The 46,039-nt window shown below is 69.5% G+C and carries 36 protein-coding genes and 1 pseudogene; 12 read left to right on the top strand and 25 right to left on the bottom strand.

The window, feature by feature from the left end:
- Positions 1-5: 5 nt before the first annotated feature.
- Genes IIE03_RS23005 through IIE03_RS22980 form a run of 6 tightly spaced genes read right to left on the bottom strand, consistent with a single transcriptional unit; the run spans position 6 to position 8,668 of the window.
- Positions 6-626: an AbgT family transporter gene (locus IIE03_RS23005; RefSeq protein WP_225998232.1), complete on the bottom strand. Its 621-nt coding sequence runs from the start codon at positions 624-626 to the stop codon at positions 6-8.
- Between the two features lie 42 nt (positions 627-668).
- Positions 669-1,565, bottom strand: coding sequence for a carbohydrate ABC transporter permease (locus IIE03_RS23000; protein WP_192865116.1), 897 nt, complete (start codon positions 1,563-1,565; stop codon positions 669-671).
- A gap of 1 nt (position 1,566) precedes the next feature.
- The gene (locus IIE03_RS22995; RefSeq protein WP_318843139.1) at positions 1,567-2,508 is read right to left on the bottom strand and encodes a carbohydrate ABC transporter permease; all 942 of its coding nucleotides are present in this window, start codon (positions 2,506-2,508) and stop codon (positions 1,567-1,569) included.
- Entirely contained in the window at positions 2,505-3,794 is a 1,290-nt protein-coding gene (locus IIE03_RS22990) for an ABC transporter substrate-binding protein (protein ID WP_225998226.1), read from the bottom strand. The genes IIE03_RS22995 and IIE03_RS22990 overlap by 4 nt, the downstream gene beginning before the upstream one ends.
- Before the next feature lie 45 nt (positions 3,795-3,839).
- A complete protein-coding gene (locus IIE03_RS22985) occupies positions 3,840-5,129 on the bottom strand; it encodes a cellulase-like family protein (RefSeq protein WP_192865115.1) in 1,290 nt (429 codons plus the stop codon).
- The gene (locus IIE03_RS22980; RefSeq protein WP_225998225.1) at positions 5,126-8,668 is read right to left on the bottom strand and encodes a DUF5107 domain-containing protein; all 3,543 of its coding nucleotides are present in this window, start codon (positions 8,666-8,668) and stop codon (positions 5,126-5,128) included. The genes IIE03_RS22985 and IIE03_RS22980 overlap by 4 nt, the downstream gene beginning before the upstream one ends.
- 99 nt (positions 8,669-8,767) lie before the next feature.
- Here IIE03_RS22980 and IIE03_RS22975 point away from each other — a divergent pair, with 99 nt between their 5' ends.
- Both IIE03_RS22975 and IIE03_RS22970 read left to right on the top strand, forming a co-directional pair.
- Positions 8,768-9,655 carry an AraC family transcriptional regulator gene (locus IIE03_RS22975; protein WP_192865114.1) on the top strand — a complete coding sequence of 296 codons (888 nt, stop codon included), beginning with the start codon at positions 8,768-8,770 and terminating at the stop codon, positions 9,653-9,655.
- Between the two features lie 128 nt (positions 9,656-9,783).
- On the top strand, positions 9,784-11,934 hold the full coding sequence (locus tag IIE03_RS22970; protein ID WP_225998224.1) for an NPCBM/NEW2 domain-containing protein: 2,151 nt from the start codon (positions 9,784-9,786) through the stop codon (positions 11,932-11,934).
- Positions 11,935-11,990: 56 nt separating this feature from the next.
- Here IIE03_RS22970 and IIE03_RS22965 read toward each other — a convergent pair whose 3' ends face one another.
- Complete coding sequence (locus IIE03_RS22965; RefSeq protein WP_192865113.1) at positions 11,991-14,174, bottom strand: RICIN domain-containing protein; 2,184 nt, start codon at positions 14,172-14,174, stop codon at positions 11,991-11,993.
- A 209-nt stretch (positions 14,175-14,383) separates the two neighbouring features.
- Between IIE03_RS22965 and IIE03_RS22960 the strand changes: the two genes are divergently transcribed.
- A complete protein-coding gene (locus IIE03_RS22960; protein ID WP_192865112.1) occupies positions 14,384-16,057 on the top strand; it encodes a ricin-type beta-trefoil lectin domain protein in 1,674 nt (557 codons plus the stop codon).
- Between the two features lie 140 nt (positions 16,058-16,197).
- Here the strand turns inward: IIE03_RS22960 and IIE03_RS22955 are convergent, their stop codons facing one another.
- From IIE03_RS22955 to IIE03_RS22915, 9 genes are all read right to left on the bottom strand, one after another.
- Positions 16,198-17,292 carry a pentapeptide repeat-containing protein gene (locus IIE03_RS22955; protein WP_192865111.1) on the bottom strand — a complete coding sequence of 365 codons (1,095 nt, stop codon included), beginning with the start codon at positions 17,290-17,292 and terminating at the stop codon, positions 16,198-16,200.
- 96 nt (positions 17,293-17,388) lie between these two features.
- On the bottom strand, positions 17,389-18,429 hold the full coding sequence (locus tag IIE03_RS22950) for an ornithine cyclodeaminase (RefSeq protein WP_192865110.1): 1,041 nt from the start codon (positions 18,427-18,429) through the stop codon (positions 17,389-17,391).
- The gene (locus IIE03_RS22945) at positions 18,426-19,304 is read right to left on the bottom strand and encodes an alpha/beta hydrolase family protein (RefSeq protein WP_192865109.1); all 879 of its coding nucleotides are present in this window, start codon (positions 19,302-19,304) and stop codon (positions 18,426-18,428) included. Before IIE03_RS22945 ends, IIE03_RS22950 begins: the two co-directional genes overlap by 4 nt.
- Positions 19,305-19,336: 32 nt before the next feature.
- The gene (locus IIE03_RS22940) at positions 19,337-20,164 is read right to left on the bottom strand and encodes an ABC transporter ATP-binding protein (RefSeq protein ID WP_192865108.1); all 828 of its coding nucleotides are present in this window, start codon (positions 20,162-20,164) and stop codon (positions 19,337-19,339) included.
- Positions 20,161-21,027 (bottom strand): ABC transporter ATP-binding protein, encoded by an 867-nt coding sequence (locus tag IIE03_RS22935; protein ID WP_192865107.1) that lies wholly within the window; start codon positions 21,025-21,027, stop codon positions 20,161-20,163. Before IIE03_RS22935 ends, IIE03_RS22940 begins: the two co-directional genes overlap by 4 nt.
- A gap of 4 nt (positions 21,028-21,031) precedes the next feature.
- Entirely contained in the window at positions 21,032-21,901 is an 870-nt protein-coding gene (locus IIE03_RS22930) for an ABC transporter permease (protein WP_192865106.1), read from the bottom strand.
- Positions 21,898-22,839, bottom strand: a complete 942-nt coding sequence (locus IIE03_RS22925; RefSeq protein WP_225998230.1) for an ABC transporter permease — start codon at positions 22,837-22,839, stop codon at positions 21,898-21,900. Before IIE03_RS22925 ends, IIE03_RS22930 begins: the two co-directional genes overlap by 4 nt.
- A gap of 12 nt (positions 22,840-22,851) precedes the next feature.
- Positions 22,852-24,510: an ABC transporter substrate-binding protein gene (locus tag IIE03_RS22920; RefSeq protein WP_192865104.1), complete on the bottom strand. Its 1,659-nt coding sequence runs from the start codon at positions 24,508-24,510 to the stop codon at positions 22,852-22,854.
- Between the two features lie 61 nt (positions 24,511-24,571).
- A complete protein-coding gene (locus IIE03_RS22915; protein ID WP_225998223.1) occupies positions 24,572-25,702 on the bottom strand; it encodes a C45 family autoproteolytic acyltransferase/hydolase in 1,131 nt (376 codons plus the stop codon).
- A 132-nt stretch (positions 25,703-25,834) separates the two neighbouring features.
- On the opposite strand from IIE03_RS22915, the gene IIE03_RS22910 reads away from it, so the two are divergent.
- The 3 genes from IIE03_RS22910 to acnA all read left to right on the top strand — a co-directional run bounded on the left by IIE03_RS22910 (position 25,835) and on the right by acnA (position 30,140).
- Positions 25,835-26,680, top strand: coding sequence for a MurR/RpiR family transcriptional regulator (locus tag IIE03_RS22910; protein ID WP_225998222.1), 846 nt, complete (start codon positions 25,835-25,837; stop codon positions 26,678-26,680).
- Between the two features lie 143 nt (positions 26,681-26,823).
- Positions 26,824-27,462, top strand: coding sequence for an SGNH/GDSL hydrolase family protein (locus tag IIE03_RS22905; RefSeq protein WP_225998229.1), 639 nt, complete (start codon positions 26,824-26,826; stop codon positions 27,460-27,462).
- Positions 27,459-30,140 (top strand): aconitate hydratase AcnA, encoded by a 2,682-nt coding sequence (gene acnA, locus IIE03_RS22900; RefSeq protein ID WP_192865100.1) that lies wholly within the window; start codon positions 27,459-27,461, stop codon positions 30,138-30,140. The genes IIE03_RS22905 and acnA overlap by 4 nt, the downstream gene beginning before the upstream one ends.
- A gap of 59 nt (positions 30,141-30,199) precedes the next feature.
- Here acnA and IIE03_RS26220 read toward each other — a convergent pair whose 3' ends face one another.
- The 3 genes from IIE03_RS26220 to IIE03_RS22885 are packed head-to-tail and all read right to left on the bottom strand — an operon-like array spanning position 30,200 to position 33,470.
- Positions 30,200-30,982 (bottom strand): cupin domain-containing protein, encoded by a 783-nt coding sequence (locus tag IIE03_RS26220; protein ID WP_225998221.1) that lies wholly within the window; start codon positions 30,980-30,982, stop codon positions 30,200-30,202.
- Entirely contained in the window at positions 30,979-32,349 is a 1,371-nt protein-coding gene (locus IIE03_RS22890; RefSeq protein WP_192865099.1) for an NAD-dependent succinate-semialdehyde dehydrogenase, read from the bottom strand. Before IIE03_RS22890 ends, IIE03_RS26220 begins: the two co-directional genes overlap by 4 nt.
- A gap of 38 nt (positions 32,350-32,387) precedes the next feature.
- Positions 32,388-33,470, bottom strand: a complete 1,083-nt coding sequence (locus IIE03_RS22885; protein WP_192865098.1) for an isocitrate/isopropylmalate dehydrogenase family protein — start codon at positions 33,468-33,470, stop codon at positions 32,388-32,390.
- A gap of 162 nt (positions 33,471-33,632) precedes the next feature.
- On the opposite strand from IIE03_RS22885, the gene IIE03_RS22880 reads away from it, so the two are divergent.
- On the top strand, positions 33,633-34,415 hold the full coding sequence (locus IIE03_RS22880) for a FadR/GntR family transcriptional regulator (protein ID WP_318843138.1): 783 nt from the start codon (positions 33,633-33,635) through the stop codon (positions 34,413-34,415).
- Positions 34,416-34,417: 2 nt separating this feature from the next.
- Here IIE03_RS22880 and IIE03_RS22875 read toward each other — a convergent pair whose 3' ends face one another.
- Together IIE03_RS22875 and IIE03_RS22870 are read right to left on the bottom strand one after the other, a co-directional pair.
- Positions 34,418-35,614, bottom strand: coding sequence for a sensor histidine kinase (locus IIE03_RS22875; protein ID WP_318843137.1), 1,197 nt, complete (start codon positions 35,612-35,614; stop codon positions 34,418-34,420).
- Entirely contained in the window at positions 35,611-36,291 is a 681-nt protein-coding gene (locus IIE03_RS22870; protein WP_192865096.1) for a response regulator transcription factor, read from the bottom strand. Before IIE03_RS22870 ends, IIE03_RS22875 begins: the two co-directional genes overlap by 4 nt.
- 187 nt (positions 36,292-36,478) lie before the next feature.
- Between IIE03_RS22870 and IIE03_RS22865 the strand changes: the two genes are divergently transcribed.
- The 4 genes from IIE03_RS22865 to IIE03_RS22850 all read left to right on the top strand — a co-directional run bounded on the left by IIE03_RS22865 (position 36,479) and on the right by IIE03_RS22850 (position 39,976).
- Positions 36,479-37,048 (top strand): M15 family metallopeptidase, encoded by a 570-nt coding sequence (locus IIE03_RS22865; protein ID WP_318843136.1) that lies wholly within the window; start codon positions 36,479-36,481, stop codon positions 37,046-37,048.
- 319 nt (positions 37,049-37,367) lie between these two features.
- The gene (locus IIE03_RS22860) at positions 37,368-38,243 is read left to right on the top strand and encodes an AraC family transcriptional regulator (RefSeq protein ID WP_192865095.1); all 876 of its coding nucleotides are present in this window, start codon (positions 37,368-37,370) and stop codon (positions 38,241-38,243) included.
- A 196-nt stretch (positions 38,244-38,439) separates the two neighbouring features.
- Positions 38,440-39,468 carry an aldo/keto reductase gene (locus IIE03_RS22855; RefSeq protein ID WP_192865094.1) on the top strand — a complete coding sequence of 343 codons (1,029 nt, stop codon included), beginning with the start codon at positions 38,440-38,442 and terminating at the stop codon, positions 39,466-39,468.
- Positions 39,469-39,523: 55 nt separating this feature from the next.
- On the top strand, positions 39,524-39,976 hold the full coding sequence (locus tag IIE03_RS22850) for a nitroreductase/quinone reductase family protein (protein ID WP_225998220.1): 453 nt from the start codon (positions 39,524-39,526) through the stop codon (positions 39,974-39,976).
- 253 nt (positions 39,977-40,229) lie between these two features.
- On the opposite strand, the gene IIE03_RS22845 is transcribed toward IIE03_RS22850, so the two are convergent.
- From IIE03_RS22845 to IIE03_RS27090, 3 genes and pseudogenes are all read right to left on the bottom strand, one after another.
- Positions 40,230-43,529 (bottom strand): rhamnogalacturonan lyase family protein, encoded by a 3,300-nt coding sequence (locus IIE03_RS22845; RefSeq protein ID WP_318843135.1) that lies wholly within the window; start codon positions 43,527-43,529, stop codon positions 40,230-40,232.
- 50 nt (positions 43,530-43,579) lie between these two features.
- Positions 43,580-43,774, bottom strand: a complete 195-nt coding sequence (locus tag IIE03_RS27095; RefSeq protein WP_408632864.1) for an FIMAH domain-containing protein — start codon at positions 43,772-43,774, stop codon at positions 43,580-43,582.
- Positions 43,775-43,884: 110 nt separating this feature from the next.
- A pseudogene (locus IIE03_RS27090) lies at positions 43,885-44,019 on the bottom strand (rhamnogalacturonan lyase family protein); the annotation flags it as partial.
- Positions 44,020-44,651: 632 nt separating this feature from the next.
- On the opposite strand from IIE03_RS27090, the gene IIE03_RS22835 reads away from it, so the two are divergent.
- On the top strand, positions 44,652-45,116 hold the full coding sequence (locus IIE03_RS22835; RefSeq protein ID WP_192865092.1) for a hypothetical protein: 465 nt from the start codon (positions 44,652-44,654) through the stop codon (positions 45,114-45,116).
- Between the two features lie 242 nt (positions 45,117-45,358).
- On the opposite strand, the gene IIE03_RS22830 is transcribed toward IIE03_RS22835, so the two are convergent.
- Positions 45,359-46,039 (bottom strand): cytochrome c oxidase subunit I (locus tag IIE03_RS22830; protein ID WP_192865091.1); only part of this gene is annotated, 681 nt, incomplete at its 5' end.

Raw genomic sequence — 46,039 nt, 5'->3', positions numbered from 1 at the left:
GTCGGTTACCGCACGGGTGCTCCGGGGCCGAGCGGGATGCCGAGTGTCCACCACGCGAAGAACAGCAGTGTCCAGGCGAGTGTCATGCATACGGCCAGCGGGAGGGTGTACGAGGCGAGGGTGCCGATCCCGGCGTCCTTGCGGTACCGCTGGAGGAAGCCGAGAGCCATGATGAAGTACGGGCTCATCGGCGTGATCGATGTGGACCCGGAGTCGGCGATGCGGAACAGTGCCTGCGTGGTCTCCGCGGGCACCTCGAGCAGCATCAGCATCGGCACGACGACGGGGGCGGCGATCGCCCACATCGCGGAACCGCTGGTGACCAGGATGTTGACCACGGACAGCAGGGCGAGGACGGCCAGGAAGACCACCCAGATCGGTACGCCGCTGGTGCGCAGCGCCTCGGCCGAGTTCACGGCGACGACGTCGCCGATGTGGGTCCAGTCGAAGTACTGCAGGAACTGGGCGATCGCGAAGAAGAGGACCAGCACGGGTGCCATCTGGCGCACGCCCTCGGCCATGAGCTTGGGAACGTCGGAGGCCTTCGAGATCGCTCCGGACCGCCACCCGTAGACGACACCCACGACCGCGAACAGGACGGCGACCACGGCCGCGATCCCGTCCAGGAAGACCGCAACCCTCCTGACGGCAGACGGAGGCCGCTTACCTCACTTGCTCGCTCCGACGAGTAGTCCGGACACGAACTGCTTCTGGAACATGAAGAACACGACCGCGGTCGGAATAGCGGCGACCAGGGACCCCGCCGCGACCACGTTCCAGGCGCTGGCGTAGCCGCCCTGCAAGTTGAGCAGGGCGGCGGTGACCGGGAACTTGGCCTCGGTGCGCAGGACCGTCATCGCCCAGATCAGGTCGTTGAAGATCCACGTCGTGGCCAGCGCCGCGAGCGCCGCGAGCGGTGGTCGTGACAGGGGCAGCACGATGCGCCAGAAGATGCCGCCGGGTCCGGCACCGTCGAGGCGAGCGGCCTCGAAGACCTCGGCGGGGAGGGCGCGCATGAAGCCGTGGAGCACGAAGGTGTAGAAGCCGATGCCGAAGCCGACCTGGACGATGACGAGGGCGGTCAGGGTGTCGGCGATGCCGAGGGCTTCGGTGATGGAGGCCACGGGGACCAGGAGGATTTGCGGGGGTAGGAGGTTGCCGGCGAGCATGGTGAGCAGGATGGTGCGGCGTCCGGGGATGGCGAACCGGCTGAGCGCGTAGGCGGCGATCGCGGACAGTGCCAGGGAGAGCAGGACGGCCCAGGCGGTGACGACGAGGCTGTTGCCGAGGGAGCGGAGCACGCCGCCGTCGGTGAGTGCGGTGGTGAAGCCGTCGAGGCTGAAGGAGGCCGGGAGGGCGCCGAGGCCGCGGCCGGCGATGTCGTCGTAGGAGCGGACGGCGACGAACGCCACGAAGAGGATGGGGCTGAGCCACAGGAGCGTGACCGGGATCATCGCGACGTGGAGCCACGGGGAGCGTGCGGTGCGGGGCCGGCGACGGCGGCGGGGCCGCACGGCCGGTGTGCCGGGTGCGGTGCCGGCGGCGGGGGGAGCGATCGCTGCCATGTCAGTCCTCCGTCCGCGCCTGGCGGGCAAGGTAGGTGATGATGAAGCCGATGGCCAGGGCGAAGATCACGACGGCGATCGCGGAGGCATAGCCGAGGTTCCCCGTGGTGAATGCCTGCTGGAACATGTAGGTGCTCAGGAGCTGGGTCTCGTTGTAGGGGCCGCCGCGGGTCATCGCCCAGACGATGTCGAAGGTGCGCAGCGAGTCGATGACGGTGACGGCGAAGACGACGGTGTTCACACCGCGCAGCTGTGGCATGACGATGCGCCAGAACCGCTGCCAGGCGCTGGCGCCGTCGACGGCGGCGGCCTCCTCGAGGGTGGGGTCGGTGCCCTTGAGGCCGGCCAGGTAGAGCACCATGATGTAGCCGACCTGGCGCCAGACGGCGGCGATCAGCACCGCCCAGAGGGCGACGGCGGGGTCGGCGAGCCACTGGCGTTGCAGGGATTCGAGGCCGAGCAGGCCGAGGGTGGCGTTGACCGGTCCGTCGGGCGCGTACATCACTCGCCAGAACAGGCCGCTGACGGCGAGCGAGACGACCATGGGCAGGTAGATGGCGCTGCGGTAGAGGCCGACGAGGGGGCCGGGTTTGTTCAGGGTGACGGCGAGGACGAGCCCGCCGACGACGGACAGGCCGCCGAACCCGATCATCCAGACGACGTTGTTCCACAGTGCGGTGCGGAAGATCGGGTCAGTGGCGAGGTCGCGGAAGTTCTGCGCGCCCACCGGCTCGGCCAGGCCGATCCCGTCCCATCGGGTGAGGGACAACGAGAACGAGTTCGCGGCGGGCCAGAACACCCAGAACAGCTCGACCAGGAGCGGGAGCAGCAGGAACGCCCATACGAGCAGGGGGATGCGCAGGAGCCCGGAGCGGCGGCGGGTCTCGCCGCGCCGGGCTCCATGACGTCGCTCCGCGACGGCCATGGGGGTCTGCGCGCTCACGACGCGAAGACCCCTTCGGCCGCGGTCTGCCACTCGTCGAGGATGCTCCTCATCGAGTCGGGCTGGGCGAGGAACTTCGTCAGGGCGGTGTCGGCGGTGGCCTGGAGGGCGTCGGAGGAGTCTCGGTTGAAGAACTGCGTGATCTCCTCGGTGGTGTTCAGCAGCTCGATGCCCTTCTGGACCATCGGGCTGAAGGAGGAGGTGTCGACGTCGGGCGACGTGGGCAGGTTCGCGGACCTGGACCGCTCGATGAACTGCTGCTGCGACTCCGGGGAGGCGAGGTAGCTCAGCAGGTCGAGCGCACCTTGGTGATTGTCGCTGTTGGCCGCGGCGAAGTACCCGTCGGTGGGTGCCTCCTCGGCGGTGGGCACGGCGTCGTTGATCACGGGCACGGAGAAGAAGTCGAGGTCGTCGCGCTGATCCTCGGGAAAGTAGGTGGTGACGAACGTTCCGATGAGGTACATCGCCGACTCGTCCTGGGCCATGGGTGTCGCCGCGTCCTGGGCCGTGTAGGAGGCCATGTTCGTGTCGAAGTACGGGATGAGCCGCTTGTACTCCTCCATGACGTCCACGACCTCGGGGTCGTTGAACGCGTGTTCCCCGGCGAGCAGTTCCCGGTGGTACTGCGCCCCGTTGACCCGCAGGTTCAGGTAGTCGAACCAACCTGAGGCCATCCACGGCGTGGACGACAGGCCGTTCGTCAGCGGGGCGATGCCCTGGCCACTGAGGTTCTCGCACAGGGCGTGGAAGTCGTCCCACGACGACGGCGGCTCGACGCCCCACCTCTCGAACGAGGACCTCTTATAGAACACGCCCCACCAGTAGTAGTTGGTCGGCACGAAGATCTGCCGTCCCTCCGCGTCGGTCGACAAGGCGCGCAGCGCGTCGGAGTAGCCGGCGCATGCGCCGTCGCCCTCCCACAGGGACGACACGTCCAGCAACAGCCCTTCCTCGGCGTAGGACCGGGCCACGGACCCGGCGTACCAGCTCAGCACCTCGGGCGCGTCGCCGGACCGCAGGTAGTTGGTGAGCTGCGCCCGAAACTGCTCGGTCGCCACGGAGTTCAGGGTGACGTCAGCGCCCTGGTAGGCCTCCACCAGCGCCTCCAGCGCGGCCTTGGGGTCCGCATCCTGGATCGAGTTCTGCAGGGTGACGGTGCCGGCGCTCGCACCGCCGCCTCCCCCGCCACCCGACGTCGTCCCCACGCATGCGGCCAGCAGGCTCGCCGCACCCACCGTCATGCCGCCTGCGAGCAGCTCGCGGCGGGTGATCGTTCGCTTGGACATCGTTGTTCCTCCTCCGTGCGCCGTCGTTGGCGCATCTGGTGCTGCTCAGTGCACGGGCGCGGGATGGCCCACGCCCGTCAGGATCTCGGCGCACTGCCGTTGCAGCGCGACGTCGGTCCACATCGGGTGGTGCGGCGCAGCGTTGGAGCACACGACGGCGCCCCACGCGCCGAGCCGACGTGCCTCGCGCATCGCGTGGCGGCACAGTCCCGCGCCGAGCAGGTCCTCCTCGAACCGACCGTGCAGCGGGGTGTACCCGACGTAGCCCTCACCGAGGATCAGCGGGATACCGCGGCTCACGGCGGCGTCCGCCGCGGCCTCCAGCCACAGGGTCAGCTTCTGGTACATGGCCACGCGATGGGTGCCCCATCGGTCGTAGAGCCAGCGGTCCCACGCCTCGGGGTCGCACCAGTCGTGCACGTACACCTCGGCGGGCGACATGATCGTGGCCCGCGTACGCCATTCCTGGCCCGCCGGCACCGACCACGCGGCGAGTCCGGGCGCGCCCTGGCGCAGCAGTTCACGCGCCCGCTCCTCGTCGAACCGGTCGGCAGGGCCACGGAGTCCGAACGTGTCGATCAGCTCCTGCAGCACCCCGTACACGTAGGGGTGGACCACCAGCGCGTCGAGATCGGCCGGCAGGGCGTTCAGCGCGCCGATCGGCACGCCCGCGTAGTTCACGGTCACCGGCCGGTCCGGGTGCCGCTGCCGGAACCGGGCGATCCCTCGCTCCAGGCGCGGTGTGAGGGCACGGACGGCCTCGTCGCCGCGACCCACGTCCAGCCCGTCGGTGAGGTAGCCGATCTGCACCTCGTTGTGCAGCTCGGTCAGCAGGAGCCGGTGGCCCAGGCCCTCCGACTCCAGCAGGTCGACCAGGTCGGCGTGGGCGTCGGCGAGCACCACGGCGCGCTCCTCCGGGTCGACGGCGTGCAGCGCCTCGTACCACTCGGGCGTCGCGGCGAACGACGGCGACTGCTGGTACTCCCACGACGAGGCGATGACCCCGACGTCGTGCCGGTCGGCCGCGCGGAACAGCTCCACCAGGTGGGCGCGCGCGTCGATCGTCGTCTCGTGCCGCACGTCGTACCACCGGGTCCGCTGCCCGTACTCGCCGCCGAGGGGGCCGAGGCCCAGCGCCGAGGTGTCGATCCCGGACCGGAACAGCAGGAACGGCATGGCGCAGATCCGGATGGTGTCGTAGCCGCGCTCGCGCGCCTCCGCGAACGCGCGGTCCAGGTCCTCGAACGGCTCCCCCGGACCCGTACGCGTGTACCAGGTGAAGTCCCACAGGGACACCACGTGGGGGCGGTCAGGCGTCGTGAACAGGCTGTTCATGCCGAGAACTCCTTCGGTTCCGCCTGGCCCGAACCGGATGCGGGCGGAGCGACCGCGGCAGGGGCGACTCGGGCGCCTGGCCCGCGCAGCAGTGTGGCGCCCCACCGCGCGACGGCGTGCCGCAGGTCGGCCGCGGGCCGGGATGCCGCCAGCGCGGGGTCCCGCAGGATCTCGCGCGCCGTCGTGTCGTCGCCGTCGAGGAGCGCGAGCTGGGCGTCGAGGAAGCCCACCCGCCGGTCGCGGGCGCGCAGCGGGTCCTCCTCGAACAGCAGGAGGTCGGGCAGTGACGTCGCGAAGTAGTCCACGCGTGGCGCCTGGGCGGCGTACAAGTCGCGGTAGGCGCGCAGCGCCGCAGTGAGCCGATCCGCCTCGTCGCCCTGTCCGATGCGACGCAGGGCCAGAACCGTCCAGAACGTCTGCTCGCCGAGCTCCTGAGGGCTCATGTCGACGAAGTCCCCGCGCTGCGCCGCCGCGGTCCGCCACGCGTCGGCGGCGGCGGCAGGCGCGGCAGGCGGGCCGCCAGCGGCCGCGAGCACGTCCCCGAGCAGAAGGTGCAGGAAGGCGGTGCTGGCCAGGGGATGACGCGCCTCTCCCAGGTTCGCTAGAGGCGCCAGGGCGGCTCGCAGATGTCCCGCGGCGTCCGCCGCGCGACCGTCTGCGAGCGCGTCCACGGCCTGGTGGGCGTGCGCGCGATCCCAGGCGAGCAGTACCTGTCCTTCGCCACCTTCCCAGGGGTGGAACGGCCGCTCGCGGAGGATCCGCAGTGCCTCGTCGGCCCTGCCCACCGTGACCATCAGGTGCAGGGTCTCCACGGCGATGTCATCCCGCTCCAGGGCTCCCCGGCCGGCCTGCAGCGCCGCAAGCCGTTCGGCAGGGTCGACTCCGCTCAGGGCGGCGAGCTGATCCTGCTCGTACAGCAGGCGGGTGTCGTCGGGTGCGAGGCCGCACGCCCGGCCGTACGCCTCGCGCGCAGCGGCGAGGTCGTGCTCGTGGTTGACGGCGGCCACGCCGATGTTGCGCCATGCCACGACATCGTGCGGGTCGAGGGCGACGGCGGCGCGCCACAGCGCCAGTGCATCGGCCCTTCGCCCGGCCGCGTAGGTCCAGTGCCCCAGCAGGGATGGCGCGCGGGCGTCGCCCGGATCGGCCTCGGCCGCCTCTCGCAGGACCGATGCGTCCGCGGCCCGGCCGGGGAAGCACCACGTGACGTCCATCGCGCGAGCGCGGGCCTGCTCCGCGGCGGCCTCGGCCGGACGGCCCGCGAGCCGCAGCACGTGCGCCCGATGGTAGGCGAGCAGGGGGCCGGCGGCGGTCTGGCCCGCCGGACGGTGCGTCTCCCGTTCCTCGGCCCGGTCCAGGCACTCCAGCGCGACGTCGTACTCCCCGACGCCGGCCAGTTCGATCGCGACGTCGAGCAGGGTCTGGGCGTCGGCGCTGGCGGGGAGCCCGTCCAGGTGTCGCAGCCAGGCGTCGAGGGGGTCGAGCGCGCGACCGGTGGCGAGCAGCGACGCCGCGGCGTCGTCCCGTCCCAGCCGCCGGTGGCACACGACGCTCAGCGCGAGCGCCTGCAGGTGTTCCGGTTCCGTGCGGCGCACGTCGGCGAGGCGTCCGAGGGCCGCCTCGTGGCGGCCGGCACGCGCGTCGAGGCGCGCCATCCGGTAGCCTGCCGGCGCCCGCCAGGCCCGCGACCACGAGGCCTGCGCGTAGGCGTCGTAGGCGCCGGTGTCGTCGCCGAGTTCTTCGCGGACCAGGCCGAGCAGGTAGATCGCCGTCGTGTCGCTTGGGCTGCGGTGCAGCCGGGTCAGCCGCTCGACGGCCCGTTCGAGATATTCGGCGGCGCGCGCGTGGCTCCCCGCGACAGCAGCGCGCCGTGCCAGGCCGACGAGGCAGTCCGACTGCCCTGGGTCGCGGCGCAGCGCCTCCTCCCAGTAGGGTTCCGGGGCGCGTGTCGCGTGCCGGTACAGCTCCAGGTGCTCCGCGATCAGAGCTAGTTCCTCGACGGTGCTGACGTCCTCCGGTGCGGGCGGTTCCTCGGCCGAGCTGGGCTCGGGCAGGTCTGTCGGCACGATCGGCACCGCCGGATCCGCAGACGGCTCCGGCACCTGCTCGACCCAGCTCACCAGGGTCCGTCCCGCGTGGGTCACGGTCACGGTGAGCGGTCCCGTGCCGACCGGCAGGTCGTGCGTCACGACGACCGGGTGCGCCGGATCGATGTCCGCCACATGGGTCGCGAGCGTCGCGCCCGCGGCCGACAGCGTCACCGTGATCCCCGCCAGGCGGCGCGGCACGACGACGCCCGCCCGCGCCGTCGTCCCCGCGGACGTGGCCTGGCGCTCCAGTCGCACCGCGGCGTCCAGGGTGGCCCGGTCGACGGGACCGATGTCGCGGAACGGGTACCAGAACTGCGAGAAGACCTTGGTCTCGCCGGGGGCGAGGTAGGCGAAGTCGGGCTGGTTGTCGGTGAACACCCCGGCCATGAGCTCGACGTAGTGCGCGTCGTCGTCGGCCAGGTTCGCGTCCCAGGCGTGGCCGAACGGCGCGTTGCCCCAGGTCCACTGCTTCTTGCCGGGCGAGATCGCGCGATCGGCCACGTGCACGAACCCGAGCCGCGCCGCGTGGTCGTACCCGCCGAAGAACTCCTCGTCGCTGCCCACGCACATGTACGACGTCGGCACGGGGATGTTGCGGTACCAGTCGAGCCGGTCGCCGGTGAGCGGCACGCCGTCGTGCGCACTGTGGGCCTCGCCGGCACGCGCCGGGTAGTCGATGCCGTAGTAGGGGCGGTCCGCGTGCGGGAACGCGGTGATCGCGCGGCGGGCGTGGTCGGCCACGAACGCGACGTCGTGCGGGAAGAACGACTGGTAGTCGTCGTCCACGCGGGCCGCCACGTTGGCCCACCACAGGAACGACTGCGGCAGCTCGCTGCGGTTGTACAGCCGCACCGTCAGCTCGAGCACGGCGCTGTCCGGGCGCAGCCGCACCCCGTGCATGCCCTTCATCCGCGTGAACGGGTCGTGGTCGGAGCACCACACGACGACGGCGCCGTCCGGCTCCTCCTCGATCTCGACGTCCACCGGCAGGTAGGTCGCCGGACGGTGGTGCTGCGGCCAGTTGAACTCCACGCCGCCCGCCACCCACGGGCCCGCGAGGCCCACCAGCGCGGGCTTGATCACCGGGTTGGCCCAGAAGAAGTCCCGGCCGCTGCTGCGCTCACGTGCCACGTGGATACGTCCGCCCAGTTCCGGCAGCACCACGACACGCAGCCACTCGTTCTCCAGGTGCACCGCGCGCCATTCCCGCTGGTGGGGCTCGTCGGCGATCTGGTGATGGAACGGAAGCGGGTACACCCGCCCGGACGACCCCTGGTACACCCTGCGGTCCAGATAGGCCGGGAACCGGTCGGGAAGCAGGGGCTCGTACGTCGTCAGGGTGAGCGGCGCCGCCCAGGCGGCCGCGGCCCGGCCGGCCAGGTCTCCGGGCCGGTCGGGAAGGTCGAGCACGGACTCCACATCGAGCATGAGGACGACGTTACGAAGCATCGAGGGATCTCGTGAAGCGACGCATCGACGCTCTTTCCTGGATGATCCGACGATCTTGTGCGCTGACCCGACCTCGTCGGGCGGGCTACTCTCCTCAGGATGCGAATCCGTGACGGCTTCCCTGGACAACGCCTGCGGGTCCTGCCGGCCACCGTGGTGCGCGCGGTGTCGGACGCGGGCCCCACCTCGCGCCTGATGGTCACCGACGCGGGCTATTTCCCGCACGCCGCCAATCACGGGCGCGTACGCAGGAGGGGCGCCATCGGGACCATCGTCATCGTGTCCGCGGCCGGGCGGGGGTGGTGCCGGACCCCGGGCGGCCTGCACCGCATCGGGGCTGCGGAAGCCCTGGTCATCCCGGCCGGTGTGCCCCACGAGTACTGGGCGGACGACGACGCCCCATGGACGATCTGGTGGATGCACGTGCGCGGCCACGACGCGGGCGAGTTCGAGCGCGACCTGGCACGGCACGCCGGACCCGACGACGTCGCCGTGGTCGAGGTGCACGACCTGGTCCGCGTGGTCGCCGACCTCGAACGTGTCGTCGACGCGCTGGAGGCCGACGAGACCTACCCCAGCCTGCTGCGCTGCGCGGGCGCCGCCTGGTCGGTGCTCGCGCAGATCGGAGCAGACGCCGCCGCCGGGAGCCCGTCGCGCGGCGAACCGGTCCGCGCAGCGCAGGAGTACCTGCGCACGCACCTGGACGCCGTCATCGAGGTGGCCGCACTCGCCCGCCGCTTCGGCCTGAGCACCTCCCACTTCTCCGCCCGGTTCCGCGCGGCCACGGGTGGCGGCGTGGTGGAGTACCTCAAACGCCTGCGCATGGCCCGGGCCTGCGAGCTGCTCATCACGACGGAACTGCCCATCGCGGACATCGCCCGCTCCGTGGGATATCCAGATCCCTTCTACTTCTCGCGTCAGTTCCGCAGCGTGCATTCCTGCAGTCCGAGCGACTTCCGGCGCGGCATCCACGAGCGCGAGCGCTAGGCCTGCCGTCGGATCCTCCAGGCAGGAGAGTCGTCCCGTGCATTCCGCGGCTCCGCCCGAGGGCGTTTTCCTGAGGAAGTTCCTCCTTCGGCACCCGGCCGAACCGACGACGACGTCAGGAGACCTGGATGTACACCGTACGCACGGGGGCGGCCAGAATATGCGCCCGCATCACGACAACACTGCTCACGACAACGCTGCTCGCGACAGCACTGATTGCGACAGTGCCGCTTTCGACGAACGCGGCCGCGGCACCAGATCCGACCACAACGCCGCCCGCCGTCGCAAACACCACCGGCGAGCCGGACGGCCCGCCCGCGTCGAGCCCGAGCCCGACGCCCTACCAGGGCTGGAACACCTACTACGGCCTGGGCGGCGACTTCACCGCCGACGAGGTCCTCGACGTGGCCGACTTCCTCGTCTCCTCCGGCCTCGCGGACGCCGGCTACGACATCGTGTGGCTCGACGGCGGCTGGCAGGACGACATCCCACGGGGAGCCGACGGCATCCTGAGGGGGGACACAGAGCGGTTTCCCGACGGCATGGCGGCGCTGGCCGACGCGATCCACGACCGCGGCCTGCGCGCCGGCATCTACACCGACGCCGGCCCGTACATCCCCGGGTCCTGCGGCCTGGGCAGCGGCGGCCACTACCAGACCGACGCCGACACCTTCGCCGAGTGGGGCTACGACGCGGTCAAGGTCGACTTCCTGTGCGGCATCGCCGCCGACCTGGACCCGCAGGACGCATTCACGGCGTTCGCCCGGGCGCTGCGGGACAACAGCTCCGGCCGCCCGATGATCTTCAACCTCTGCAACCCCGTCACCTCGCCCGACTGGGGCGACTACCCCGAAGAACAGCAGTCCACCTGGTCCTGGACGTACGCCCCGGACATCGCGGAGTCCTGGCGCACCTACACCGACGTCGGCTTCGTGGGGCAGATCCAGTTCAAGGACGTGCTGCGCAACTTCGACGCCAACGCGCGCCACCCCGGGGTGGCCGGCCCCGGTCACTTCAGCGACCCCGACTACCTGGGCCCGGAGCTCGGCATGACGACCGAGGAGTTCCGCACCCAGATGACACTGTGGACCATCGCCGCGGCGCCACTCGTCATCGCCAGCGACCCTCGCACGCTGAGCCGGCCATCGATGGACATCCTGCTCGACGACGACGTGCTGACGATCGACCAGGACCCGCTCGGCGTCCAGGGCACCCGCATCGGGGCGGCCGGGACCACGGAGACCTGGGCCAAGCCGCTCGCGGACGGATCGGTCGCCGTCGCACTGCTGAACCGCGGCGACCGCCCCGCCGAGGTCACGACCACCACGCGCGACCTGGGCCTGCGTGGCCGCTCGTTCGCCGTCCTGGACACCTGGACCGACCACCGCACGCAGTCCGCGGGCACGATCCGTGCCGCGGTCCCCGCCCACGGCGCCGCGCTGCTGCGCGTCACGCCCGACCGCCATCACGGCGTCCCGCGCCTCGTGGCCACTCCCCCGGCGGTCACCGCCATCGGGGACGACACCGTCGCCCCCACCACCGATCTGCTTGCCACCGCCGGCGACCGGCTCACGACCGAGGTGACACTGCACAACGACGGCAGCACCCCGGTACGCCGCCCGGAGGTCGCCCTCGAGGCGCCGGAGGGATGGACGGTCCGCCCGGCCGGCCCGGCCCCGCGCGTGGTGCGTCCCGGCGGTTCGGCCACCGCCTCCTTCACCGTCGACGTCCCGGCGGACGCCGGCACGGGCGGCTACGACGTCGCCGCGACCGTCTCGTCCCGCGGCGTTCCGGCCGGTACGACGCCGCCGTCGCGGGTGACGATCGCCCCCGCGGCACCCAGCGGCGCGGGAGTGGTGCTGTCCCACCACCCGTGGGTCAGCGCGACCAGCGGCTGGATGGAGCCCACCGTGGATCAGAGTGTGGGCGGCGGGAACCCGCTCACGGTCGCCGGCACCGTGCACCCCACCGGGCTCGGCGTCGCCAGCCCCTCCCAGGTCCGGTACGGCCTCGGCGCGGCGTGCACGCGGCTCACCGGCGCGGTCGGCATCGACGACGCCGTCGACACGGTGGGCCCGGAGGGCGGCACCGCGACGTTCGACATCGTCGGCGACGACGAGACGCTCTGGTCGAGCGGTGTCGTCGAGCGCGGGGTCGAGCTGTCGTTCGACGTCGACGTGACCGGCGTACGGGACCTGATCCTGCGGGTCGGCGATGGCGGGGACGGTGGCTACAACGACCGGGCCGACTGGCTGTCACCCCTGGCACACTGCGGCTGATTCGCAGCCTGCCGTATGTGGTGCGTGGCCGGCCGTGGGGCCGGCCACGCGCCGCGTCACGGCCCTGCGGTGAGGTACGTGACCGGGTGTGACGAGTTCGCCGCGTCCCCGGTGTTGTTGATGACGTGCGCGATGGTCCCGTTGCCGCCCAGGGAGACGGTCACCATGTCGTGGAACCGCACTCCGCTACGGTTCGGAACCTCGAACGCGCGGTCGTTGACGATCGACGGGTCGACGTTGAAGAAGGCGTAGCTGCCCAGCCCCCAGGCCTCGTGCGTGGTGACGTGGTCGCCCACCTTGTACGCCGCCCAGCCTCGCGTGGCGCCGTTCATGTACGCGGCCTGGTTCGGCGGGTCGTACGGCATCTCGTTCTGGTAGAAGTACGTCCGCCCGCGCTCGCCGTTCCAGATGGTCTGGTACTGCTGGTAGTGCTCGACGAACAGGCCGTAGAAGGTGACGTCGTCACCGTTGACGACCAGGCCGTTGCGGGCGGTGTTGATGTTCCAGCCCACCGTGCCACCGTTGCCGTGGTCGGCACGCCAGATCCAGGCGTGGTCGCCGATGACGTCGTCGCTGTTGACCACGATGCTCTTCGTCGCCTTGCCCGCGATCGCACCGCCGACCCGCACGAACACGTCGGACAGGACGGTCGGGTCCGAGGCGTGGTCCGCCGACGCGCCCTCGGGCCCGACCCGCAGGATCGTGTCCGTGTTCGTGGTGCCGGCGTCGAACAGGATGCCGGCCAGCCGGACGCCGTCGACGTCGGCGACGTGCATCGCGTCGATGCCGCCGTCGGGTACCAGCGTCGCGAGCCCCAGGCCGAGGACGACTGTGCCCGCCCGATCCACTCGCAGCGTCTGGTCCAGGTAGTAGACGCCGGGCGTGACCAGCAGGTTCTTGCCCGCGGCGAGTGCCGCGTTCATCGTGGCGGCCGTGTCACCGGGGCGGATCACCGCGAAATCGGAGATCGGCAGCGAGGTGCCGGCCGGGTCGCCGCCGGCCCAGGTCGTCCCGGAGGTGTTCGACCGCACCGCCGGGACGAATACGCGGTACATGCCGTCGGTGTCGACGTAGAGGTAGGGCTTCTCGGCGATCTTCGGTGCCTGGGCGACGGTCGTGTACGGCGGCGAGGGGAAGCTGTTCGACGGCGCGCCGTCGACCCCTACGAACACCTGGTTCCAGTTCGAGCCGGTCCACGACCCGATGGTCGAGCTGCGGGTCAGCCACTGCTGCTGGGTGCCGGAGTCGATCTGCCCGTCGACCACCGTGTCGGCCATGAACCCGCCCGACGACCAGCCGCCGTCGGACAGCGCGAGGTTGCCACGCAGGTGCATGCGCCGGTACGGCGCGGCCTGGGAGACGGACCAGCGGTCGGCGCCGTCGGGCGGCGTGACCGACAGCCCCTCGGCGGACCGCCAGAAGTTGTGCGTGGCGTTCTGCGAGCCGTCGTGCCACCAGTCGGCCTCGACGTGCACGTGCCCGTTGACGTTCGTGGCGTCGGGTGTCAGGCCGAGTCCGGCGATCTGGGTGAAGAAGCCGATGTTGGCGTCGACGTCGTACCCGCCCGGGTAGAACAGGAAGGCTTTGCGGGCGTCGCCGAACTGCGCTTCCTCCTGAGCGTCGAACACCGCGTCCAGGCGCGCCTGGATGGCCGAGTCCGACATCGACGTGTCGAAGACCTCGACATTCGGGCCCAGGTCAGGATTGGCGGGGTGCGGCAGGATCGGGTCGGGGTCCTGCGCCGGTGGCGTCGTCGTGCCGGTGAACCGCCACTTCTGGTGGCTCGCGCCCGTGCAGGTCCACACCTGGAGCTTCGCGCCGTCGGCCATGTTGCCGTCCTTGATGTCGAGGCACTTGTCCGCCGCGAGATTCACCAGGTCACCGGCGCCCGTCAGCGCCCAACGCTGGGTCGCCACCGAGCTGTAGCAGTCCCACACGTGGACCACGGCGCCGTCGGACGTGTTGTTCTCCGCCAGGTCGAGGCACTTGCCCTTCAGGCGGACGCTGCCGTCATCGGCGAACGTGACGGTCTGGTTCGCCGACCCGGCATAGCAGGTCCACATCTGCGGCTGGGTACCGTTGGCCGTGCTGCCGTCGGTGAGATCCAGGCACTTCCCGCCTGCCTGGCTCACGACCGCACCGCTCGACGCGGCTGCCGCCATGGTGGGGACGACGACGGCGAGCGCCCCGGCGATGATGACGGCCACCGCGGCAGCGATGAGCCCGCGGACTCGTGACATGGTTCCTCCTCGAACACATCTCGTTACTTTCTGACTTGTCAGTATGTGACTGTAGGCGATGTCGGCCCTGGTCACGTCAGGGAGGTCCCGTACATGCGGCGGAAAGCTCGGCGAATACGTAGTTACTCAGATGTCAGTAACCTCTTTTCGGCGCTACGGTCCTCACTGGTCACGGCCCCGCATCAGACCTCGACGACGAGGAGCCTCACATGAAGCGATCCCTCAGAAACAGAAACGGTCGCCGCATCCCCGGCGGACTTGCCGCACTCACCGCCGCCCTGGCCGCCGGACTCGTCGCCGGACCCGTCCTCGCGGGCCCGGCGGCGGTTTCAGCGACCCAGCCGGCGGCCGCCGTCCTCGACGAGCAGGACGCCACCCCGGTGGCTGTGCCGACGTCGTTCACACATCCGGGTGTCCTCGTGAGCCGGCCGCAGTTGGACCACGTACGGGCCATGGTGCAGGCCGGGGAGCAGCCCTGGCAGAGCGCCTGGGACCAGATGACGTCGAGCAGGTACGGGTCGCTGTCGTACACGCCGCACCCGCGGGCCGTGGTCGAGTGCGGGTCCTATTCCAACCCGAACCACGGCTGCACCGACGAGCGGCAGGACGCGATCGCGGCGTACACGCATGCCCTGGCCTGGTACGTGACACGCGACGAGCGGCACGCCGACAAGGCGATCGAGATCATGAACGCCTGGTCGGCGGTGATCCGCGACCACACGAACTCGAATGCGCCCCTGCAGACGGCGTGGGCAGGATCCGTCTGGCCGCGGGCCGCGGAGATCATCCGGTACACCTCCGCGAGGTGGTCCGCGTCGGACATCGACCGTTTCGAGGGAATGCTGCGCGACGTCTACCTCCCGGAGATCGTCAACGGGTCGCTCAGCAACGGGAACTGGGAACTCTCGATGACCGAGGCGACCCAGGGCATCGGCGTCTTCCTGGACGACGCCTCCGTGTACGCGAGCGCCCGGCAACGGTTCCTCGACCGCGTCCCTGCGTTCATCTACCTCACGTCCGATGGCTCCGTGCCCCGCACAGTGCCCGGCGACTGGCGCGACACGCCCGAGGAGATCTTCACGTACTGGCACGGCCAGCGCACCCTCGTGAACGGGATCGCGCAGGAGACCTGCCGAGACTTCACGCACACCGGCTACGGCCTGTCGGCCATCTCGCACGTCGCCGAGACCGCCGCGATCCAGGGAGACGACCTGTACCCGCAGGTGGGCGACCGGCTACGGCACGCACTCGGACTCCACTCGAGGTACCAGCGGGGCGAGCCCGTGCCGTCGTGGCTCTGCGGCGGCTCGCCGCACCTGGGCCTCGGGCCCGTGACCGAGGTCGGGTTCAACGCGCTCGGATACCGGCAGGGGCACGCGATGACGAACACGCAGGCCCTGACCGAGCAGATGCGGCCGCAGGGCACCAACCATCTGTTCGTCGCGTGGGAGACGCTCACGCACGCGGAGAACCCGGACGTCATCCCGGAGGGTGAGGCGGCTCCGGCGGAGGGGCCGGTCGTCGGGTACGGCGGCAAGTGCGTCGACGTCGCCGGGGCGAACACGGCGGACGGGACGGCCGTCCAGCTGTGGGACTGCAACAGCACCGACGCCCAGCAGTGGTCTGCGGGCCCCGGGAACTCGGTGCGGGCGCTCGGGAAGTGCCTGGACGTCGCCGGGGCGGGGACGGCGAACGGCACTGTGGTGCAGCTGTACACCTGCAACGGCACGAACGCGCAGGCGTGGGAGCACCGGTCCGACGGCAGCCTGGTCAACACCGGGTCCGGCAAGTGCCTCGACGCGACGGGCCCCAGCTCCGCCAACGGCACGAGACTGCAGATCTGGACCTGCACCGGCGGCGCCAATCAGCACTGGACCTGGTGACCGTGGTTCAATGCCTGTCGTGCCGACTCGCCGTGCGCCCGGGCGTCTGCGGCGTCGCACCGGCCACGGCATGTTCGCGTGGTGAAGCCATCTCGACGGGCACAGCATGAGTCGATGGCCAGTCCGGTGGGCCGACCCAGTCAGAGGATCTCGGCCAGGGCGATGTCGTTTCTGGTCCAGCCGGGCAGCAGGTCGTTGTAGAAGGCGATGACCTGTTCCGGCGGCGTGTCCCCCGGCGTTTTTCCGGAGGCGCTCTCGGCGCATCCAGTCGCTGGCATCTTCCAGACGCCGTCATTCACCAGCTCCGCGCCCGCCTGCGGAAACCTGTCGAAGTCACAGCGCTCACCGTACGCCCCGCACGCGATGCGGCCGCCGTCGGACAGTTCTGTGTAGCCCGCGACCCGTTGCATCTCGTTCCCTCGACTGGCCTGGGCGAACCCTTCCTGGCAGTCGATCTCCATCCCGTCCCCCACCGTCGTGAATCCCGTCATCGAGACTCTCGTCAGGGTGAAAGTGGAACCCTCGTCGCTGCCGGAGTCGACCTGGACGCCATCGAGGTTGGCGTCCACGAACGACGAGGTACCCGATGGCGACCGGAATACGCTCCCGAACAGAAGCGCCCCGTCGAACGCCGAGCCGTCGAGGACACCCCCGATCTCCGCGGACGGGGCGAAGAGGTTGACCGCGGAAACGTCCCTCAAGGACCCGTCGACCAGGAGCGCGCCCGTGAGATTCGCACCGTCGAGTCGCGCGCCGGTCAGGTCCGCTCCGGTGAAGTCCGCGCAGGTCTCCACTCTGACCCGCGTCCAGCCCTCGGCCTCGTCGTACCGCACCGGGCACCCGAGGTCGATCCCCGAGAGATCCGCGCCGCGGAGGTTCATCCCCCGGAACGGCTTCGCACCCTCTGGGGCGTCACGAATCGTCTCGCGGATGAACTGGACGTTCGCCAGGACCTCGTCGCGTTCGGCGCGACTCGCCTCGATCGCCTGGGCCTGGCTCTCCCGCGCGTCGTCGATCCGCGCCTGGTAGGCGGCCAGGAGCAGACCTACCACCAAGCTCGACATCACGCCGATCGCGACATCGACCAGCCACCGCCGAGCTGACGACTTCTCCTTGTCTCGCTCGCCGTCTCGCCCGCCCGATGACGGCTCCACCGGTCCCAGACGATCGTCGCGCTCTGCCACGACCTCTGAACGCGCCACCGCATCGCCGCGCAGGACAACCATTGTTCTCATACGTTACATATACCATGAACGGGACATGCTTCCGGCGTGATCGGCGAGCCGCCACCACCGCTCCCAGGACCCGTCACAAGTGACGACCGGCAGCGGCTACCGGATGATGCCCGGCGGGGCGACCAGGGAAAACAGGTCTTTGGGATCGGCCGGTTCGGCGATCAGGTCGAGCTGGCCCAGTAGTTCCGGTGCGTTCGCCGTCACGTCGGCCAGGACGAAGTTCAATGTGGTCCAGTCCTCCACGGCGAAGCCGACGGAGTCCCACACGATCAGGTCGTCCGGGCTCTGCCGCCCGGGCGCGGCTCCGGTCACGACCTGCCAGAGCTCGGTGACCGGGAAGTCTGCTGCCTGGCGCTGGATCTCGCCCTCGATGCGCGTCTGCTCCGCGAGTTCCACGAACACGTTCGCGCGTTCCACGGTCTGCGGATCCAGTTCGGTCTTGCCCGGGCAGTCGCCGCCGATCGCGTTGATGAGTACGCCGTCGGGTACGTCGGCGTCGTGCAGCACCGTGGCGTTCTGCTTGTCGGCGGTGCAGGTGGTGATCACCTCGGCGCCGCGGGCCGCGCCGGCGGCGTCGTCGGCCAGGACGACGTCGAAGCCGAGTGCCTTCGCGTGCCCGGCGAGCTTTTCCATGGCGTGGTGGTCGACGTCGAAGACGCGCAGCGTCTCGATGCCCAGCGCGGCTCGCAGGCCGAGTGCCTGGAACTCCGCCTGCGCGCCACACCCGATCAGGGCAAGGGTTCGGGAGCCGGCCGGTGCGAGGTAACGGGCGGCCAGCGCGGATGCCGCGGCCGTGCGCAGTGCGGTGAGCAGGGTCATCTCGGCGAGGAATGTCGGGTAGCCGTTGTGCACGTCGGCCAGCATGCCGATCGCGGTGACGGTCTGGAAGCCGTTGGCTGGATTGAGCGGATGCCCGTTGACGAGCTTGAACCCGTACGTGCGGGTGTCCGAGGTCGGCATCAGCTCGATGACGCCGTCGGGTGAGTGTGATGCGATGCGCGGTCGTTTGTCCAGTTCCGGCCAGCGGGCGAAGTCGCGTTCCAGCGCGTCGGTGAGCGCGGCGATCGCGGCCTGCGGGCCTCGGCGGGCCACCCAGCGTGCGGTGGCGGCGACGTCGAGGGACGGGACGGTGGTCATCGCGGGTTCTCCTCCGGTGTGGGTGACGGGTCGGTTCGCGTGGTGGGCCGGTGGCGGCGGATCAGGTCGGCGAAGAAGGATTCGACGGCGGGGAGCACGAGTACGCCTCGGTGTCCGACGTCGGGCACGAGGTCGAAGGTGACCTGGATGCCCTGTGCCGTGAGGCTGCGTTCGAGGGTGCGCAGGCGCTCGATGCGGGTGGTGCCGGTCTTCTCGACGCCGTCCATCCAGTTCGACTCGCCGGGGTTGTTGATCTCCCACGTCTCGGTGTCGTCCGCACCGACGACCATGTGCACGGGCACGCGCCGTAGTGCGTCGTGGTCGATGCGTGTCTGGAAGATCTCTTCCATGCCCGCGGTCCCGAGCCACCAGGGCAGTGTGTCGTCCAGTTCGGTGATACGCCCGGGTGCGCCGATCGACACCCCGGCGAGACGGTCCGGGTGCAGGTAGTAGAAGCGGTGGGCGAACTGTCCGCCGCCGGAGAAGCCGTGCAGGTAGAACCGCTCGGCCGAGACCGGGAAGCGTTCGGCGACCTCGTCCACGATGGACAGCAGGGCGTGGTCGAACCGGATGCCCCGGTACTCGATGAATTTGAAGTTGTGCAGGTCGTCCGGGTCGATCAGGCCGGCAGGAAACATTGGCGTCAGGATGACGGCGTCGTTGGCGTCGGCGAAGGTGCGCAGGGCGTCGCGGTAGCTGACGGCGGTGCGCCCGGTGCCGTGCTGAACCACGACCAGGGGTGCGGCCGTGTCCCGCAGGCTGCGTGGGACGTAGAGGGAGTAGTGCAGCCGCGGGTCGTACTGCGAAGCGAAGAACGGTGTCCCGCCGCGCAGGTGAAATGCCGACGTCGGTGCGCCGGGTGCGGGTGTTGTCATGGATACCTCACATCTGGTTCCGGTCGCATGGTTCAGGTCGCCGCGGCAAGCGCCGCGCGGAGTTCGGCGACGCGTTCCGGCTGCCATCGGGGACCGGGCGCTGAGGACAGGAGCATTTCGGTGTAGGGGTGTTCGGGCCGGCGCAGCACCTGGTCGGTGTCGCCGGTCTCGACGGCGCGGCCGCGGTACATCACGAGGATCTGGTCGGTGACCTGGCCGACGACGGCGAGGTCGTGGCTGACGAAGACCAGGGCGACGCCGGACTCGGCGCGGATCTCGTCGAGCAGCGTGAGGATCTGTGCTTGTACGGACACGTCGAGGGCGGACACCGCTTCGTCGAGGACGAGCACGGTCGGGTCGATGGCGAGCGCCTTTGCGATGGCGACGCGTTGGCGCTGCCCGCCGCTGAGTTCGTGCGGCCGGGAGTTGGCCAGGCGGCTCGCGAGGCCGACGCGGTCCATGAGTGCGGCCACGTCGCGCGCGATCCGGTCCTTGGGTGTGCCGTGTCGGCGCAGCGTGTCGGCCAGGGCGCCGGCCACGTCCAGGCGCCGGTCGAGCGACCCGTAGGGGTCCTGGAAGACCATTTGTGCCTCGGTCGCGCGCTGCAGTCGTGCGCGACGTCCGCGACGCAGGTCACGGCGGTCGCGGCCGTCGATGACGACCGTGCCCGAGTCCGGCTCGGCCAGGCCGACGATCATCTGCGCGAGCGTTGTCTTGCCCGAGCCGGACTCGCCGACGACGCCGAGCGATCCGCCGGCGGCCAGGGTGAAGCTGATGCCGTCGACCGCCACCACGCGCGGGCCTCGTCCGGCGCCGCGGTAGGTCTTGGTCAGGCCGCTGACCACGAGTGCGTCGGTCATCGTCGTGCCCCCTTGATCGGCTGGGTTGAGGCCGGGACCGGACTGTGTCGTTCTGGTGTGTTGCGTTCGGGGAGCCGTGGCGTGGCTTCGGCGAGGTGCCGGGTGTAGGGGTGCTGGGGGTCGTCGAAGAGCGATGCGGCGGGCTGTTCGTCGACCACGTGGCCGTCTTGCATCACGTAGACGCGGTCGCAGTAGGCTGCCGCGAGCAGCAGGTCGTGTGTGATGAACAGGACGCCGAGCTCTCGTTCCCGGCGTAGCCGCCGGAGTACGGCGAGTACCTCGGCTTGCGTGGTCACGTCCAGGGCGCTGGTGGCCTCGTCGGCCAGGAGCAGCTCCGGGCCGGTGCTCAGTGCCGCGGCGATGACCACGCGCTGCAGCATCCCTCCGGAGAGCTGGTGGGGGTAGCAGCGCAGTAGTCGGTCGGGGTCTCGCAGGCCGACCTCGGTGAACAGGGCGACGATCCGGTCTCGGGCTTGTGCGGCGGGCAGGCCGTGCACGAGCCGGAGGCGTTCGGTCGCCGAGTCGCCGATCCGTCGCACGGGGTTGAGCGCTGAGCGGGGGTCCTGGAAGATCATCCCGGCCCGGTGTGCGCGGACGTCGTGAACCTGTGCGGCGTCTGTGCCGTCTTCGCCGGTGACGTCGGTGCCGCAGACCGTGATGCGCCCTGTGGTGTGGGCACGCTTGGGCAGGAGTTGGAGGGCCGCGCGGGCGGTCGTCGACTTGCCGCACCCGGATTCGCCGACGAGCCCGACGGTCTCGCCCCTGGCCACCGAGAGTGTCACCCCGCGCAGGATGTCGCGCGGGCCGTCGTGCGTCTCGACCGTGAGACGCAGATTGTCGATGTCGAGCAGCGTGCCTTTCATGTCCTCACTTCCTCACCGCGAGCTTGTCGGACAGGTGCAGCCCGACGACGTTCGTCGCCACCACCACCACGGCGATCGTCAGCCCGGGTACCAGAGCGGGACCGAGGTAGCCCTGGATGACGCCGTTTCGGGCTTCGGCGACCATGAGGCCCCAGTCGGCGCTCGGCGGCTGGGCGCCGAATCCGATGAAGTTCAGCGCGGCGAGGCTCATCAGGCCCTCGCCGAACAGCACGACGAGGTAGCCGAGTAGTGTCGAGACCATGTTCGGCAGCAGATACCGGACGCAGATGACCAGCCCGCCCGCGCCCTGGAGCCGGTAGGAGGCGATGTAGGGCCGGGCCAGCTCGTCCAATGCGACTGCCCTGGTGAATCGGGCGATCGCCGGGGCGTAAGCCAGTGCCATCCCGACCACGGCCGTGCCGGTCCCGCTGTCGAAGACGGCGATCACGAGGATGACGAAGAGGAGACCGGGGAACGCGAACATCACGTCGGTGACCCGTCCCAGCACGGCGTCCACCCAGCCGCGCTGCCACGCGGCCGTGATCCCGACGGTCACGCCGACCACGGTGGCCAGGGCGAGCAGGGCGATCGCGCCCAGCATGGTCTGCCGAGCCCCGGCGATCAGTCGGGACAGCATGTCCCGGCCGAGTTGGTCGGTGCCGAGCCAGTGGTCCGGGCTCGGCGGCAACCAGAGCGAGCCGAAGTCCGCCAGGTACGGGTCGTACGGCGTGATCCATGGCGCCAGGACGGCGACCGCCACCACGAGGACGAGGATCGCGGCACACAGCCGGACCGTCCAGGCGTTGTGCCGGCGGCGTCCTGTGCGACCGGTCAGCGGGCGGACGGCGGGGGCGGCGGCAGAGTTCTGGGTCATCGGGTGTCGCCTCCCGTCGTGGTCCGTGCGTCCAGGAGTGGGTAGACCAGGTCGATGATCGTGGTGACGACCATGTACGCCACGACCATGTACAGCACGACTGCCTGCACGACCGGGAAGTCGTGGGTGTTGATCGAGTCCACGAGCAGGCTGCCGATGCCGTTGAGCCCGAAGACCGACTCGACGACGACGGCGCCGGCGAGCATCCCGGCGAGAGTCAGACCGCTCATCGTCAACACCGGGCCGATCGCGTTGCGCAGCACGTGCCGGCGCACGATCGCGGGCGGGGACAGACCGAAGCTGCGGGCGACCTCGACGTGCTCGAGGCTTTGCTGCTCGACCATCGTCTGCCGGGTCACCCGGGTGATGACGGCCAGTGCCCCGAGTGCGAGGGCGATCGCCGGCAACGTGAGGTGGTAGAGCCGGTCCGCGAAGCCGTCGCCGTCACCGGTCACCTCGAACCAGCGAAGCTGTACGGCGAAGACCGACACCAGCACGAGCGCCACGACGAAGTTCGGCACGGAGGTGGCGAACGTGGTGGCGCCGGTGATGATCGTGTCCACCACGGTGCCGCGCCGAAGCGCGGACACGGCACCGAGCAGTACGCCGATGACGACGAACAGCACAGCCGCATAGGCCACGAGGGTCACCGTCACCGCAAGCCGCGATCCCAGGAGATCCGCGACCGGCTGCTGGTAGACGAACGACGTGCCGAGGTCCCCGCGCAGCACATCGTTCGCCCACAGCAGGTACTGCGTGCCGAACGGCTCGTCCAGGTGGTACTCGGCACGCACCGCGGCGACCCGCTCGGGTGTCAGGTTCTCCGGATTCCCGATCAGGAAGCTCACGGGGTCACCCGGCGCGGCGTACAGGCTCGCGAAGATCACCAGCGAGCTGAGTGCCAGTGTCACAACCATGCCCCCGAGCCGCCGCAGCATCCCGACCACGGCTCAGCCCTCCACGGACCCCAGGTCTGCCGCCCAGGGATAGTAGAAGTAGCTGCCGGACGAGGGGACACCGGTCACCTCGGGCGACATCGCCACGGTGCTCGGGCTGGCCACCAGGCTGATCCACGGCTTCGCCTCGGCCCAGCGTGCGGCCATCTCGATCGCGACGTCGGCCCGCTCGGCGTCGTCGAGGGTGGCGCGGCCCTGGCTGACCAGCGCGTCGTAGTCGTCGTCGGCGAGCAGCCACTGCACCGAGGAGTCGGACGCACCGTTCTTGTAGAAGCCGACCGGGTCGAACTTGGAGACGAAGTAGTCGTCGGCGAACATGTCGACGGAGGCTCGCGCCTCGGGGTTGGCGTAGTACTCGCTGTACTCCGCCACCGAGACCTGCTCGATCTCCGTGGGCAGGCCGATCTGCTGGCCCGCGGCGACCACGGCGTTCGCGATCGCGTTGCGGATCGGGGTACCGTCGCTCGCGACCACGACAGGCTGTGTGGGTGCGGCCTCTTCAACGAGTCGTGTCGCCTCGGCGATGTCCTCGTCGCTCGGAGACGCCGGCGCGTCCTCGATCTGGTCGTACGCGTCCTCGAACGCGTCGGTCTCGTACGACCACGCGCCGGAACCGACGGGCTCCTTCCAGGGCTGACCCAGGCCCGAGAACCCGGCGGTGTTGATGCCCTCACGGTCGATCGCCAGCGACAGCGCCCGGCGCAGCCGGACATCCTCGAGCCCGCCACGCTCGGTGACCATCAGGCTCCACACGCGGGTGTCCGGCCCCTGGGAGACGGTCAGTCCCTCTTCGGCAAGCGTCGCTGCCAGCGAGATGTTCTCCAGGTAGCTGCCGGTGGCTTCCCCGGTCGTGAGCGAGTTGACCAGGGCGTCGTCGCTCATCCACCGGAACGTCACCTGGCCGGTCTTCGCAGCGCGCTCGGGGTTCCAGTAGTCGTCGGCCTTCGTGATGACGATCTCCTGCCCGGACCGCCAGGAGTCCAGGCGGAACGGGCCGGAGCAGGCGTCCGTCCCGGACGGTGTGCCGTAGTCATCACCTTGTTCCTCGACGACGGTGCGGTCCAGCACGATCCCGGCGTCACCGGCCAGCGCCTGGACGAACACCGCGTCGGGCTGGGTCAGGCCGATGGTGACCTCGTACGGTCCGGTCTTGGTGATCGTCTCGACGTTGACGTACTCGTCGGACTCGGAAGCGCCGTCGGCCGCGTGACGTCGCAGGCTCCACACGACGTCATCCGCGGTCATCGGGTTGCCGCTGTGGAAGACCACGTCCTGGCGCAACTGGAACACCAGCGTGGTCGGAGTGGCCCATTCATAGGACTCAGCCAGGTGGGGTTGCGGGCTGAGGTCGGGCTGCACCTGCAGCAGTCGTTCGCACACGTTCGACATGATCCGGGCACTGTGGGAGTTCGCGCCGTCGCTGTCGAGGTCGAGGCTGGTGGGCTCCTTCGTCGTGAGCCAGATCGCCTCCTCGAGCTGCCCGGCGGCTTCGGGGGTGGTGGCGCCGAAGGCGACGTCCGCGCGGGGCGACGTTGCCCCGTCCGACGAGGGGGCGGCAGGGCCGCAGGCAGTCACCAGCACGGCGACGACGCCGGCAACGGTGCTCGCGACGCCAGCGGCCGCGGGCCTGCTTCGGGGGGATTGTCCAGGCATTTTAGCTCCTCGGATGAGGGATCCGGCTGGCATGTCCAGCCATTCGATCCGATTGAGAGGTTCAGCTGTAGAGGTTGAACGGGACGAGCTCGAACGGGTTCTCGCACGGAGGCCCGCCCGCAATGAGGTAGTCGCCGGTGGTGAGGTCGACGCAGCTCGACAGCGTCGTGGACCACTGCTCGATCTCCGGCAGCCGGGGGTCCGGGTGGGCGCACAGCGCGTCGGGGTGACCGAGGTGGTCGGACATGGCGGTGTGAACGGCGGCCCGGACGTCGGCGGTGGCGTCCGGGACCGCGGCCCGGGCCAGCCCTTCGCGCGCTCGTGGCACGCGCAGGAGCGAGTCCGGGGACATGGGCCGATGGTCGTCGGCCAGCTGGGGCGGCACGAAGGCCTGGTAGTGATTCCCGTGCACGAGCAGCCCGTCGGTCGGGTATTCCCAGCCGTACGGGCCCGGGGTGGTCTCCAGGTCGATCGAGAAGCCGTCACGGTGGGTCAGCAGGGCGTTGCTGGCGATGTGCGCCCGGGACCGGACCAGGACCTGGAGCGCATCGGAGATGGTGTGCGCGTCCAGGACGGCCCGGCGGATCACGGTCTGCGGGATGCCGACCTTGTCCTCGAAACGGCCGCCCAGCCCGTTGGCGTTCAACGCGAACCCGGCGGAGTTCGCCCCGTGCCGGCCGACCTGCCCGGCCTCGACCTGCATGATCAACGTGGGCTTGGGCGGCTGGACGACACGCAGCACGACGACGGTGTCACGTACGGCATGCCGCCAGTCCCAGTTCTGTCCGGCGTAGACATGACCGTCCCCGGCCGCGGTACCGGTCAGCGCGAAGGAAGTGCACCCGTCGGCCTCGTCCCGGGTCGGCATGCCCGCCCTGCGCCCGGCGAACCAGTTGTCGTAGATGATCTCGCCGCGACAGTTGAGGGCGACGATCTCCGCCAGACTCACCCCCGCGCCGTCAGCGATACCGCGCATCTCCTCGAGCAGGTGCGGGAACGCGTCCTGGATGAGGACCTGCCAGGGCAGGGCATGCTCCAGCGCCTGGTCCCACTGCAGGCCCGCCTGATGCGCGAAGGCGTCACGGTAGTACGCCACGGACCGAGCGACCAGGTCGGCCGTCGCCGTGCCGTACTGCACGCCGCGCTCGTAGGCGGACGCGCTCGACACCTCGACAACACGGGGAATCGGCATTGACATCTCCCTTGCAACCAGTGTGCCACTCGCTACGAGAGCACCGCGTCCTGTAACCTTCGTTACATGACAGAACTGGATAGTACACGAACACCCGCTGCTGTAACAGACGCTACGAAGAATCGCGGGATCGTGGACCTCCGATCCCGGATCCGGGACCACTGGAACGGGATGTCACCGGCGGCACAGTCGGTGTGCCGGGTGCTGGCCGAGATCTCCCCGGAGCGGCTGTTGTACATGTCGGCCGTGGAGCTCGGGGCGGAGACGCGCACCAGCAACGCGACGGTGATCCGCACACTGCAGGGCCTGGGCTACTCGGGCCTGGCAGACCTCAAGAGTTCTGTCGCGGGACCGTTCACGAGTGAGATCGCGCCAGTGGAACGTGCCAGGCGCAGGATCGAGTGGACCGGCGGCGATCCGCAGGACGTCTGGGAGAAGGTCACCGCGGAGGCCGCCGAGCGGATCGAGCTGCTGCGCCGGGCCTTCTCCCTGGACCACTACGAGGCCGCGATCCGGATCCTCCTGGCAGCCCGGGAGGTCACCGCCTTCGGCTTCGGTGCCTCGTTCGTCGTCGCCGAACACCTGGCCCTCAAGCTGCGCCGAATCGGGCGCCGCGCCCGCCCTGTGCACTCCTCGGGCTTCCGCCTCGCCGACGACCTGCTCGGCATCGGGCGGGACGACGCCGTGGTCGTGTTCGCTCCCGGCCGGCTCCCGGTCGACGTCAAGGTTCTGCTCGATCGTGCACGCACTGTCGGGGCAGCGAGCATCCTGGTGAGCGACGAACTGGTGAAGAGGCTGGACGACTCGGTCTCGGTCGCTCTGTACGCCCCCAACACGCCCACCGGACTGACCGGCGAGCCTCTGACCTCCATGGTCCTCGCCGACGCCCTGGCGCAAGGGGTCGCGGCCTCCAACGGCTCCGACGCCTTGGAGACCTCGCACACCCTCACGACCGTCCGTCAGCAACTCGGGTTCTGACCGTGATGACCCGACCGGCGACATCACAACCCGCGACTGCCACGCCTTGGGGAGCCGAACCCGGCGCGGCCGGACCTGTCATCGTCGAAGCTGCCACCGCCGAAGCTGCGGCAGAGCCGCCCCCCACAACCGAGCGCGTGGTGATGCTGTACGGCGACAGCATGCTCGGCCGATTCACCAGGCCCAGGATCGCCGCCCTCGAGGCCTCGGTGGAAGCAGCGCTCGCGGCTGACGGCGCTCCGTATTCGGTCATGGTCCTCAACTGTGCGGCCGGTGGATGGAACAGCGCACACTCCGCGCGACGCGGACCGGTCATGGCCCGGTGCACGCCCGCCGTCGTCGTTCTCTCGGTCGGCATGAACGACTGCGTACCGGGACGGCTCGTGCCCCTGGACGCGTTCGCGCGGAACGTCGCGTCGATCCGCGCCGCGTTCATCGGCGCCGGCCTGGTGGGCTTCCTGCCACCCATGGTCCGCGAAACGGGCCACCCGGCCACGGCACCCGACACCGGCGCGGAAGCCGCCACGAGCGAAGCCGACCTCCCGCCCGGACGACGGAACGTCGTGCTCGACCGCTACCGCGACGTGCTGCGCGACGCGGCCGGCGCCCTCTGGAGTCTCGACACGCCGGGGCTGCTGGCTCGCCGCCCGGACCTCGAGCCGCTGGAGGAAGACGGCATCCACCTCACCGCCCAGGCCTACGACATGCTCATCCCCGAGCTGGCCCGGCTCATCGCCGCCGCACTCACCAGTACCCCTACCGGCAGGGAGGGCGCGTCATGAGCGGTCGCGACAGCTTCGGCACTCTCGCCCGGCTCGATCTCGCCGGCGTCCGACACCAGATCCATCGGCTGACCGCACTGCCCGGCGTGGAACGCCTGCCGCTGTCGACCAAGATCATCCTGGAGAACCTGCTCCGGCACGAGGACGGCGAGAACGTCACGGCCGCGCAGATCGCCTCCCTGCTCGACCGCGACACCGACCGCCCAGAAGTCGATTTCCGTCCGTCCCGGATCTTCCTGCACGACACCAACGGCGTGCCCCTCCTGACCGACCTGGCCGCTCTGCGCGACGCCGTTGCGGACAACGGCGGCGACCCCGCCGTCGTCAAGGTCGTGGTGCCCGCCGAGCTCACGGTCGATCACTCGGTCGCCACGGATCACTCCACCCGACCCGATGCACGCGAGCGCAACATCGACCTCGAGTACGCCCGTAACACCGAGCGTTACCGGTTCTTGCGATGGGGATCCCGGTTCGACGGGCTACGGGTCATCCCGCCGGGTGCGGGGATCATGCATCAGATCAACCTCGAACGGCTGGCACGCGTCGTGGAGCGCCGGGACGGGTGGGCGTTCCCGGACACGTGCCTCGGCACCGATTCCCACACCACCATGATCAACGGTCTCGGCGTCCTCGGCTGGGGCATCGGCGGGATCGAGGCGGAGGCGGCAATGCTGGGCCTGCCGGTGGCGGTGCGTGTCCCGCCGGTGGTCGGGGTCGAGCTCACCGGCGCGCTGGTCGCGGGGGTGACAGCAACCGACCTGGTGCTCACCCTGACCCAACGGCTGCGCGCCCATGGTGTCGTGGGTTCGATCGTGGAGTTCTTCGGGGCCGGGGCCGACGCCCTGACCCTCGAGACGCGCGCCACCATCGCCAACATGGCTCCGGAGTACGGCGCCACCTGCGGGCTCTTCGCCGTCGACGACGTCACGCTGGCGTATCTGCGGCTGACCGGCCGGTCACCCGACCACGTGGCGGCCGTCGAGGCCTACTGCAAGGAGCAGTTGCTCTGGCACGACCCGGGCTTGAGGGTGCACTACGACGAGCGGCTCGTGATCGACCTGTCCCGGGTCGAGGCGTCGGTTGCCGGCCCCGGACGGCCGCAGGACCGAATGAGCCTGGCCGGGGTCGCCGCCGCATTCCGATCCGACCGAGCAGCACGGTCGGCCGAGCAGGCGCCCGACCCGAGGGGTACCGACGCTTCTGCCGTCCGCGCGGGCAGGCCCGGAGGAGGTCGGGCACACGGGGCCGCCCGCGAGCCGGCCGTCCCGGACGGCGCGGTCGCCATCGCGGCTATCACCTCGTGCACCAACACGGCGAACCCGCACGTCATGGTCGCGGCCGGGCTGCTCGCTCGCAACGCGCGCCGGCGTGGCCTGAGCACCCCACCTTGGGTCAAGACCAGTCTGGCGCCGGGCTCGCGGGCCGTCACCAGTTACCTGCACCGTACGGGCCTCGATCAGTATCTGGACGAGCTCGGTTTTCATACCGTCGGCTACGGCTGCATGACATGCATCGGCAATTCCGGTGACCTCCTTCCGGCCGCCGGTCGTGCAGTGCACGACGGCGTCACCGTTGCCGCGGTGCTGTCCGGCAACCGCAACTTCGACCGGCGCATCCACAACGACGTCGGGCTGAACTACCTCGCCTCGCCGCCACTGGTGGTGGCCTATGCCCTGGCGGGGACCGTCGATCGCGACCTGACGCGAGAGCCGCTCGGAACCGGCCGGGACGGACGCCCGGTCCACCTGGCCGAGATATGGCCCGACGACGCCGAGATCCACGCGGCCGTCGACGCCGCGGTGAAGCCGGACCTGTACGACACCTCGCTGGATGATCCGCTCGAAGGCGATTCCCGGTGGGCCGGCGTCGACGTGCCGGGCGGGGTGCGCTTCGCCTGGCAGCCGGACTCGACGTACGTCCGCCGGCCTCCGTTCCTCGAGCAGGTCGACACCGACCCGCCCGGTGCGGGCGACATCCTCGACGCGCGGGTGCTGGCGCACTTCGGTGACTCGGTGACCACCGACCACATCAGCCCGGCGGGACGGATTCCCACGTCGAGCCCGGCGGGACGGTATCTGGCCGGTCTGGGAGTCACCCGGCGGGACCTGAACACCTACGCCTCCAGGCGCGGCAACTTCGAGGTTATGCGCCGCGGTGGTTTCTCCAACCCCGCGCTACGCAACCTCCTGCTGCCGGATCGGCCAGGAGGCCTCGCCCATGACGTCACCGGCAGGGTCGTGTCCGTCTTCGAGGCGGCCGAGTCCTATGCACGTGCCGGTACACCCCTGGTCATCGTGGCTGGGGCGCAGTACGGCAGCGGCTCCTCGCGGGACTGGGCCGCGAAGGTCACGGCGTTGCTCGGCGTACGCGCTGTGCTGGCCAGGTCGTTCGAACGCATTCACCGGACCAACCTGGTGCAGATGGGCGTGCTGCCCCTTGAGCTCCCCGACGACCAGATCGTCCCGGACCTCGGCCACGACACACGCCTGGACGTGCTATGGCCCGCCGGGGACCTCCGCCCAGGCGCGACGGTGACCGTTCGCGTGTGCACGCAGGGTCGCGCCACGCAGATGCGCGCCCTGGTGCGCATCGACACCGAGCGGGAGGCCGAGTACGTACGGCACGGCGGCATCCTGCCGTACGTGTTCCGCACCGTAATGCGTGAGACCGTGTCGTGACACGTAGAGCCATGCTGTGACGCACGGGCCGTGGCGTCATGACCGCCGACGGCCCGTGCTCAGAATCCGGTGTGCACCGCGCGCAGGTGCTCGACCCGGGGCGGCCCGGCGATGTGGTCCCCGACCAGTCCTCGCCACGCCAGGAATGCAGGGGACTCGCGGAATCCGGTCACGTGGTCCTCTACCGTGTCCCAGCCGATGGTCAGCTGGTAGTGCTGGGGACGCTCGAGCGAGCGACTCAGCGTCAGTGTTCGTGCTCCCCCGGCCTGCTGGAACAGTGGCGTGGCAGCAGCCACCGCCTCCTCGAACGCCTGCTCGTGCCCGGGCCGGACCTCGATCTGCGCCACCTCGTGGATCGGGCGCACCGGCGTGCCGGCCCCGCCCGCCTGCTCCTGGTCGATGCGGCTCGGCGCGGTCGGAGGATGATCGTCGGGGCCGGGGAGGATCGTGCGGGTCGTGTCGAGCGAGCCGTAGACCCACAGGATCCGCATCTCGTCGGAATCGGAGGCGTTCTCGAAGTGGTGCGGCACGTTCGCCGGAACGAACGTGGCGTCAGACGCGCGTAGCGTGGTGCGGACGCCGTCGATGTCGACGACCGCCTCCCCCGCCAGAATCACCACCGATTCGGCGACGTTGTGCAGGTGGTGACCGATCGCGGTACCCGGCGCGAACACGGTGGTTCCGGTCAGGTATGTGGTGGCGCCCCGGGCGGCGGTCACCAGCGGGACGGTGACCACCCCGCCGCCCCGGTCCACGGCGGGCAGTTCGTCGGGGCGGAGCACCAGCGAGCCGCGAACGGCTCGCGCGACGGGCAACTTGGCGGGAGGATCAGGCGGCGTCATGCGGTGTGTCCTATCCAGACGGTCTTGATGTTGACGAACTCCCGGATGCCGTAGGAGCCCAGCTCTCGCCCGTAGCCGGAGCGCTTGATACCGCCGAACGGCAGTCGCGGGTCGGAGGCGACCTGGCCGTTGACGAACACGGCGCCCGCGTCGATGCGGCTGACCAGTTCGCGGGCCCGGTCGATGTCGGCGGTCCACAGCGCAGCACCCAGACCGAACTGAGTGGCGTTGGCCAGGGCGACGGCCTCCTCGGCGTCGGCCACCCGGGTCACGGCGGCCACCGGCCCGAAGGTCTCCTCGGTGAAGACGGGCTGGTCCGCAGTGACCGCGTCCAGGATCGTGGGCGGGTAGTAGAACCCGGGCCTGTCGGGCACCTGTCCACCGATCCGGACCACTGCACCTGCGGCGACCGAACGCCGCACCTGATCGTGCAGGGTGGTGCGCAGGTCCGCGCGTGCCAGCGGGCCGATCGTGGTCGCCTCGTCCAGCGGGTCGCCAAGGGTGAGCTTCCGGGCGCCGGCGACGAACAGGCCGACGAATTCGTCCGCGACGTCGGCTTCGACGAGGAACCGCTTCGCGTTCACGCAGCTTTGCCCGTTGGCGGTGAACCGAGCGGCGACGGCCGCACGCGCCGCGGCGCCGATGTCGGCGTCGGCCAGGACGATGAACGGGTCCGAGCCACCCAGTTCCAGCACCTGCTTCTTGAGCGCGCCTCCGGCGTGAGCCGCGACGACCGCCCCGACCTCGCTGGAACCGGTCAGCGCCACCGCCGCGATCCGCTCGTCGGCGATAAGGCCGGCGACGTCACCTGGCTCCACCCGAACCACCGAGAACAACCCCTGCGGACCGCCAGCGCGCCGATAGATCTCTTCCAGCAGCAGCGCACAGCCGGACACGTTGCTCGCGTGCTTGAGGACGGCGCCGTTGCCAGCCGCCAACGCGGGTGCGGCGAACCGGAAGAACTGCCAGAACGGGTAGTTCCACGGCATGATCGCCAGCACCACGCCCAGCGGCTCGAAGGTCACTCCGCTGGTCGCGGCCGCCGACTCGATCGGCTCGAACGCCAAGAACCTTTCGGCGCCGGCCGCGTAGTACTCCAACGCCCACACCGACTTGTCCACCTCGGCGCGTGCCTCACCGACCGGCTTGCCCATCTCCTGGCTGATCGCCCGAGCAAATCTCTCCCGGTCGGCGCGCAGCTCACCTGCCAGGCGGGAAAGCAACCGGCACCGGACCTCGGTCGGCTCGCGCCGCCACTCACGCTGCGCCAGGACCGCCTCGGACAGCCGGACATCGACGTCGTCGGCAGTGTGCAGCGGATAGGTGGCGAGCTGTTCACCCGTGGCTGGGTTGATCGAGACGGGCATGGCAGAGGACTCCCTCGGATCGGATGTGGGCGTGCGGGTCAGGCACCGGCACGGATGGCCTCCAGGACCGACGTGGTGAATCCGCTCGTCGAGGCGGTGCCGCCCAGGTCGGGGGTGACCACGCCGCGGGCCGCCGTTGCTTCGACGGCCCGTTCGATCCGGTCGGCGACGTCGAGAAGTCTGGTGTCGTCATGCCTGCCGCAGAGCCAACGCAGCAGCATCGCGGTGGACAAGATCATGGCCACCGGGTTGGCCAGATCACGTCCGGCGATGTCCGGGGCACTGCCGTGGGCGGCCTGTGCCATCGCGTGGGACTCGCCGGCGTTGAGCGACGGCGCGATGCCAAGAGACCCGGCGACTTCTCCGGCCAGGTCGGACAAGATATCGCCGAACAGGTTCTCGGCCACCAGCACATCGAACTGGTCGCCGCGCCGTACCAGGTGCACGGTGGCGGCGTCCACGTGCAGTTCGTCCACCTCGATGTCCGGGTACTCGGCGGCGACCTCTCGGCACACGTCCCGGAACAGGCCGGACGTCAGACGCAGCACGTTCGCCTTGTGCACGATGGTCACGTGCTTGCGACGGGTCGCGGCGAGCCTGAACGCCTCGTGCGCGATCCGCGTGGTGCCGGCTCGCGTGATGATGCCGTGCGCGATGGCGATGTCCGGCGTCGGCATCATCTCACCGGAGCCTGCGAAGGTGTTCCGATCCGCGTAGAAGCCTTCCGTGTTCTCCCGCACCATCACCAGGTCCGTGTTCCCGACGAGCGCGTGGCCGCCCGGGAAGGCCCGTGCCGGGCGGATGTTGGCGAACAGGTCGAAGTGCTTGCGGATAGCGCCCGACGGATTCAGCCGGGAACGGTGCGGCTCCGGATAGGAAACGCTGTCATGCGGACCCAGCAGCCAGCCGTCGACCCCGGCCAGGGCCGCGGGGGTCTCCTCTGGCAGGGCACTGCCGTGCGTGTCGATAGCGGCGCGCCCGAGGGGCAACTCCGAGCACTCGAACTCCGCTCCCCCGGACGACGCCGCCTCCTCCAAGACCGCCACGGCGGCCGTGACGATCTCCGGGCCGATTCCGTCGCCGTGAAGGACACCGAGTCGATACGCCTTGCCAGCACTCACAGCTGGCCCCCTTCCTCTCTAGCGCCGACGGCTCCGCTGCCCTCGACGCGCTCATCATAACGAAAGTGGTCGACCAGTCAACCACTTTGCTCGATGGTGGGTGCGAGTGGCTCCCGGACCGTCCAGCGGATATGCTCCGGGCGGCCGGAGAAAGGCGGTGTCGTGTCAGGTCAGCAGCGCGCAGAGCAGGACCCGGACGTGACGCCCATCGCCGGGCTCAAGCCCGTACGGCTCGCACGCCCTGAACCTCCGTCGTCGGAGGTCGCCCGCGCGCTGCTGGACTACATCCTCAGCGGCCAGGTGGGGCCAGGCCAGAAACTCCCGTCCGAACGTCAGCTCAGCGACGCGCTGGGCGTGGGCCGCTCCGTCGTGCGCGAAGGCATCAAGTCACTCGGCCTGCTCGGCCTGCTCGAGTTCCGGCACGGAGGCGGCACCTATGTCCGCAGTTCCGAGTCGGATCTGCTACCCAGAGCCATCGAGTGGGGACTGCTGCTCGGTGAGCGGCGGGTCACCGATCTCGTCGAAGCCCGCCAGCACCTGGAGGTGCTCCTGGCCGAACTCGCCGCAGTTCGGCGCACGGACACACAGCTCAGCGCCATCAGGGCCGCCAAGGATCGGATGGACGAAGCCCGGACCACCGAACAGTTCGTCGCGGCCGACGTGGACTTTCACCTCGCTGTCGCCACCGCCTCCAACAACAGTGCCCTGGCGAACATTCACAGCAGCATCGCCTCGCTGCTGCGCGTGTGGATCCACCGCAACATCGAAGCCGCGGGATCGTTCGACCGCTCGCGACGCGAGCACGCCCCGATCCTCGATGCCATCCGTGACCGCGATCCGGTAGCGGCTGCCTCCGCGGCCCGCGCACACATGAGCGCCGCAGGAAAAAGGCTGAGGGCCACGATCGACAAGGCGAACACGGCCCGTTTCTCCGACGGGCACTGATCTCAACGAAGAGGTCTCGTGGAGGTCTGGCCGAATGTCACGGTCACGACGAGTCCGCCGCCGGGGCGGGGGTGGAGAGTCAGGTCCGCGGCGTGGGCGCGGGCGATGGAGCCGACGATGGCGAGGCCCAAGCCGCTGCCGGGCGGACGGCTCCGGCCGCGGGTTCGTGCGGATCCGCGGACGAACGGCTCGGTGAGGGTGGCGACAAGGGCCGGATCGAGCACCGCGCCGGTGTTCTCGACCACAAGGGTGGGGCGGGCTTCGGCGTCGAGCCCGGTGCGGACCTCGATGCGGCCACCGGCCGGGAGGTTGTGCCGTGCCGCGTTGCCGAGCAGGTTGACGACGAGCTGGACGAGAAGGATGTGGTTGCCCTGGACGGGAGCCGGTTCGAGGACGGCGGCCAGCTCCGGTTCCTGCCCGGCGTCCTGCGTTCCCCGGTGCGCGGCATCAGGTGGCGCCTCGGTCGTGGCTGTGGGCAGGGCCTCCCCCGTCGTGCCGATCTCCTGCATGGTGACGGCCTCGCGGACGACGTCGGACAGGTCCGTCGACTCGGTCGGGAGCTCGTCGTGGTCGAGCCGGGCGAGTTGCAGCAGGGACTCCACCAGCTCGATCGAGCGCTCGTTGGTCTCGTACAGCCGGGTCAGGAGCCGGTCGACGTCCCGGCCCTCGCGGTCGGCCAGCGCCACCTCCAACAGGGACCTGGTGACCGTGTGGGGTGTGCGCAGCTCGTGGGAGGCGTTGGCGGTGAACCGGCGCTGCTCGTCGAAGGCGTGCTGCAGGCGCCCGAGCATGACGTCGAACGCGTCGGCGAGCCGGCGCAGTTCGTCGTCGGGTCCCTCGAGTGCGACGCGGTGGGTCAGCGAGCCGTCCGCGGCAAGGGCGGCGGCCCGCCCGATGCTGTCCAGCGGTGCGAGCATCCGGCCGGACAGGGCCCACCCGCCCACCAGCCCGACGACCGCCAGGAACACGAGGGCCGCGCCCGACGCCGGGATCGCCACGTCCAGGAGATCGGAGCGGTTCGGCGCGAAGCCGCCGTCGTACACATAGAGGTTCTCGTCGGGCACGAACCGCAGCACCGCCAGCAGGCCGGCGAAGAGCGCCGCGGCGGCGACCACCAGGAAGCCCGCGTAGCTGAGCGTGAGCTTCAGGCGTACCGACATGCCGGGGCGCCGCCGGGCCGCGGCTGGTGACCCGCTCAAGGCCGCTCATCCTCGGGGCGCTCACCGAACCGGTACCCGACGCCAGGCACGGTGTGGATCAACCAGGGATCGCCCAGGCTCTTGCGCAACGTGGAGATGGTGATGCGCACGGCGTTCGTGAACGGGTCGGCGTTCCCGTCCCAAGCACGTTCGAGCAGCTCCTCCGCACTGACGACCCCGCCGCGAGCATTCATCAGGACCTCAATCACCGCGAACTGCTTGCGGGTCAGGGAGACGTACCGGCCGTCCCGGTAGACCTCGCGACGGAACGGGTCCAGGCGCACCGGACCGAGTTCGAGCACGGGAGGAGACGCCGCCTCGGGACGCCGGGCCAGGGCCCGCAACCGGACCACCAGCTCCCGCATCGCGAACGGCTTGGTGAGGTAGTCGTCGGCCCCCAGTTCGAAGCCCGCCACCTTGTCCGTCAGCTCGCCGGCGGCCGTCAGCATGAGAATCCGCACCCCCGCATGCTCGGCGGCAAGCCGGCGCGCGACCTCGTCGCCGTGCACTCCGGGGATGTCACGGTCGAGCACCACCGCGTCATAGGCCGTGGCCGAGACGAGTTCCAGCGCGGTGGCGCCGTCGTACGTGACGTCGGCGGCGATCGCCTCCAGCCTCAGCCCGTCACGGATCGCCTCCGCGAGATAGGGCTCGTCCTCCACCACCAGCACGCGCATGCCTTCAGACGCTACCCGGAGCCAGTTATCGGCAGCGTATCGAGAACCGGAGACGCTCTCGCAACGTCCGCTCCGATGTCCTCGTGTCATGAACCCACCCGGCACACAAGAACGCCTCCGACCTGCCCGCGCCCATGCCCACGCTCGGTCGACCGGGCCTCGAGACCGTACCGACGGCGGCCGACGCGTGGCCGTCATCCTGCTCATGGCGACCGTCGTGATCCTCGCGGCTGCCGTGGCCTACCCGTTGATCGAGCGTGCCGCAGGCCGTGCCCCCCTCACGGCCGACGACGTCCTGGGCAGCAGCCCGGAACCGAGCGGATCGACCGGTGAGGCCGGCGGAGACATCCCCGCAGGCGCGGCCGGACCCAACGACGACATCCCCGCGATCACCCGCCTCGACCCCGCGCTCCGCGCCGCCGTCCGACACGCCGCGGACGACGCGCACGCTGCCGGCATCGACCTCTGGATCACCAGCGGATGGCGCAGCCCCGCCTACCAGCAAAGCCTCTACGACGAGGCGATCCGGACCAAGGGCCTCGCCGAGGCCCGCCGCACCGTCGCCACCCCCGAGACATCGCAGCACGTCAGCGGCAACGCCGTCGACATCGGCCCCACCGAGGGCGCCTACTGGCTCATCCAGCACGGCACCGATTACGGCCTCTGCCAGGTGTACGCGAACGAGATCTGGCACTTCGAACTCCTCACCACACCCGGAGGGACATGCCCACCCATGCACGACGACGCCGAAAGCTGAGCCCGCATGCCACTGGGCGGCCCAGCGAGGACGCTCCGCCGGTCGCCGCGCCGGCGAAGGCGGGCGGCGGTGTGCGCATGATCGGCGGCGATGCCGCTTGGGTCCACCGCGCCACGGGTGGCGCACCGAACGTCGCGGTCTACAACGGCCCGGTCGTCGCGGCGGCCGCGTCGAGATGCTGCCCTTCCTGCGCGAGCAGGCGGTGTCGATCACCGCGCACGGCTTCGGCAACCCGCGCCGCTACGAGGTGCCGTCGCTCGCCGGCGCTTGAGAGCCCATCCTGCGTTCGTCCGGACGGGGATGTGCTGGAATCGGGTTCATGCCACTGAGCGAACTGCGCGGTCTGCTGGCACGTCACGCTCGGACCGGCCAGACCACGGTCATGGATGGCGTACGACTGTGCCGGTTCGACCGCCCCGCGGCTCCGGCGACATCGATGTCGGGGACGTCACTCGCCATCGTCGCTGAGGGCGGCAAGCGCCTGGCACTCGGCAACCAGATGCACGACTACGGTCCGGGCCAGTACCTGGTGACCTCGGCCGACCTCCCCGTCACCGGTCAAGTGCTCGACTCGGCGGGCCCGACCCTCGGGTTCGGGATGACACTCGAACCCGCTGAGCTGACCGACCTGATCCTGGACGCCGATCTCCCACCGCGACCAGCAGGGACCCGGGTGATCGCAGTGTCCGATGCCCCGGACGAGCTGCTCGATGCCGTCGTGCGACTCCTCCGCTTGCTCGACCGGCCGAAGGACCGCAAGGTCCTCGCTCCGCTGATCAAGCGAGAGATCCTGTGGCGGCTGCTGACCGGCGACAACGGCGGCGCCATCCAGCAGATCGCCAGGTCCGAGAGCACGCACATCCGGCGAGCGATCCGGTGGATCCGCGACAACTACAGCGAGCCGTTGAAGGTCGAGGAACTCGCCGAGCTCGCCGGGCTGAGCGTGTCCGCCTTCCACCGCAACTTCCGTGCGGTGACCTCGATGAGCCCGATCCAGTTCCAGAAGCAGATCCGTCTGCAGGAGGCTCGCCTCCTGCTCGCCGATTCTGAGTACGACGTGACGACGACCGGGCATCAGGTCGGCTACGTCAGTGCGTCCCAGTTCAGCCGGGAGTATCGCCGCCAATTCGGTGCCCCGCCGAGCGTCGATTCCGCGCGGCTCCGCGATCGAGCCGCGACGCCGGCATTGCCCTGAGACGGACGGGGCAGGATCAGGCAAAGCCGCGCCACGATCGCGCTGTCGGCGGGCCGGCGCCGCTGATGTCATGGAGAGCGGGTACCGCCCAGCCGCGCGCCGGTCTTGACTGCTCGTCCCTCCCAGGGCGCAGCTCTGAGTTCCGGGGCGACGGCCGGCAGGGCCCAGCATCATTCCGCTGATTCAAGGAGACACATTGAAGTACCGCGCGCTGGGCCGGACCGGGATCAAGGTCACCCCCTACGCCCTGGGTGCCATGATGTTCGGAGCGATGGGCAACCCCGATCACGACGAGTCGACCCGGATCATCCACCGGGCTCTCGAGGCCGGGATCAACTTCGTCGACACCGCCGACGTCTACTCCGGCGGCGAGTCGGAGGTGATCGTCGGCAAGGCCCTCAAGGGTCGCCGCGACGACATCGTCCTGGCTACCAAGGCCAACTTCCCGATGGGCGAGGACCCGAACCATCGTGGCAACTCTCGCCGCTGGCTCACTCGCGCCGTTGAAGACTCACTGCGCCGGCTGCAGACCGACCACATCGATCTCTACCAGATCCACCGTCCCGACCCGGACACCGACATCGAGGAGACGCTCTCCGCGCTTACCGACCTGATCCAGGCCGGAAAGATCCGTGCGATCGGCACCTCCACCTTCCCCGCCTCCGAGATCGTCGAAGCTCAGTGGGTCGCCGAGCGCCGCGGCCTGGCGCGATTCCGCACCGAGCAGCCGCCGTACTCGATCGTCAACCGCGTCATCGAACGCGAGGTCCTCCCGGTCACACAGCGGTACGGCATGGGAACCCTGGTGTGGAGCCCGCTCGCCCAAGGACTGCTCACCGGACGGATCCGCAAGGGCCAGACGAATCAGACCCACCGGTCCGCCAGCATGCCGGTCCACTTCGAGCACGACGGCAAGCTGGAAGTCGTCGAGCAACTCGTCACGCTCGCCGACCAGGCCGGAATTCGCATGACTCATCTGGCGATGGCCTTCGCGGTCGCCCATCCCGGTGTGACCTCAGCGCTCATCGGTCCCCGGACCATGGACCAGCTCGATGACCTCCTCGCTGGTGCCGAGGTGACACTGGACGACGAGATCCTCGACCGGATCGACGAGATCGCACCGCCGGGGACCGAGGCCGGCCCGAACGAGGTCGCCTACACACCGCCCGCCGTCCTCGATCCCACCCTCCGCCGCCGCCCCACACGAGACCGGTCTGCCGCATGACCGGTGCAGCCCAAACACCCGAGCTGACGTGGGCACACACATCGAATCGACAGGCATGACGACCGATATGGCCGTGGTCCGCGCCCTCGCGCTCGGTCCCAAGTCAACCGCGCAGGACCACACGATCGACATCACCACGATTGGAGCTCGAACGGGCCTGCCCCGACGGATCGAGATCTGGTTCCACCGCGTCGACGGCAAGTGGTACCTCAGCGGGATGCCCATGCCTCGCAGCTGGAACGCGAATCTCCGTGCCAACCCACGGTTCACGGTCCATCTCAAGCACGGCGTTCATGCTGACCTGCCGGCCACTGCCCACCCAGTCGATGACTATCAGACGCGCAAGCACGTGTTGGCCGAGATCCTGAAGACCCAGGACCGACCCGCGACAGGTGGGCGTGCTCCTCGCCAGTACTTGTCCGACTGGCTCGCGCGCAGCCCCCTGGTCGAGATCGTATTCGATGACCAGGAACTCACAGCGGCCACAGCCCGGTACGACCGGCCATGACCGCGGAGCTGTAGTCCAGCACACGCCTTCGCCAAACGTAGCTGCCCTGTCGTCAGGCGGGGCAGCTACGACCACTGTGGTAGCCCCTGCGCGGCCTCCGGTTCCCGGCAGGTACTCTGCCGGCAGCTCGTTCAGGGCGTACGTCGGCGGCGGCGCGCCTCCCTGCGCACTGATCCCGCTGGGTCACTGGACGAATGCGAGGCGGACGCCGATGGGCTTGAGATCCGTCGGCGTCCGCTCGCGTCCGCAACGGCTACCCGATGGTGATGACCACCCGACCTTCGCTCGTGAGGGCGGGCACGCCGTCATCGGTTGCGGTGAGGGTCAGCTCGATCCGCTCACCCGGATTCGCGTCCTCGGGCACGGTGACGAACGCGTTCTGGGCCCTCCCTCGGCCTGCCACGCGGATCGCGGGCTGGGTGCCCACGGTGCTCGCCTCGGTGTCGAACGACCATTCCCGGGTCGTCTCGTCGCCGTCAGGGTCCCTGACGAGGGAGCGGACCAGCACCGTGCTGCCGGGTGCGGCGGTCAGCTCTTCATCGCTGAGTGCGATGACCGGGGCGCGGTTCGCCTTTCGGACGGCGATGTCGGTCCGCATGGGCGGGAGTTCGGCCTCGTCACCCAGGTAGAAGCTGGCAAAGCCGAACTGGTCGTAGCCGGTGTTCTTGTTCGCGACGCCGTTGCGGTACATCGGGTCGTGCATCAGCGTGCGGATGCCATACTCGGTCGGCGACAACGTGGTAACGATGGCCAGCCGGTTGCCGGACGCACGGAGCACGAGTTCCTCGCGCCAGTCTCCGAGCAGGTCGGCTTTGAGTGTCGGCGTGCCCTTGTTGCCGGTCGAGGTCATGCCGGTCGCGAGGTACGAGGAGGTGGCGAAGGTCAGGTCGTCGATGGCGTTGATGTTCGCGCCGCTGGCGGCCATCGCCGTCAGACCACCGCTGAACCAGATGGCGTACTGGCCCTGGGCGATGCCGCGAGGAGTGTCCGTGGCCGTCAGGATCTCGCTGGTGGCCAAACTTCTGACCTCGCGTGTCGCCGCCGCCGACCCGGCCTGTACGCCGGGCCAGCGGTTGGAGAAGTTTCCGGCCACGCTGCCCTCGTCGTCGCTGGCGGCGTAGACGCCGTAGACCAGCGAGTTCTCGTGGACGATCTCGCCGTCCCGGTTCAGGCGCTTGCCCTTCATCGGGTCGTGGGCCTCCGGGCCGGGGAGCCAGCCATGGTGCCTGCCGGTGCGAAGGTCGTCCAGCAGGTGCTCCTCGCTGCCCGACCACATCCGGATGCTGTTGTCCTTGTCGACCGGCAGCAGTGCGCTGCGGTCGCCGTGGCGCAGCGGGGCCCAGACATTCTCCGGGTTGTCCCGCACCTCGTCCGTGGCGAACTGGAACTCGCCGGCGACCGGAACGCTGGTCTCCTGCCCCGCCTGCGTCCGGCCCTCGATCGTGGGCATGGTGTCGCCGTTGATCACCTTGGGCAGGATCTTGGTCTTGTCGGCGTTGAGGCCGAGGACCATCGCCTTGAGCACGACCTCGTCCCAGCCGTCTGCGTCGAGGTCGGCCGAGTCGGTGAAGTGGTTGCCGCGGTTCTGGTAGTCATACGCGGTGCCGCCGAGCGACCAGTACTGCGGGTCCGCCGAGTCGAAACCCGCCTGAAGGTTCACCTCACCATCGACGATATTGAAGGCGGCAAGGGTGGTCCTCGCGTAGTAGCCGCGCTGGGAGACGGCGTAGGTGTTCACGCCGTCCAGGTTGGCCACGACACCCACGTAGCGGTTGGCGCGGTTGCCCTGCGCATCACCCCACGACGCGGCCTTCCACGGGTTCTCGAGCCAGTACGCTTCGGACTCCGCCATGATCTGCGCCTTGTAATCGCTTGCAGAACTGCCCGCCCCGGGCCCGGGGAACGCCAGGTAGGAGTAGTTGCCGCGCTGCGTGGCGGGCGTCATGGCCCAGTTCTCGCCGTCGACGCTGCCCTCGTAGGGGTGCGGGTAGAGTGCGCTGTCCACGAGCACGCCCGCACCCCCGTCGGCGTCCCACTCGAACGCCGAGAAGAACTCCTGGTCGTCCTTCGCGGGACCGATCGGACCCACGTGGTACGTCTTGATCCAGCGCTTCACGGCCGGGTCGTTGACCCCGTCGTTGCCTCCACCGGACGTCGGGCTGCGGTAGGAGATCGTGAAGCTGTTCAGAAGCGACCAGTAGGTGTCGAGGGCTTCCTCGTCGCCGGTGGCGAAGTACTCCTTGAACTTCTCGGTCGTCGTGTTCAGGCCGTCCTCTCCGCCCACAACAGTCTCGAGCGTGTCGGGATAAACGACCGACTGCGTCTCCTCGTCCCAGTTACCGATCCGCGTGCCCAGAGCGGTCTTCAGCATGAGCTCGGCCTTGCCGTCTCCGTCGAAGTCTCCGGCGAACAACGTCGTCTCGTGGTCGTTGGCCGAACGCACGTTGTACCCCATGTCGACACGGAAGAGCAGGGTCCCGTCCTGCTCGTACACGTCGATGTATTCCGGAGCGGTCGTGGAGTTCCGGCCGTTGAAGATCGGCTCGGAGTACATCGGATCGACCTGGGTGCTACGCCATTTGACGACGATCTCGTACTCACCGTCGCCGTCGAAGTCACCCACCGTCATGTCCTGGGTGGAGTACGGGGCGCTCTGCGACGTGTGGATCGCTCCGGTGTCCGTCTTCGCGTACGGCAGCCGGGTACCGCTGTCCAGCCCCTCGACGTACTCGATGAACTTCGCCTCAAGCTCTGCGTACAGCGCGTCGCCGACAAGGCCGCCCGACCCGAGCACGTTCTCGGGCCGCCAGGTCTCCCCGTTGAGTTCGTTGAGCCTGTCGACCCACTCGTTCAGCTCGGCCTGGGTGACGGGGGTCCGGGCGTCGTGCGGCTCCCGGAAGGCCCGCAGCAGGTCCATGTCGACGACGTACCAGTGCTGGCCGCCGGTGCCGGGGATCACCATGTCGGCGGTGTCGAGACCGGTACCCGGACCGAACCGGTGCCCGCGGTAGGTGAAGTGCGCGAGCGGCACGGGGTCCGGCGCAGGCTTGAGCGGGATGTAGTGCGCGGCGCCCCTGCCGGCCTGCCCGTCCCGGCCTTCCAAGGTCGAGAGCATGGGCACGCTCATGCCCTGCCGATCGCCCTCGACATCATCGATCACCGGCGCCACCTCGTAGACCGACGCGACCGTGCCTTCCGGATCGGTGTAGCTCGACGGAGTGACGTCATCCTTCACCACCCCCGGGTTTGTGTCGTAGTCACTCTCTGGCTGGACATCGCGGGGCGCGACGGTAGCGATCTTCGCGAAATCAGCGTCGCCATCCTTGCGGTAGACGTTCCACGAGATCCCGTCGGGCTCATCGCCCAGGAAGCGCCAGCTCAGGAAGATCCCGTCCAGACCCTGGGCGGCGACCAGACCACGCGTGAGGTACTCCATCGGTCGCAGGTCGGACGGGGGCTTGGCGGACGCCGGCGGCGAGCCGAGCGCGAGCATGGACAGAATCACGGCCAACGCCAAAGGCAGGTTCGAGAGCTTGCGCGGTCTCGTACTCACGTGTGTTCTCCTTGATCGGGTCTCAGGTCCGGGTGTTGCTCTGAAGAGCGTCATGACAGGGACAGGCTCACGGTCGTGGCACGGTCGATCAGCACCTCCCTGGCTGTGTCGGACACGGTGTCGGGGTACCTGGGCCGCTTCAGGTGCTCGACGAACCGGTGGAACGCCTTGACGGCCTGGGCAAGTTGGTCGCGATCGAGGTGCCCTTGGGCTTGGTCGAGCGCGTGAGTGAGCTTCGGGACGATCGGCCGGTGACCTCACCGGTCGTCACGTAGGCATCGAGCGCGTCCGGCAGCGACGCGAGGGGTCCAGGGTCCTGGACGGCGATGTCGGTTCTCATGGAGGGCAGCTCAGCCTCGTCGCCGAGACAGAAGCTCGGGGAGCCGGGCGAGTTGTAGCCACCGTTCTGGTTTGCCACACCCTGGCGGTACATCGGATCGTGCATCAGGGTGCGGATTTCGTACTCCGCCGGTGTCAGCGTGGCGACAATGCCGAGGCTCTGGTCGGGCCCGGCGCCCTCGCCGTTGGCGATTTCGGTGCGGAGCCATTCGCTACTTGGCAGGATGTGCTGGCCGAACGACCGGATGGCGAAGCTGTAGTGTCGGTCCCCATCTGGGTCAGGCGGCCGCCGAATCAGACGGTGCAGGACCTCGACAGACCTTTGTGCAGGGTATTGAAGTCGGTGCCGTCGGCGTTAGTGGGCAGATCGTCTCCATGTGGCGCCTACCTCGCCTCGGGACCGAGCCGCCGGTGAGCGCTCGAGGGCCTGCCAGTTCTGGAAACCCCATCGTTTCCCCTTCCCTTTTCCCTTTCGTTCATCCGTACCCGGCGGGCGCCGCCTGAGCGCCACGCCCGCTCGCCACACCGCTTCCCGACTTCGGGAGACAAGGCACTCCGAACCCAGGAACCCGGGAACGCAGAGATGCGTGGCATAGCAACTGTCGTGTTGTTCGTACACCTTCGCGCGACCTGCTCGTCGCACGACGGGTACATCCGTCGTGCGCTTCCGCGGCTCGGCACCGGTGAGGCCGAACCCAGCCACCAGCGCCCGACGCCTGGACCAGGACGCCCAGCGAAGCCCTCACACTGCGCAAGGACACGCCAGGTACAGGGAACATTCGATTGAATCGACTCGATCGCCGGCGATTGAGTCGTTTCAATCCGGTGTGTTTCCTGCACTTTAGACCAACGTCGGAGGCCCGTCAATGGACCGGGGCAACGAACCTGCTGGGAGCACCTGGACAACTCTCGCTGTGGTGGTCCCTCCCGCGCGACAGACTCGGCCACATCCTGGATGAGAACATCCTCGTGCAGAACCTCACCGACGGACTCCGGCTGGCCGGCGGTCTCAAGATCCTGACCGGCGAAAACTTCGCGATCGCGGCCGGCCTCAACGAGTCGAGGTTGCTGAGCCGCGGGACCTACACCGGCGTCGACCGTTCGAGCATGTCCGTCAAGATGAACCCGAAGCCCGTGCAGGTCGTGCTCGACGAGGCCGTCACATCCGCCGCATTCGACCACGGCGCACCCGAGGTCGCCCGACCCGTCACGTCGATGCTGCTCAGCGACTTCGACAAGCAACGATGACGCCGGCCTCCTCGTCGAAACCCCGTCCCCAACTCCATGGCTGCCGGTCCATACCGGTCGAGCAGCGCGTCGACGGCCGCGATGGTCGCCTCCGGCGTCGAGGGCACGGGTGTCACCACGCTCGCGAGTTCCGACTGCAACTCACCGCTACCGAGATCGACCAGACCGGCCTTGATCGCCGAACCGCCGACGTCGATGCCCAATGCCCTTTCCGCCACGGTGCCCTCTCTTTTCTGGTTCGTTCACTGTGTGCCGCGCTTGTGTTCCGGGTGCTCCATGGCGGCGATCTCCGGGTGGTGCAGGTCGAACGCCGGCGACTCACTCCGGATCCGCGGCAGCGCCGTGAAGTTGTGCCGTGGAGGCGGACATGATGTCGCCCACTCCAGCGAGCGGCTAGTGCCCCACGGATCGTCAACCGTGACCCGGGGCGCTTGGCGCCAGGTCACGTACACGTTCCAGAAGAACGGCAGCATCGACACGGCGAGGATGAAGGCTCCGGTGGTGGAGACCTGGTTGGCGATCGTGAAGCCCTCCTCCGGCATGTAGTCCGCGTAGCGGCGCGGCATGCCCCACACGCCCAGCCAGTGCTGGATGAGGAAGGTCATGTGGAAGCCGACGAACAGCAGCCAGAAGTGCAGCTTTCCGAGACGCTCCGAGAGCATCTTCCCCGTCATCTTGGGCCACCAGAAGTAGAAGCCCGCGAACATCGCGAACACCACGGTGCCGAACACCACGTAGTGGAAGTGGGCCACGACGAAGTAGGAGTCGGACAGCGAGAAGTCCAGGGCCGGGCTCGACAGGATGATGCCGGTCAGGCCGCCGAACAGGAACGTCACGAGGAACCCGATGCTCCACAGCATCGGTGTCTCGAACGTGAGTTTTCCTCGCCACATCGTGCCGATCCAGTTGAAGAACTTCACGCC

This window comes from Myceligenerans pegani, from assembly GCF_014892515.1.
Classification (GTDB): Bacteria; Actinomycetota; Actinomycetes; order Actinomycetales; family Cellulomonadaceae; genus Myceligenerans; species Myceligenerans pegani.
This window is presented reverse-complemented; position numbering and strand designations above follow the sequence as displayed.

Bases quoted from the DNA above. Each gene is read 5' to 3' on its own strand.
- IIE03_RS23000 (WP_192865116.1), bottom strand. From the start codon at position 1,565: ATGGCAGCGATCGCTCCCCCCGCCGCCGGCACCGCACCCGGCACACCG.
- IIE03_RS22990 (WP_225998226.1), bottom strand. From the start codon at position 3,794: ATGTCCAAGCGAACGATCACCCGCCGCGAGCTGCTCGCAGGCGGCATG.
- IIE03_RS22985 (WP_192865115.1), bottom strand. From the start codon at position 5,129: ATGAACAGCCTGTTCACGACGCCTGACCGCCCCCACGTGGTGTCCCTG.
- IIE03_RS22980 (WP_225998225.1), bottom strand. From the start codon at position 8,668: ATGCTTCGTAACGTCGTCCTCATGCTCGATGTGGAGTCCGTGCTCGAC.
- IIE03_RS22975 (WP_192865114.1), top strand. From the start codon at position 8,768: ATGCGAATCCGTGACGGCTTCCCTGGACAACGCCTGCGGGTCCTGCCG.
- IIE03_RS22970 (WP_225998224.1), top strand. From the start codon at position 9,784: ATGTACACCGTACGCACGGGGGCGGCCAGAATATGCGCCCGCATCACG.
- IIE03_RS22965 (WP_192865113.1), bottom strand. From the start codon at position 14,174: ATGTCACGAGTCCGCGGGCTCATCGCTGCCGCGGTGGCCGTCATCATC.
- IIE03_RS22960 (WP_192865112.1), top strand. From the start codon at position 14,384: ATGAAGCGATCCCTCAGAAACAGAAACGGTCGCCGCATCCCCGGCGGA.
- IIE03_RS22955 (WP_192865111.1), bottom strand. From the start codon at position 17,292: ATGAGAACAATGGTTGTCCTGCGCGGCGATGCGGTGGCGCGTTCAGAG.
- IIE03_RS22950 (WP_192865110.1), bottom strand. From the start codon at position 18,429: ATGACCACCGTCCCGTCCCTCGACGTCGCCGCCACCGCACGCTGGGTG.
- IIE03_RS22945 (WP_192865109.1), bottom strand. From the start codon at position 19,304: ATGACAACACCCGCACCCGGCGCACCGACGTCGGCATTTCACCTGCGC.
- IIE03_RS22940 (WP_192865108.1), bottom strand. From the start codon at position 20,164: ATGACCGACGCACTCGTGGTCAGCGGCCTGACCAAGACCTACCGCGGC.
- IIE03_RS22935 (WP_192865107.1), bottom strand. From the start codon at position 21,027: ATGAAAGGCACGCTGCTCGACATCGACAATCTGCGTCTCACGGTCGAG.
- IIE03_RS22930 (WP_192865106.1), bottom strand. From the start codon at position 21,901: ATGACCCAGAACTCTGCCGCCGCCCCCGCCGTCCGCCCGCTGACCGGT.
- IIE03_RS22925 (WP_225998230.1), bottom strand. From the start codon at position 22,839: ATGCTGCGGCGGCTCGGGGGCATGGTTGTGACACTGGCACTCAGCTCG.
- IIE03_RS22920 (WP_192865104.1), bottom strand. From the start codon at position 24,510: ATGCCTGGACAATCCCCCCGAAGCAGGCCCGCGGCCGCTGGCGTCGCG.
- IIE03_RS22915 (WP_225998223.1), bottom strand. From the start codon at position 25,702: ATGCCGATTCCCCGTGTTGTCGAGGTGTCGAGCGCGTCCGCCTACGAG.
- IIE03_RS22905 (WP_225998229.1), top strand. From the start codon at position 26,824: ATGCTGTACGGCGACAGCATGCTCGGCCGATTCACCAGGCCCAGGATC.
- acnA (WP_192865100.1), top strand. From the start codon at position 27,459: ATGAGCGGTCGCGACAGCTTCGGCACTCTCGCCCGGCTCGATCTCGCC.
- IIE03_RS26220 (WP_225998221.1), bottom strand. From the start codon at position 30,982: ATGACGCCGCCTGATCCTCCCGCCAAGTTGCCCGTCGCGCGAGCCGTT.
- IIE03_RS22890 (WP_192865099.1), bottom strand. From the start codon at position 32,349: ATGCCCGTCTCGATCAACCCAGCCACGGGTGAACAGCTCGCCACCTAT.
- IIE03_RS22870 (WP_192865096.1), bottom strand. From the start codon at position 36,291: ATGCGCGTGCTGGTGGTGGAGGACGAGCCCTATCTCGCGGAGGCGATC.
- IIE03_RS22860 (WP_192865095.1), top strand. From the start codon at position 37,368: ATGCCACTGAGCGAACTGCGCGGTCTGCTGGCACGTCACGCTCGGACC.
- IIE03_RS22850 (WP_225998220.1), top strand. From the start codon at position 39,524: ATGACGACCGATATGGCCGTGGTCCGCGCCCTCGCGCTCGGTCCCAAG.